Here is a 54923-nt window from a genome sequence, read left to right as displayed (position 1 = left end):
GAAGAAGGCCCTCGTGGCCTTGACCGATTCCGAGGACGGCGCCGACGGCGCGCATGGGCCGGGCACGGCCGCGAACCGTTCGATGGCGTGAACTACAGGGGACAGCGATCTTGAAATCGGATTTGCCGCAGATTCTTCAGGACGAAGAACACAAGCGCGCGGCGCAGACATCGCCGGCAGGCCGGCGGCGCCAGTGGATCATCGGCGGCGTGGTGGCGCTGCTCGCCGTGGTGGGGCTGGGCTTTCCCATGGAGACCGTGGTGGTGGCGCCGGGCCGGGTGATTCCGTCGGACCGCGTCAAGTCGATCCAGCATCTGGAAGGCGGCATCGTCAGCAACGTGCTGGTGAAGGAGGGCGACCGGGTGCGGCAGGGCCAGTCGCTGGTGGAGATCGACCTCGGCGGCAGCGGCCTCAACTTCGAGGAACTCACCGCCCGCCATGCGGCCACGCAGGCCACGCGCGTGCGGCTCATGGCCGAGAGCCGCGGCCAGCCGCTCAAGCGCGAGAGCTTTGCCGCCGACATCGACGCCAGCGTGCTCGATGGCGAGGTCGGCGCCTACCAGGCGCGCGCGCTCGAGCAGCGCGGCGTGATGGCGGGCGCGGTCTCGGGCCTGGAGCAGGCGCGCAGCCGGCAGCTCGAGCAGCAGGCCAAGGTCAAGGGCCTGAACGACCGGCTGGCGCTGATGCAGAAGGAACTCGAGATCTCCGAGCAACTGCTCAGCGAGAAGCTGGTCGGGCAGGTCGAGGTGCTCGAGAAGCGCCGCCTGGTCGAGGGCGTGCGCAGCGAACTCGCCGTCGCGCGCCAGGGCGCCATCTCGGCCAGTGCCGCGATCACCGAGGCCGAGGCCAAGATGGCCGAGGCCGAGGGCCGCTTCCGCCGCCGCGCTTCCGACGAACTGGCCACCGTCGAGCGGCAGTTCGCGAGCCTGAACGAGGACCTCGCACGGGCGCGCACCCAGCGCTCGCGCACCGTCGTGAAGGCGCCCGCGGACGGCATCGTGAAGGGGCTGCGCAGCGCGAGCCCGGGCTGGGTCATCAAGCCCGGCGAGCCGATCATGGAAGTGGTGCCCGACAAGGACGAGGTCATGATCGAGGCGCGGCTCAATCCCAACGACCGCGGCTTCGTCGAGATCGGGCAGGGCGCGCGCGTGAAGATCACGGCCTACGACTACCTGCGTTACGGCGCGGTCGACGGCAAGGTCACGCTGGTGGCGGCCGACGCCGACCGCGATCCCGCCATCGCCAACGCGGCGCCCTACTACCGCATCCTGGTCAGCACCGAGCAGACCTGGGTCGGGCAGAAGGAGAACCGCATCACCGCCGGCATGGAATCCGAGGTCGACCTGAAGGTGGGCACCGATCCGTTCATCTGGTACATCCTGCGTCCCGTGCTCAAGCTGCGGCGCGAAGCCTTCCGCGAACCATGAGCGCGCGCCACTCGACAGGCCGGCGCCGCGGCACCGGCGCGCTGTGCGCGGCGCTGTGCGCGAGCCTTGCGCTGGCGCCGCTGGTCGCGGCGGCGCAGGATGCACAGAACGCGAACGAGGCACCCGCCCGGCTCGCGCCCGCGCGCCGCCTCTCCACGCCTTCGCTCGGTGCCGCGAGCTACGCCCAGCGCGTGAAGCAGGCGCTGATCGCGCTGTCGCAGGAATACCCCGAAGTGCAGACCGCGCAGGCGGCGGCCAACACCAGCGGCTTCGGCGTCGAGACCGCGAAGAAGGCGCGCTATCCGCGCTTCAAGATGGGCACCGCCTCGGGCAGCTACAACAGCGGCGCGGCCGATGCGAGGTCGCAGAACTACACCGTGCTGACCGCCGAGGCGCGCGTGAGCGTGATCGACGGCGGCGCGATGAGCGCCGCGCTGCGCGCCGCCGAAGCGGGCCACCAGGCCGACGACGAGGCGGTGGTCACCACCTCGCAGAAGGTGGTGCTGGATGCCCTCACCGCCTACCTGCAGGTGCAGCGCTTCGAGCTCAAGAAGCAGATCGCGCGCAAGTCCACCGAGCTGGTGGCCGAGCTCTCGCGGATCGAGGCCCGGCGAGTCGCGCTCGGCGCGGCCGGCGAGAACGACCTGAACATGGCCGCCTCGCGCCGCGCCAGCGTGGCCGCGCGCGAGTCCGACTTCGAGGCGCAGCGCGACGAGGCGCTCGCCAAGTTCAACACCTACTTCCGCTTCATGCCCGACGCGGCCTCGCTGCCCGTGCTTGCAGCGCCCGCCTACTGGCGCATCGCCTCGCGCGAGGAAGCCCTGCGCCGCGCCGAGGAACGCAGCACCGAGATCGCCGAGGCCAAGAACCGCGTCGCGCGCGCCCAGGCGCTCGTCGAGCAGCAGGAGGCCAGCATCTGGCCCACGGTGGATGCGGTGGTCGTGAAGAGCAAGGATCCGCGCGGCGTGTCGCCGCAGGACCCGACGCGCGCGGCCTTCGAGCTCAACTGGAACTTCGGCAACGGCTTCGACCGCCAGTTGCGGCTCAAGTCCGCGCTGGCCGAAGTGGCCAACCAGGAAGCCAAGCTGGAGGGCGTTCGCCTCAACCTGCTCGAACTCACCTCGGCCTCGTGGGCGCGCACCGTCTCGGGCCGCGAGCGCGAGCGCCAGCTCATGGAAGCCGTGAGCACCTCGGGCCAGGCCTTCCGCGGCCGGCGCCGGCTGATGGAGTTCGGCCGCGAGACGCTGCCCAACGTGCTCGACGCGCAGCTCGACTACTACAACCTGCTGTTCGACTACGTGGATGCGGTGTTCGACCTCCGCATCACCGAGCTGCGCCTCGCGCGCACCGTGGGCGAGCTGCGCATCGACCCGGAAGCGGGCAGCCCCTGGATCGACCGCATCTTCGGCCCCCCGAGCCGCCCCGCGCTGAGCGAGGACGGGATGCTCTCGATGCTGTGCATCTCGAGCAATGCGGCGTGTGCGAGCGAGCCGGTGGTGGACCGGAGCGCCGCCAGCTCGGCGGCGGTGTTGCGCAGCACCCCGCGTCTCTCCGCGCGCTGAGGCCCCTCGCGGCGGGCTAAGTCTCTTCGGGGATGCCCGGTTCGCCGTCGAGGATCTGGTACTTGCGCATCTTCTCCCACAGCACCTTGCGGCTGATGCCCAGGTGCTGCGCGGTGTCCTGCCGCTTCCAGTCGTTGACCTCCAGCGCCGCGATGATGCGGTTGCGCTCGGTGCTGTTCCAGCCGCGGCGCTCGCCGTCGAGCGCCATGCCGCCCGCACCGTTGCCGTTGCCTGCCACCATCGCGGGCGTCGGCGTGCCGCGCGTGAGGGCGATCGCGCGCTGGATCAGGTTCTGGTCCCAGCAGCGCATCTGCCGCGCGATCACGCCCACGCGTTCGGCGAGGTTGCGCAGCTGCCGCACGTTGCCCGGAAAGTAGATCTCGGCGACCGCGTCGCTGAGCCAGTGCGGGGTCTCGCCCAGCGTCTCCAGCTCGTCGCCGAGCACGTTGGCGAGCAGCGCCTTGAAGATCGCGATCTTGTCGATCTCGCCGCGCTCCTCGAGGCTGGGCACGTGCAGCTCGATCACCGCGAGCCGGTAGAACAGGTCGGCGCGGAACTCGCCGCTCGCCACCATCTCGCGCAGGTTGCGGTTGGTGGCGGCCACGAGGCGGAAGTCGACCCGGATCGGCGCCGTGGCGCCCAGGCGCGTGACCGCGCCGTCCTCCAGCACGCGCAGCAGCTTGACCTGCTGGTACTTCGGCAGGTCGCCGATCTCGTCGAGGAACAGCGTGCCGCCGGTGGCCTGCTCGAAGTAGCCGCGGTGCGCATGCACGGCGCCGGTGAACGAGCCCTTGGTGTGGCCGAAGAACAGCGACTCGAAGAGCCCGTCGGGAATCGCGCCGCAGTTCACCGCCACGAAGGCGCCCTTGCCGTAGTGCTCGTGGCCGAGGTGCAGCTGCTGCGCGATGCGCTCCTTGCCCACCCCGGTCTCGCCGCGCACCAGCACGCTGTGGTTGCAGTTGGCGAAGGCGCCGACCTCGGCGAGCAGCGACTTCATCGCATCGGAATGCGCCACCAGCTCGTCGGGCGGCTGCGGCGCCACGTCGCGCGCGCGCAGTTGCCGCACGAGCTTGGCCACCATGGTGCGCAGTTCGGCGCAGGTGAAGTCGTAGGGCAGCACGTGCAGGTACTCGGGCGGGTAGGTGCGCGAGTCGCGCTCGCGCGCGGCCGCCGCGACCCAGATCACCGGCATGCCCTGCAGCAGCTCGGTCGCATGCGCGAGGCCGCCGTTGTCGATCACGGTGACGCTGAGGATCGCGACCGAGGGCCGCAGCGCGGTGCCGCGGTCCTGCGGCGGCGGCGGCATGCCGTCGGCGCGGATCACCTCCACGTCGAAGCTCGCCATGCAGCGCGCGATGCGCTCGAGGATGTCGGCCTTGCCTTCCCAGACGTAGAGGTCGAGTTCTTCGAAGTTGGAAGCAGCGCTCATGAGGAAGTACGTGAATCAGTAGACAAGCTCGACGCCCCGGTGGCACGAGAGGCGGGCGCCGACCTCGGCCCTGGCGAGGTCGATGCCGAGCAGGTCCAGCAGCAGGTTGACGGCGGGGTCGAGCAATGGGGCGAGGGCATCCTTGACGATGTTCTGCAGCGTGTTGAGCAGGCCGCTCACGAGGCCCAGCGTGCCGTTGAGCAGCGGGCCGAGCACGCCGCTGGTGCTGCTGGCATACGCCTGCACCTTGACGCTGCCGAGCGCCGGACCGAGGCTCTGCACCAGCGACTGCGTGCTGAGCGGCTGGAACGAGGGATCGAGCCCGGGGCCGTCGTAGGGCGCGGCATCGATCTCGGGCAGGTTCGCCGCCGCGGGCGCGGCGTAGTTGAGCGCCTGACCGCCCGCGCTGCCGCCCACGTCGGCGTTGACCGACAGGCCGAGGCCGGAGATGACGTTCTTCTTCGCGCTGGCCGGGTCCGTCACGAAGGTGCCGGCCGCATTCTTCCACTTCTTGCCGGAGCAGATCAGCGAGAGCAGGCATGAGTCGAACCTCGCCACGCTGTAGCCGATCTCGATCAGTTCCACGGGCTCCGCCAAGGCCGGCGCGGACGAAGAGAAGGGGTTCGTCACCTTGCCGATGTGAAGCTGTGCCACGCTGGTGGAGGCCTGCACGGCGAGGGTCTTGTTCTCCCCCACGCCGCAGGTGTGGCCCGTGACGAGTGCGGCGCCGTTGCCCGAGCTGAGGCTGACGTCGATGGGAGCGGAAAGCGCCGAGGCATAGATGACCTTGGTTTCCGCACAGGCCGGAAGAATGCCGCCGCAGGCGATGGTGCCGACCAGATCGGACACGATGGTGCCCAGGTTCAGCGTGGCCACGCTCTCGAGGAAATTGATCAGCGGCGAGATCGCCGCCGTCACGGCCGACAGCAGATTCGAAACGACGTTGCTCAGCCCGCTCAGGTTGACTGACAGCAGCAGCCGCACCTGCGCCGTCCGCACGTAGATCCGGTTCGGATCGCTCACCCCCTGGCTCGGATCGATCAGCGCCGGATTGCCCACCGCCGACACCTGCGGCGGCTCGATCGCGCGCACCTTGGCGGTGACGCCCGCGATGCCCGGCAGGCTGACGGGAATGTCGGCGGCCAGCGCATTCTTGCCGTTCGCGAGCTGCACCACGCCCTGCACCAGGTCGAAGAGCTGCAGGTCGGTCTGCAGGCCGGCGGTGTCGGTGCCGGTCGCCACGTCGAGCAGTTCGCCGAGCTTGAGCGCCACCGGCGACGCCTGCGCCGCGAGCGCGATCTGCTGCAGGGCCTGCACCGCGACGTTCGCGGTCGCGCCGCCGCGCTCCATGACCTTGATCATGCTCTGCAGCAGCACGCCGGCATTCACGTCGGTACCGAGCACGCCGTCATAGCCCGCGGTGCTGATGCCGAGGTCCAGCTTGAGCTGGTCCAGGAAGTCGAGCAGCCGGATGCGCGAATCGACCAGGCCCTGCCAGCCGCCGGCCGACAGGCTCAGCGAACCGCCGAGCATCCCGCCTACCAGCGCATTGAGAAGCACCGAGCGCTGCGTGTCCACCGTCGCGAGGGTGCTGCGGATGCTCAGCGATGCGAGCGGCTGCCGCTTGGCCGCGAGCGCCTCGACGCTGATCGCGAACGCCGGGTTGCCCGGCAGCGCCGGCAGCAGCAGCGGCGCGGTGCGCGTGAGCGTGACGCGCACCGCGTTCAGGTACTGGCCCGCGGACGGGGTGCCGAAATGCAGCGGCGCCGGATGGGCCGCCGGATCCCAGTGCCCGCACTGCACCTCGGCCGCGCTCACCGGCGCGAGCAGCGCGGGCATGTTCTGCGCCGCGTTGGCGACCGCCGCGGCGCTGGCATCGGTACAGCTCGCGGGCTGCACCGCCTGCGCGCCCGAGAGCGCCGCGAGGTCGGCGGTCTTCTGGAGCTCGCGCTTCACGTAGAACATGTAGCCCACCTGGGTGCCGATCAGCACGATCAGCACCAGCGAGACGGCGATGATGGCGTTCACCACCACCGAGCCGCGCATCCGTCCGCGCGCGGCAGGCCGTCGCTGGCGCGCGGCGTGGCGGAGGGAGGCGTGCATGGCGTGGTTCATCGGTGCGCTCCGCGTCAGGAAGAGGTCGCGACCGCCGCCTGGCTGCGCAGGGTGTCGGGCATCCAGCGGCTGGTGTCCAGCACGGGCAGCGTGGGCAGCAGCCGGTTGGCGCTGTAGGGATAGCTCAGCGTCACCACCGCCGTGGTGCCCGCGCCGCCGCCGGCCGGGGCGCCGAGCGTGACGGCGACGGTGGTGTTGGCGGCGATCCAGCTGCGCTTGCTGCTCCAGCTTCCGCTGCTGGCGGCGGGCACCACCAGCGAGGCCGAGAGCGAGTCGTACACCGCGGCCCGCACGCGCGCATCGTTCGCGGCCACCGGCGGCGAAAGCAGCCGCGGGATGGCGCGCGCGCCGTCCTCGGCCGCGCGCGCGACCACCTGCTGCGTGTAGAGCACCGCGCCGAAGGTCGCGAGCGCATAGATGATGAAGAAGAGCGTCATGAAGACGAGCGCGAATTCGATCGCCGCGATGCCGCGCTGCCGGCGCATCGCCCGCGACAGGCGCGCGGGCTGCCTCACAGCATGCCTCCGTCGAGCAGCATGCTCGCCTGCCCGGCGATGGTGTCGGGCACCGCGAAGCTCGGCAGCGGCGGCAGCAGGCTCGCCATGCTGCCCGCGGTCACGGTCACCACCACCTGGCAGCGCTGCGCCCAGGCGCCGCCGCAGTTCGGCGTGACGCAGTTGCTCGTGCCGGCATCCGTCAGCTGGCAGCGCTGCGCCGTGACCACGGGCGCCACCGGCAGGTTGAGCGGGATCTGCGCCTCGGCCACGCGGATCGCCTCGGCGCGCCGCGCGTCCCAGGTGGCCTGGTAGCGCAGGGCCGCGCGCGCACCGTCCTCGGCGGCGTTCTGCAGGCCGCTGCGCAGCGTGAACACGATGGCGTAGCAGACGATCGCGTAGAGCATCGTGAACACGAGCAGGAACACGATGGAGAACTCGACCGCGTACACGCCGCGCTGGGCGCGGGCGGTTCGGCGATGCGGGATCTTCTTCATGGGCGTGTGCGGTGCGTGGCGGCGTGGGCTACTTGCCGCTGTCGCCCGGCGCCTTCTTCACCGACGAATTCAGGTACTCGGGAATCGGATGCTCGAAGCTCTTCAGGTAGCGCTCGTAGCTGCGAAACGCGACCGGGCCCGCGATCGGCCGCGGCGTGGGCGACGCGATCTCGCCCGAGCGCTGCCAGGCCAGCAGGGCGCCGGTGGCATCGCCGACGCGCAGCGGCGGCGGCGAGCCGGGCTCTTGCTGCATCTCGGCCACGGCCTGCGCGTTCTCCTCGATCAGCGGCGCCGCGGGCGTGTCGTCGGCGCGCGCCTGCGCGGCCGCGAACGCGAGCGCGACCGCCAGCACGAAGCCGCACGCATGCAGCAGCGGCTGCGCCGGACAGCGGCGGACAAGGGCTTGTGATTTCATGGGGCACCTCGGGGGTTCGAGCCGGCGCGCGGCCGGAGGGTGGTCTGGGAGGGCTTGAGCAGCAGCGGGATCGCGCTGTCGTCGAGGACCGGTGCGCCGGCGACCGGCGTGGCGGCGACGACCGGTGGCGCTGCGGGCCGTGCGAGCTGCCGTGCGGCGTCGCGGATCGCCGCGCGCGTGGCCGGCGGCATCTTGTTGGCATCCATCAGCGCCGCGGCCTGCGCATGCTGCTGCGTGGCCTCGAGGTACATCGCGAGGTTGGCCTGCGCCTGCGGGTTGTCGGGCCTGAGCTGCAGCGCCTGCATCAGCGGCAGCCGCGCCTCGGCGACCTGGCCCGCGCGCAGGCTGGCGTAGCCCAGGTCGTTGAGCAGCAGCGCATCGGTGGGATTGCGATCGCGCGCCTGGCGCAGCATGCGCACCGCCTCGGCATAGTCGCCGCGTGCCCCGGCCAGCAGGCCGAGTCCGCGGTAGCCGGCTGCCGCCAGCGGCGTGCCGAGCAGCCGCCGGTAGGCGGTCTCGCTCTGCGCGGCCTGGCCGGCGTGGCGCAGCGCCTCGGCACGCGCGCGCGTCGACTCGGGCGAAGCGCCCCAGCGCTGCTCCAGTGCATCGATGTGCGCGAGCGACGCGAACCACAGGCCTTCCTGCTGCATCTGCTCGACCAGCTTGAGGTAGGTGGCCTGGGTGTCGATCTGGCTGCCGGCGCGTGCGCTGGCGCCTTCTTCCGCGGCCTGCCGCTGCTGCGCTTCGGCGACCGCGGGATAGGCATCCTTCGGTCCGGCGCAGCCGGTGGCCGCGAGCGCGCATGCGAGCGCGAGGACGGAGGCGACGCCGCCGGGCAGGCGTCGGAAGGCGGGGGGCGCGAGGCGTGCGGTCATTTGGCAAGGGCTCCCAGCGAACGGAAGACGGCGAGGAACCCGGGACCTGCGGTCACGATGACCAGCGCCGGCAGCAGCGTGATCACCATCACGCCGGTCATCTTGACGGTGATCTTCCCGATGCGTTCCTTCATCTCGGCACGGCGGTGCTCGCGCAGCCGTTCGCTGTACTGCCGCAGCGGCTCCTGCACCGCGCCGCCGTGGCGGTCGACCTGCACCAGCAGCGCCACCAGGCTCGTCAGGTTGTCGTTCCTGTGCAGCGTGCCCAGGCGCTGCAGCGAATGCTCGCGCGTGCGGCCCTGGCTGTACTGCCGGTTGGCGATCGCGAGTTCGTGGCCGAGCACGTGCAGCACGTGCGAGAAATCCGCCGCCATGATCTGCAGGCTCTGGTCGAGGCTCAGGCCCACGCCCTGCAGCAGGCGCAACAGGTCGACGAAGAGCGGCAGCTCGTGGGCGACCCGCTCGCGCCGCGACGCGGCCTGCCGCGCCAGCAGCCACTTCGGCGCCATGAAGCCGATCACGAAGGCCGCGGCCAGCACCGCGAACACCTGGCGCTGCGGCTGGCCGCCGGCCCAGACCCAGTAGGCGGCCACCGGCAGCAGCACGGCCAGCAGCACCCGCAGCACCAGGAAGATCAGCTGCGCGCGCTGCGAAGGAAAGCCGCACTGGTCGATGAGGTTGCGGTCCTCGTCGGCGACCAGCAGGCGGCCGAGCCGCGTGTCGAGCCAGTGGAAGGGCAGCTCGACGTCGGAGGGCGGGGGCGCTTCGGGCTCGGCGGCATCGACCGGCGTGCCTTCGCCGCCGCGGCGGATGGCCCGGCCCAGCACGCTGCCGCGGCGCGCGCGCCGGAGCTCGCCGCCGATCAGCAGGCCCGCCATCGCAAGCAGGCCCAGCGCCAGCAGCGCGAGGCTCAGGATGCCGAGCTGGGACGGCGTGAAGCCCATGCCCGTCATGCGAACCTCGCCAGCCGGTAGAGCAGGAACGCGCCGGTCAGCTGCAGCGCCGCGGCGCCGAACACCATGTACTGGCCGGTGGTGTCCTGCCACATGCGCAGGAAGTAGGCCGGGTTGAGCGTGATGATCATGGCCCCGACGCAGATCGGCAGCAGGCCGAGGATCCAGGCCGAGAGCCGCGTCTCGGCCGAGAGCGCCACGAGCTCGTGCTCGGCCTGCTCGCGGTCGCGCATGAAGTTGGCCACGCGCTCCAGCAGCAGGTCGGCGCGGCCGCCGTAGCGCACGCCCAGCCCGAGGATCGAGGCCAGCAGGAACATCTCCTCCACGCGCACGCGCGTGGCCATCTGGTGCAGCGCGCGGTCCAGGTCGACGCCGGCGCGCACCAGGCCCGCGGCGCGTTCGAGGTAGCCGCGCAGCGGCGCCCGCGTCGACGCGATGCCGAGCTGGAACGCCGCCTGGGTGGAGTTGCCGATGGTGATCAGCCGCACCATCGCATCGATGAAGGCCGGCAGCTGGCTCACGAGCTGGCGGCGGAATTTCTGCAGCCGCAGCCAGATCGCGAAGGCCGCGACCAGCGCGAGGAAGAGCAGCGCGCCGAGGCCCGCTGGCCAGCCGCCGAGCAGGCCCGCCAGCGCGGCGAGCAGCACGATCGCGCCCGCACCGAGGCCGAGGACGCGCGTGGCGATCACGCCTTCGAGCCAGTCCGGCACCAGCGCCTCGAGGCGGTTCCTGCGCGGCGCCTGCACCGGCTCGGCCGGCCCCGCCGAGGCCCAGGGGTCCGTCATCGGCATCGCGCCGCCGGACAGCGGCGGCGGTTCCGCGCGCAGCGGCGGCTGCGGCGCTTCGCTGTCGGGCGAGAAGCTGGCGTCGATGCGCTGCTTCAGGTGCGCGCCGGCGAGCCGCCGCGCCTGCCGCGTCGAGGCCCACTGCCACAGCAGCAGCCCCGCGGCCGCCATCAGCAGCGCGATGCAGGCCAACGCGAGCAGGCCTTCACGCACGGCGGTCTCCGGCGCCGCGCGCGAGCGTCTGGCGGAAGCGCGTGATCTTCGGCGAGTGCGGCGCGATGCCGAGCGACACCCAGCGGTCGCGCTCCTCGCCCTCGGGCGTGACGGTGGGTTCGTAGCGGTAGAGCTCCTGCATCGCCACCACGTTGTCGTTCACGCCCGTCACTTCGCTCAGCGAGAGGATGCGCCGCTGCCCGTTCGAGAGGCGGCCGATCTGCACGATGAAGTCGATGGCGTTGGCGATCTGCCGGCGCAGGCTGGTCTCGCTGCCCTGGTAGCCCGCGAAGCCCGCGAGCATCTCGAGGCGGTAGAGGCATTCGCGCGGCGAACTCGCGTGGATGGTGCCCATCGAGCCTTCGTGGCCGGTGTTCATCGCCTGCATCATCTCGATCACCTCGGCGCCGCGCACCTCGCCCACGATGATGCGGTCGGGCCGCATGCGCAGGCTGTTGCGCAGCAGGTCGCGGATGCTCACCACGCCGGTGCCGTCGAAGCCGCCGGGCCGGCTTTCGAGCCGTACCACGTGCGTGTGGCCGAGCGAGAGTTCGGCCGTGTCCTCGATGGTGATCACGCGCTCGCTGTGCGGAATGAAGCTCGCGAGCGCGTTGAGCAGCGAGGTCTTGCCCGAGCTGGTGCCGCCGCTCACGAGGATGTTGCAGCGCGCGCGCACCGCGATCTCCAGCAGCTGCGCCATGCCCGCGTCGAAGGTGCCGAGCTTCACGAGGTCGGCCGGCGTCAGCGGCTCCTTGCGGAACTTGCGGATCGAGACCGAGAGCCCGTCGATCGCGAGCGGCTCGATGATCACGTTGATGCGGCCGCCGTCGGGCAGGCGCGCGTCCACCATCGGGTTGGCCTCGTCGAGCCGGCGGCCGAGCGGCGCGAGGATGCGCCGCACGATGCGCATCACGTGCTCGGAGTCGGTGAAGCGCAGCGTCTCGCGTTCGAGCACGCCGTGGCGCGACACGTAGACGTTCTGGTAGCCGTTGATCAGGATGTCTTCCACGCCCGGATCGTTGAGCAGGTCTTCCAGCGGGCCGAAGCCCGCGAGCTCCTTGGTCAGCGCATCGGCGATGAGCTGCATCTCGCGGTCGTTGATCGGCACGCGGCGCAGCCGCACGAAGCTGTCGACCTCGAGCTCGACGAACTGCTGGATCGAGGCGCGCGACCAGCGGCCGAACTCCGCGCCCAGTTCCTCGATGCGGCTCAGCAGGTGGTCATGGGTCCAGCTCTTGATGTCCTGGAACTGCTGCGAGTTGATGAATGCCTGGTCGTCGTCGGCAAATTCGATTTCGTTGGACATGGGGGCTCAACCTTGATGTGAACTCTTCCAGAAGCCGGTGATCTGCGACATCAGCGCAGCCCAGCGTGGATCCTTGGGCGGCGGTTGGCCCGTGACGGACATGTATTCCTGGGTCAGCCCGCGCGCAAGGCCGATCACGGACTGCGCGTACGGGTCGCTGCGCGCGGTGCGCACCAGCATCTCGCCGCGGCTCGCGGCCGCCAGCAGCGCGGCGCTGCGCGCGGGCAGCACGTGGCGCAGCGGCAGCTCGAGCCGCTCGGCGATGTCCTTCGCCGACAGGCCGACGTTCTTGTCGAACTTGTTCACCACCAGCGCCAGGCGGGCGACGTCGACGCCGCGCGTGCGCAGTTCCTTCAGCAGGTTGGCGGTGGAGACGATGGCACCGATGCTCTGGTCGCAGACCACCCAGGTCTGCTGGGCCTCGCGCACGGTCTGCGCCATGAAGTCGACGGTCGAGAAGCCGCCGAGGTCGGCGATCTGGAAGTCGAAGAAATCCGCCAGCCGCCGGATCAGCGCTACCGAATCCGCATGCGAGATCTCGCGCACCTGCGCCAGGCTCGCGGGCAGCGGCAGCACCGCGACGCCGCTCGCATGGTGCGCGAGCGCGGTGTGCAGCAGCGTCTGGTCGAGCCGGCGCAGGTTGCGCACGCCGTCGACGAAGCTGAAGCCGCTCTGGGTGTCGAGGTAGAGCAGGCCGTCGCGCGCGGGCAGCCCCAGGTCGAGCAGCGCCACGCCCTGGCGGGCCGATCGTCCGGGCGGCCGCGCGGGCAGGTGCGCCAGGTGCTCGTGCAGCGCGAGCGCCAGGCTGGCCGCCAGCGTGGTGACGCCCAGGCCGCCGCGGGCGCCGAGCAGCGCCAGCGTGCAGCCGCGCTGGCCGCCCTGGAGGCTGGCGCGCTTGTCGAGCAGCGCGCGCAGCGTGGCCACGGCCTCCGCGGGCGGGGCGGAGATGTCGACGAAGTCGTCCACCCCGGCGCGCAGCGCGGCCAGCATCGCGGCCGGCTCGGCCGACAGGCCCGTGGCGAGCACCGGCAGCGCGGGCCAGTCGCGCTTGAGCCGCTCGTGGAGCTTGCCGGCGGCGGCGATCTGGTCCGGCGAGAAGTCGATGAACACCGCGGCCGGGCCGAGCATCGCGATGCGGTCGTCGATGGACTTGGCGTCCGGTTCGAGCACGACCACCGAGCCCACGCGGCCCAGGGTGTCGGTGAGCCAGGTGATGTGGCTGCCGTTGACCGAAGCGAACAGGTAGGTCTCGGCGCCCGTTTCCGGCAGGCTGTCGCGGGGTGCGTTCATGGGGCGGTGCTCAACGCGAGAAACCCGGAACGGCCGTGTCGGCCGCCCCGCCGAGGAAGAAGGAGCGCCACACGGCGCCGTCGCGCTGCTCGGCGCTGCCGGGGAGGTAGGGCGCGAGGTCGGTGTCGCGCGCGATCGGCTTCACGAGGTGCGGCGTGACCACGATCACCAGTTCCTTCTCGTTCATCTGGTACTTGCTCTGCTTGAAGAAGGCGCCAAGGATCGGCAGGTCGCCGAGCAGCGGGATCTTGTCGGCGTTGGAGGTGGTGGTGCGGCTCACGAGCCCGCCGATGATGAAGCTCTCGCCGTCGCCGAGCTCGACCGTGGTGTCGGCGCGCCGCGTGGTGATGGCGGGCACCGCGACCCCGCCGAGGCTCAGCGAGTTGGTGTAGTCGAGGTCGCTCGCCTCGGGCGCGACCTTCAGCACGATGCGGTCGTTCGACAGCACCGTGGGCGTCAGCGTGAGGCCGATGCCGAAGGGCTTGTATTCGATCGCGGTGGAGCCCAGGCCCTGCGGCACCGGCACCGGCAGCTCGCCGCCCGAAAGGAAGCTTGCGCTCTGGCCCGACATCGCGACCAGCGTCGGCTCGGCGAGCACGCGCGCCATGCCGTTGCCCTCGAGGAAACCGACGTTCAGGCCAACGCCCGCGCGGCCGAAGTTGAGCAGCAGGCTGAAGGCCTGCGCGAGCGGCTTGTTGTATTCGCCCGAGATCGAGCCGTCGGAACCGAAGCTGGCCTTGGTCAGGGAAGACGGCGTGAACACGCCGAAGCTGAAACCGCTCGAATTCGCGCGCGTGCTGAAGATGTTGAGCCCCGCCTGCTTGAGCACGCTGCGGTTGAACTCGACCACTTTCACGGCCACCTGCACCGTGTGGCTGCGCACGTCGATCGTCGAGGCGTCGGCGATCGGCGCCTTGTCGGGCTGCGTCGAGAGCGCCGTGTCGCGCGCACGCTGGTGCGCGGGCATGCTCTCGATGCTGCCCGAGAGCACGGCGCTGCGGCGCTGCACGTCGAGCGTGTAGGTGGTGGCGGCGGACTGGCCCTTCTCCCAGACCATCAGCGTGGTGCGGCCCGCCTGCTTGCCGGTGAGGATGAGCCGCGCGGCGGGCGAGCCCGGCGTCTTGCGCGTCACGGTCACGCCCGCGACGGTCTCGTCGGCCAGCGCGATGCGGTCCACGCCGCGCTCGATCAGCAGCTCGCGCTGCGAACCCGCAGTCACCACCAGCGGCGCGGGCGGCTGGCCGGGCGCGGCGGCCGGCGAGGTGGCGGCGGGTGCGAACGCAGGTGCCGCCAGGCACAGCGCGAGCAGCACCGGGCGCAGCAGGAGCCCGGGCGTGGCGCGGCGGATGGCGGGGGGCGTCGTCGCGCGGTTCGGGTCCGGCATGGATCGGCTTCTTTCTTGGGGGAAGGGAACGGTCATGGGCGGCGCGTGCCGATCAGTAGCGGATGGTTTCGCTGCGGTCGCCGCGGATCATCTCGACCTCCATACCGGCGCGCGGTGCGGCCGCAGCGGCGGTGGCCGGGCGCGGCGCGGCCGCCGCGGCGGAAGCGCGTGCGTCGGCGACCAGCCGGCGGGCGGCGGCACCGCCGCCGGTGGCCAGGTCGACGGCCGTCAGGCCCGCCTGGGCGCTGTCCAGGCCTTCGAGCGGCGCGCGTGCGGGCTCGCCGCGCCGGGGTGCCGGCGGCTGCAGCGCCGGCGGCAGCTCGGCCAGCAGCGCGGGATCGGGCAGGGCGGTGTCCAGCGGGTTGCGCAGGGCGAGCAGCAGCCGGCCGGCGGATTCGCCGAGCGTCAGTCGGTTGATCTCCGCCACCGGCACGGCCAGCACCGCGGTGCGCGCCGCCTCGGCGCGCTGCTGTTGCTGTTGCTGCTGCGGGTTGCTGCGGCCTTCGGGGTTCCTGGACGGCAGCCCGTCCAGCGAGGCGGTGCCGAAGGCGAGCACCCGCTTGCGCGACAGCAGCAGGCGCGCCTGCGTGCGGTCGATGTCCTTGCCGTCCGACTTGAGCATGACGAACACGTCGACGAAATCGCCGGGCTGGACCTTGTTGCCCACGCCCATGACTTCGTCGGCCTTGACCGCCACCGCCCGCTCGCCTTCCTCGACGCGCATCGCGAGGCCCGAGGCGAGCTGGCCCTCGAGCAGCGGCGTGCCCTCGCCGATGTCGAACACCGGCACGCGGCCGACCACGGCCGCGGTCTCGGTGAAGGCGCCGGCCGGGTTGATGGGAAGCTGCGCCACCCGGACCGCGTCGGCCGGGATCGCCTGGCCCGCCGCCACCGGCTTGGCGGCCACCACCACCGCGAAGGTGGGAACGCGCGCCGTGCTCGAAGCGGCGGCCGCGGGCGCCGTCGCAACCGGCGGCGCCTTGGCCGGCTGCCGGCTGAGCACCCACGCATAGCCGCCCAGTGCGATGGCCAGGAGCACCAGGATGGCGGCGACGATTTTGGTGAGATGGATCATGGACGGCGGTGAAGGAAGTGGGGCATCGGCAGTTCGTAAAAGAAGAGAGGCCCCACGGTGACGAGCAGCGCGGGGCTAACTCTGTCGGCCCCAGGCCATCCAGACGGCCGCGACCACCGCGAGGTAGGCGGCAAAGGGAATCGGTCGGGTCTGCTGGCGCAGGCCCGGATCGTCGGTGGCGCGCGGCCTGCCCGACAGCATCAGCGTGAGCCGCGGAAACCACGGCAGGCGGCGAAGCACCACCAGGAGCACCGCATGCAGACCGGCCAGCAGGCTGGCACCGATCCAGATCGGCAGAAGCGGCGCCGCACCGACCCAGAGGCCGAGCGCACCGGCAAATTTGACGTCGCCCGCGCCCATGAGGCCGGCCACGTGGAAGACGAGAAGAAAACCGAAGCCCAGGGCGGCGCCTGTGAGCGCGTCGGGCCAGTGGACGCCGAATGGCTGCGCGTTCATGGCAAGGGCGCCCCCGGCAAGCGCCGCGCCACCCAGCACCAGCCAGTTGGGGACGCGGCGTTGTCGGGCGTCATGGACCGTGACGAGCAATAGCCAAAGGAGCCACAAATAGGGCATTCGGTCGGACTTATCCGCCCACTGCGGTCGCAATACGAGCAAATACCCCTTCGAGGACAGCACCGACGCCTGTTCCCGGTGCAGTAAATACCGCGACCAGAATAGTTGCCATCAGCCCCGCAATGATTCCGTATTCAATTGCGGTGGCGCCTTCTTCATCGCGGAGAAAACGAGTAATAGAGCGAAGCATGATTTACCCTTTGAAAAATGTTAACGAACCGGCTGGCACGTGGATGTTATACAGCGTAACTCCATGTATCAACAAGGTAACTACCGGGGAGGACCGCCCTTCCTGTGCTAGCACCTACCCCTAAGCAGGATGGCGGCCAGCCCCTGTACGCCCTCCGGATGGCTGCTGTTCGGAGGGCAGCGACGCATCCGTGGGACCATTCTTACGCCTGTAAACAGAGCTACCCATACCATGAATGTGGTACATCCGTTACCCGGAACAGAGGGGTGTGGAAGGGTCGGTGTTACGGGAACATCGGGGCGAAACGTTACGTAGCGCCGCGGTTACAAGGCGAGTTGTAACGCCCCAAAATAGGGCTGCGAACTGCGGAAAATGTCACGAATCCGACCCCATGACCCCTCGCGCGGAGGGGTGGGAACCGGCCTCAGCCGAGGATTTCCTCGTGGAAAAGCTTCCACTCGCTGCCTTGGCGCAGCCAGTACTGGCGCCGGGTGCGCCCGCTTTTCTCGCCTTCGAACACTTCGCCGAAGGTGGCGATCATCGTGTCGTCGCCTTCGCGCCAATGCAAATACGAGGCGTCCTTGAATTGGGCGCGCCTGCCTCTGGCGTATTCCAATTCCTCGTTGAGCGCCGAAATGCCTTCGGTCGTTTTCTTATTGGCGCGCTGGAATTCCGGCAAATAGAATTTCTTCAATTGCGCTTCGCTGCCGCTGGCGCGCGCTTCTTTCCAGGCCGAAATGGCACCGGTGAAGGACTGCGCCTCCTTCTCGGCCTGCGCGCGCGGAATCCATTGCAGGCTCGACGCGGTCACGACCGGGGTGGCGCCGATCTGTACCTTGCGCAGCAGCTGCTTCAGGTCGGGGTTGGCCATGACCACGCAGCCGTCGCTCGCGAGCGGCGCGCGCGCGAACTGCTGCGGCGGCGTGCCGTGCAGCCAGATGCCGCTGCCGGTTCTGCCGCGCCGCACGTCGTAGGGGTTCGGGTAGTTGATGGGCAGCGCGCCGGCGCCGTAGAAATCCTTCAGCGACTTCGGGTCGAGGCTGCTGGTGATGTAGTACACGCCGAGCGGCGTGCGCGCGTCGCCCTCGGCGGCCTTGCCGATGCCCGACTTGCCGACCGACACGTAGTAGTCGGCCGCGAGCTGCAGTCCCTTGTCGGAGTTCTCGAACAGGTAGAGCCGCGAGCGCGAGGCATCGACCGCGATGGCATAGCGGCTGCGCGTCGAGAGCGCGAGGAACTGCGAAGGCACGGTGCCGGGCGGCGGACGCTCGCGCAGCGCCTGCAGCCGGCGGCGCGATTCCTCGCGCAGCTCGGCCATGGCCGGGTCGCTGCGCAGCCGGCCGATGCTCGAGGCGTCGGAGAACGCGTGCGCCGGCGACACCTGGGTGGCGAGCAGGTCGGCATAGACCAGCTGTGCGAGCTGGAAAGTTGGGATGGTCGCGCACCAGCTCGCGCGCCTTCTCCAGCGCGGGCCGCGCATGGCCGCGGCCGAAGAGTTCGTAGATGGCGATCAGCCGGGCTTCGGCGCCGCTCGCCTGCTCGATGGCGCCGGCGGTGCCGGAAGGGGCGGGCCTGCGAACGCCCGGCTTGCGGGCGGACGCGGCTTTCGCTTCCTTCGTCGACGGGCGGCTGCCTTGGGCCTTGGCTTTCGTGGCGGCCTTCGCGGTCTTCGCGCTACCGGCCTTGCCGCCGGGGGCGGTCCTGGCCGGCGTGGCTGCGGCGCCGGGTGCGGCCAGCAGCAGCGCGGAGGCCGCCATCAGGGCGGCCAGCAGGTTTCCGGCGCGGCGCGGCGGAAGGTTCTGGAGCCGGCCGCGCCGGACGATGCCTGCCACTATCCCCCGACGCTTTCCTTGCGGATCTGCCACTGGTTGCCCGACGTGCGCTGCAGCTCCAGCGTCTTGCGGCTCTTGATGTTGAGGCTGTCGGCGCGATAGATCTGGCGGAACCGGGCGGTGGCCGTCTGGCCGTCGACGTGGACCACGAGGTTCTCGAGGTTCACGCTGATGTTCGACTTGCCGACGATGCGGGCGCGGCGTTCTTCTTCCCAGCTCTTGCGGCTCTGTCCGCCCGGCGGATCGAAGTCGGGGCCGTAGGCCGCGAGGTAGCGCTCCATGTCCTGCGCGGCCCAGGCGGCGGCCCATGCGCGGACGGCGGTTTCCACTTCGGCGGAAGAGGCCGGCGCAGCAGCCGGAGCGGGCGCCGGTGCAGCGGAGGCTTCGGGCGCCTTGGCCACGGCCACCGGGGCCGCGGGCGCGGGGGCCGGTGAAGGTGCAGCGGCGGCCTTGACAGGCGCGGGTGCAGGCGCCGGTGCGGGCGGCGCTGCGACGGGCGCCTTCGCGACGGCGACGGCGGCGGGTGCAGGTGCGGGCGCAGGGGCCGCGGCCTTCGGTGCCGGCTTGGCGGTGTCGTTGGCCGCCACCATCGTCGCGCCCGCCGGCGGCGTGAACAGCGTGCGGATCACCGCGAGCTTGGGCTGCACGGCGGTGTTGTTCTGATCGAGCTGCAGCGCCTTGCTGTAGGCCTGGCTCGCGAGGCGCGCGTACACGTCGCCGAGGTTCTCCTGCGCCGTGGCGTAGCTCGGGTTGGTGCGGATCGCGCTTTCGAGCGCGGCGCGGGCCTTGTCGTACTGGTTCTGGCTCGCGTAGATCACGGCCAGGTTGTTGTAGGGCTCGGGCAGTTCGGGCGAATCCTGCGTGAGCTGCGTGAAGGCCGCGATGGCCTCGTTGCGCTTGCCCGAATTGAGCTGGATCACGCCCTTGAGGAAGCGCATCTGCGGATCCTTCGGCTTGTCCTTGAGGAAGGCGTCGGCGCGGCTCATGGCCTCGTCGAGCTTGCCCGCCTGCAGCAGGCGGTCGACCTCGTCGTGCTCCACCGCCGCGAACGCGCAGAGCGAGATGCCGCAAGCAGTGGCCAGGAGCGCGGCGCGAACGACGTGGGACAAGCCGAAGCGGGCTCGCGGCAGGGGGCTCTTGGGCATTGCGGACAAGACCTCGTAGGGGAAGAAAGGGGAATGCGGCGAGGATTGTATGTGGGTGCGTTAACTTCCGGACACAGCTGGCGGGCCGTCGCCAGTGAGCAGGGGCTTCGACTTGCGCAATAGGGCACGTTCCTGTAACGTTCTGTAAGTTCGGCCTCGCCGGGCGCCCAGCCTCTCACTCTCTGGAGTCACCTTGAAGATCACCAAACGCCGCTTGCTCGAAAGTGGCGCTGCAGCAGTCGCGGCCTCGTTCTTTTCGCCGGGTTCCTGGGCCCAGCGCGCGGCTGCGGCCGGCGCCGAAGCCGCATGGCCAACCAAGCCCGTGCGCATCCTCGTGGGCTTTCCGGCGGGCGCATCGCCCGACCTCGCGGCGCGTGCCATCGCCGAGCCGCTCGCCAGGATCCTGCGCCAGCCGGTCACCGTCGAGAACAAGCCCGGCGCCAGCGGCAACCTGGTGGCGGACCAGGTGGCCAAGGCCACCGACGACCACACGATCGGCGCGCTGATCAACGGCAATCTCACGATCGCGAAGCTGCTCAATCCGAAGCTTTCGTTCGACCCCGAAAAGGACTTCGCGCCGGTCGGCCTGATCGGCACCGCGCCGCTGGTGCTCGCGGTGTCGGGTGCGGCCGAGGGCAAGACCGCCGCCGACCAGCTGCTGTGGGTGCGCAACCTCGGCAGCGCGGGCAAGTACGGCACGCCGGGCGTGGGCACGGTGGGGCACTTGGGCATGGAACTCATCAAGAGCCGTGCCGCCATCACGGCGCAGCACAAGCCCTACACCGGCAACCCGCAGGTGATCGCCGGCCTGCTCGCCAACGAGATCCAGCTGGCGCTGCTGCCCCCGGGGCTGGCGCTGCCGCACGTCAAGTCGGGAAAGATCAAGGCGATCGGCGTCACTTCGCCCGAGCGCAGCCCGCTGGCCGGCGAACTGCCGACGGTGCGCGACGCGGACGTGCGCGGCGCCGACCTCGAGATCTGGACCGCGCTGGCCGCGCCCGCGGGCATGAAGCCGGCCGCCGTCGCGCGGCTCAATGCGGCGCTGAGCGAAGTGATCGGCTCGCCCGAGGTCGCCGCGGCCCTGCTCAAGACCGGATGGCAGGCCCAGCCGGGTTCGCCCGAGGCGCTGGCCCGGCGCATGCGCGCCGACACCGCGCGCCTGGGCGGCGTGATCATCATGAAGGGCATCCAGTCGGAGGGCTGACGCCCTCCGGCCCGGGCGCCGGGCCTACGGCGCGCTGCGCCGGAACAGCGCCTGGTCGAAGCGGATCGTGACGATCTCGGTGTCGTCCGGCTTGCCGGGCATGCGGCCGTCCTCGGTCGGGAAGTTGGTGTCGATCGCGACCGCCAGCGTGTGCTCGTCGACCACCTCCACGCTCTCGACCGAGTCGAAGGGCATGCTGAACCTGCCGCTCGCGACGCCCGCGAGCGGGCCGCCGATGTCGGCCGGATCGGCCATGTTCAGCAGGTCCACGAGCAGCGTCTTCTTCAGCACGCCGTCGGCATCCCTGACGTCGAGGTCGACGAGGTAGAGGCGCTTGACCACCGCCTTCGCGCCGTAGAGGCTGTCGCGCTCGATCAGCACGAACCGGTTGCCGCCGACGTTGGTCATGTCGCCGATCACGATCTGGTTGTCCTTGGGCGGCCCGTCCTTGCGGTAGACCGCGTTCTTGCCGGTGTAGAGCATCGAGGCGGGATCGAACTCGAAGAAGTTCAGGTAGCGCTCGTCGTCGGCCACCGGCCGCAGCGCCGCCAGCGAGGGCGCCGCCTCCGGCACTGCATAGAGCCGGGTCTTGTCGCCGTTGAAGGCGAGGCTCTCGAAGCCGCGGCTCGACAGCGAGGTCGCCGTGGCGCCCTCGTTCATCACCAGCGGATTGGACGGACTGCGCAGGAACGGGTGCGGCACCGGGTCGCCCATCAGCGTGCCGTCCTTGTCGAAGTGCAGGATGTAGGGGCCGAACTCCTCGCCCACGAAGTACGTGCCGTCGCTTGCACGCGCGATCGACTCGACGTCCAGGTCGAAGCCCGTCAGCAGCCGCCCGTTGACGATGCGCGCGTCGACGGGCTTGCCGCTGTCGACGAGGTTGTTGCCCGAGACCGTCTGGTAGTTGGCGAAGTCGGCGGTGATCTTCAGGTCCACGCCCTTGCCGTCCTTGAGGAAGCCCTTGGCGTCGTTGAACGAGACGTGGCTGTTCACCTTCACGCTGCCGGGCTTCGTGGTGCCGTCGGACGCGGTGCGGAAATCGATGCTGACGTTGTAGAACCCGAGCACGAAGTCGCCCGAGTTGCTCTTGCTGCCATAGCCGTTGTCGGGCATGGCGGTCCAGGTGCCGTCGTCGTTCTTCAGCAGCGCCGAGAAGCCCGGGATCGGCTGGGCGTCCGCGAAGGGCGGCGTCACGCCGAGCGCGCTGGTGATGAACTGGCCCGTGGTCGGCCCCGGCCAGCGGAAGCTGTCGGCCAGCGAGGCCCATCCGGTGAGCTTGTGCGGCAGTCCTTCGGCGGGGTCCTGCGGCGCCGGCGGGGCAGGGGCGGGCGCCGGGGCCGGCGAGGGAGCGGGCGACAGCGCGATCGGCGGAAAGGCGATGCCGTTTCCGCCGCCACCGCCACATGCGGCGAGAACGGCAGAGGCGACGGCCGCGATCGCCAGATGGCGCGGCAAGGTGGACGAGACAAAGCGACTGAACATGATCGACCCTCGGTTTTGGAGTGAGGGCGCAATCTAGAAAACCGATGTGACCTGCCCGTGAATGCCCGTGCGGTCAGAGCATGCGCGAGATCCGGTCGGCCGCTTCGCGCAGCGCGGGCAGCATGGTCTCCTGCATCGCCTTCGCGCTGGTGCGGTTGGCCTGTCCGCTGATGTTGAGCGCCGCCACCATGCGGCCCTGCCGGTCGACGACCGGGGCGGCCACGGAGATCAGGCCCTCCTCGAGTTCCTGGTTCACGAGGCACCATTGCTGCCGCCGCGCCTGCGCGACCTTGGCCATGAGCGCGTCCACGTCCGTGACGGTGTGCTTCGTGAACGCCGCGCGGTCGGACGCCTCGAGCCGCGCGCGCACCTCGTCGTCGTCGAGGTCGGCCAGCAGCAGCCGGCCCATCGAAGTGCAGTAGGCCGGCAGCCGCGAGCCCACGCCCAGGCTGATGCGCATGATCTTCTGCGTGGGCACGCGCAGCACGTAGACGATGTCGGTGGCGTCGAGCACCGCGGCCGAGCACGACTCCTGCACCTGCTGCACCAGCGCCTCCATCACCGGCTCCGCGCGGTTCCAGATCGGCATCGACGACAGGTAGGCGAAGCCCAGATCGAGGATGCGCGGCGTGAGCGTGAAGAGCTTGCCGTCGCTCACCACGTAGCCGAGCGTCTGCAGCGTGAGCAGGATGCGCCGCGCACCCGCGCGCGTGAGCCCGCTCGCGGCCGCCACTTCGCTCAGCGTCTGGCGCGGTGCGCTTTCGCTGAACGAGCGGATCACCTGCAGGCCGCGCGCGAACGACTGCACGTAGCTGTCGCCGGGGGCGGGCGTGGCGGGGGTGGAAGGGGTGTGGGTTGCCATGGGCGCGAATCGTCCTTAGAATTCATTATACGAACAAATGTTCTGTATGCGAACAAATCGACGGCGCCGCGACAGCATCCGGCCAGCCGTTCGGCGTTCGCTCTCCCTTTCTTCTTCACTCCCGGAGACAGGTTTCATGATCAACAAGATCGCGCGCTCGGTCGCCGACGCCCTCGCCGGCGTTCCCGACGGCGCCACGGTGCTCATCGGCGGCTTCGGCACCGCCGGCATTCCCGGCGAACTCATCGACGGCCTCATCGAGCAGGGCGCCAAGGACCTCACGGTGGTCAACAACAACGCCGGCAACGGCGAGACCGGCCTCGCGGCGCTGCTCAAGGCCGGCCGCGTGCGCAAGATCATCTGCAGCTTCCCGCGCCAGGCCGACAGCCAGGTCTTCGACGGGCTCTACCGCAGCGGCAAGCTCGAACTCGAACTGGTGCCGCAGGGCAACCTCGCCGAGCGCATCCGCGCCGCGGGCGCGGGCATCGGCGCCTTCTTCTGCCCCACCGGCTACGGCACCCAGCTCGCGGGCGACCGCGAGACGCGCGAGATCGACGGCAAGCAGTACGTGCTCGAATACCCGATCCACGGCGACGTGGCGCTCATCAAGGCCGAGCGCGGCGACCGCTGGGGCAACCTGGTCTACCGCAAGGCGGCGCGCAACTTCGGTCCCGTGATGGCCATGGCCGCGAAGAAGACCGTGGCCACGGTGCACGACATCGCCGAACTCGGCACGCTCGACCCCGAGACCATCGTCACGCCCGGCATCTTCGTGCACCAGGTGGTGCGCATCGAACGCGTCGCCACGCAGGCCGGCGGCTTCAAGAAGGGAGCATGAACATGACCGCATACACCCGCCGCACCAAGGACCAGCTCGCCGCGCGCGTGGCGCAGGACATCTTCGACGGCGCCGTCGTCAACCTCGGCATCGGCCAGCCCACGCTCGTGGCCAACCACCTGCCGAAGGGCCGCGAGGTCATCCTGCAGAGCGAGAACGGCATCCTCGGCATGGGCCCCGCGCCCGAGGCCGGCGAGGAGGACTACGACCTCATCAACGCCGGCAAGCAGCCCGTCACGCTGCTGCCGGGCGGTTCGTTCTTCCACCATGCCGACAGCTTCGCGATGATGCGCGGCGGCCACCTCGACATCTGCGTGCTCGGCGCCTTCCAGGTTTCGGCCACCGGCGACCTCGCCAACTGGCACACGGGCGAGAAGGATGCCATCCCCGCGGTCGGCGGCGCGATGGACCTCGCGATCGGCGCCAAGCAGACCTGGGTCATGATGGACCTGCTGACCAAGCAGGGCGCGAGCAAGCTGGTGAAGGAATGCACGTATCCGCTGACCGGCATCGGCTGCGTCAAGCGCGTGTATTCCGACCTGGCGACGCTCGAATGCACGCCGCAGGGGCTCAGGCTCATCGACACGGTCGAGGGGCTGAGCCGCGAGGCGCTAGAGAAGCTCGTGGGTTTGCCGATCGCAGCCTGAAAACGGACAGCCGAACGCAGAACGAAGACAAAAGCTACGCAGAAGTCGCAGAAGAAACCCGAATAATTTTTCTGTTTTCCTTCTGCGACCTCTGCGCAACCTTCGCGACCTCTGCGTTCGGTCCCCGTTCCCGCATCCAACTCCCTTTGAAGAGACACACACCATGACCAACCAAGCCTTCATCTGCGACGCCGTTCGCACCCCCTTCGGCCGCTACGGCGGATCGCTCTCCAGCGTGCGCACCGACGACCTCGGCGCGGTGCCGCTGAAGGCGCTGATGGAACGCAACAAGAACGTCGACTGGCAGGCCGTGACCGACGTGCTCTACGGCTGCGCCAACCAGGCCGGCGAGGACAACCGCAACGTCGCGCGCATGGCCGCGCTGCTTGCGGGCCTGCCGATCGAGGTGCCCGGCGCGACCATCAACCGGCTCTGCGGCTCGGGGCTCGATGCGGTGGGCACGGCCGCGCGCGCGATCCGCGCGGGCGAGGCGGGCCTGATGATCGCGGGCGGTGTCGAGAGCATGAGCCGCGCCCCCTTCGTCATGCCCAAGGCCGAGACCGCCTTCAGCCGCAACAACGCGGTGTACGACACCACCATCGGCTGGCGCTTCGTCAACAAGCTCATGAAGGCGCAGTACGGCGTCGACTCCATGCCCGAGACGGCCGAGAACGTGGCGACCGACTACAAGATCGAGCGCGAGGCGCAGGACCGCATGGCGCTCGCCTCGCAACTGCGCGCGGTCGCCTCGCAGAAGTCCGGCTTCTTCGACGCCGAGATCGTGCCCGTGACCGTGCCGCAGAAGAAGGGCGATCCGATCGTCGTCGGCAAGGACGAGCATCCGCGCGAGACCAGCCTCGAATCGCTCGCCAAGCTCAAGGGCGTGGTGCGGCCCGACGGCACCGTGACCGCGGGCAATGCCAGCGGCGTGAACGACGGCGCCTGCGCGCTGCTGCTGGCCGACGAGGCCAGCGCCGCGAAGCACGGCCTCACGCCGCGCGCGCGCATCGTGGGCATGGCCACGGCCGGCGTGGCGCCGCGCGTGATGGGCATCGGCCCGGCGCCCGCCACGCAGAAGGTGCTGGCGCTCACCGGCCTCAAGCTCGAGCAGATCGACGTCATCGAACTCAACGAGGCCTTCGCGGCGCAGGGCCTCGCGGTGCTGCGCCTGCTGGGCCTCGCCGACGACGATGCGCGCGTCAACATCAACGGCGGCGCGATCGCGCTCGGCCATCCGCTCGGCGCCAGCGGCGCGCGCCTGGCCACCACCGCGGTCAACCAGCTGCACAAGGGCGGCGGCCGCTATGCGCTGTGCACCATGTGCATCGGCGTGGGCCAGGGCATCGCGGTGATCCTGGAACGGGTCTGATGGACCGCGCACGACGCGGCCTGCTGCTCGGCCTCGCGGCGGCGGCGGGCCTGCCCGCCATGGCGCAGCAGCAGCAGGGCGGTGCGAAGCCGATCCGCATCGTCGTGCCCTTCGCGCCCGGCGGCGGCAACGACGTGTTCGCACGCCAGATGGCCAAGGGCCTGGGCGAACTGCGCCAGCAGGGCGTGGTGGTCGACAACAAGCCCGGCGCCGGCGGCAACCTCGGCACCGAGCAGGTGGTGCGCAGCGCCGCCGACGGCAGCACGCTGCTGCTGGGCCATACCGGCACCGTGTCGATCAACCCGGCGCTCTACAAAGGCCTGCGGTTCGACGCCCGCAAGGACCTGGTGCCGGTGGCCATGTTCGCCTCCTCGGCGCTGGTGCTGGTGGTGCCCGCCGCCTCGAAGATCCGCAGCATCGCCGACCTGGTGGCCGAGGCCAGGGCCCGGCCAGGGCTGCTCGACTACGCCTCCAGCGGCAGCGGCACCGGCGGCCACCTGACCGGCGAGTATTTCGCGCAGCGCACCGGCACCAGGATCAACCACATCCCGTACAAGGGCACGAGTCCCGCGCTCACCGACCTGGCGGGCGGTCAGGTGCAGATGATGTTCAGCGTCGTGCCGCCGGCGCTCGCGCTCGTGAAGGGCGGGCGGCTGCGCGCGATCGCGGTCACGGGCGCGAAGCGCCTGCCCCTGCTGCCCGAGGTGCCGACCGTGGCCGAATCGGGCCTGCGCGAACTCGCGGGCTTCGAGAGCACGCTGACCTACGGCATCCTCGCGCCGCGCGGCACGCCGGAAGCCGTGGTGAAGGAACTCTCGGCGCAAATGCTGGAGGTGGCGGGCGGTACCGAATTCCAGGCGCGGCTCGACGTCGAAGGCGCCGTGCCGCTGCTCGGCGGGCCGGCGGAGTACGCCGCGCTGATCGCGCGCGAAAGCGCGCTGTGGGGCGGCATCGTCAAGACCTCGGGCGCCACCGCGGCGTGATGCCGCCGACGCGGGCGCAGCCCGCTCAGAGCGCGGCGACGTCGTCGCCGGCCTGCGGCGCCACCCGCACCTCGACCGAGGTCGCGGCCGCATTGCCCGCGGCATCGGTCGCGAGCACCTCGATCGTCTGCACCCCCGGCCGGCCGGGCGTCCAACTGCACACGTAAGGCGCGGCCGTGAAGGTGCACACCGGCAGGGTGCTGCCGGCCAGCATCACCTTCACGCCGACGACGCCGTGGTCGTCGGAGACCACGGGCGCGAGCGTGGTGGGCTCGCCGACCACGGCCGTCGCGGGCGCGTTCACCGCCACCATCGGCAACTGCGCGTCGGCCACGCCCAGCGGCAGGTCGATGGTGATCGCGGCACGGCCGTGCACCGCCTTCTGCTCGAAGGCGTCGAAGATGGTGAACCAGGTCGCGCCCGCCACGCGGCCCTCGGCCTGCGCCTTCACCAGCAGCGTCGTCTTGCCGACCGCGAAGCAGCTGTGGCCGCAGCCCCAGTCGAAGACGAAGCGGCCCTGCGCGTCGCTCGTGCCTTCGGCCACCGGCACCAGTGGCCGGCGCGAACCCGGGTCGCGCCACACGGCGACCCTGGCGCCCGGCAGCGCGGCGCCGCTCGCGCGGTCGGTGACGGCCACCTGCGTGCGTGCGGTGCCGGCCATGTACTTCGAACTCGCCCAGCGCGGCCATTGGCGCCAGTCGGTGTTGATCATCGCCTTCGTGCCCGCGGTGAAGCGCGTCATCGCGAGCGTGGCGGCGCGGTTGGCCTGCGGGCGGAAGCGTTCCTCGAACACGCTGCCCAGCAGCGGATCGTGGCGCCAGTGCTGGCGCGGCCACCAGTACGGATCGCGCGGGTTCGACAGCGCCAGGTCGGCCTTGGGCGCCACGCCCGTGGTGTCGGCCACGTGGCTCGCGTTGTAGTACTCGCCCGAGCCCGCGCCGAACACATGCTCCAGCTCGTGCAGCAGCGTCTTGAGCTGGCGGCCGAGGTAGTCCTTCTCGGTCGTTTCGGGCGCGGCCGCGGTCGGCACGCGCGACAGCCGCGCCGGATCGTGGATGCCGATCCAGTGGAGGTTCCAGACCACGCCCTTCTGCGGATAGGTCCAGCTCATCGCGAGCCCGCCGTGGCTGTAGCCGCGCTGCGAGACCGAGACGCAGACCGCGATCTCGCCGTCGACCAGGCCGTTGAAGCTGCAGCGCGGCGCCGCCGCGGGCGCGACCAGCTGCAGGTCCGAGGCCGGATCGAAGACGAAGCTGCGCACCGTTTCGCGCCGGAACACGCTGTTCACGTCGGCCACGTAGAGCGCCAGGCGCCGGCCCGCCTCGGCGGCGCCGATGCCGGCGGCGTGCGAAGGATCGACGTAGAACTTCAGCCGGTGCACGCTCGGCGGCGCCTGGCCCACTTCATCCAGCGCCGCCGATGCGGCCATCGGCAGCAGGAGCAGCAGCCCCATGGCGCTGGCCAGACCCGCCGCCGACCGGCGCATGCGCGCCCCCCATGCGGCCGCTCCAAAGCTCGAAAACATGCACAACCCCGGGCCGGCGAGAGAACACGCGTCGACGGCCGGCTGTGCGAACGACGCTCCTCTGCTATCCGGCGCCGGGCGGGGTCGAGTTACGGGGAAGCGGGCTTAGATGTGAACTTTTGCACGCATTAATCGGCGGATGTGCTCTCCGCCTTAATTCAAATGTGTGAATACGGGCTCAGGCGGCCCAGGCGTTCAGCGACAGCCGCCGCAGCATGTCGGCCTGGCGCGATTCCTCGGCGTCGCGCAGGCTCTTGGCCGCGCGCGCTGCCACGTAGCCGACGTACATGGCCTCGACGGCCTGGGCCCATGCCTGCATGGCGGGCGATGCTGCGGCGGACGCGTCGGGGGCGGCATCGCCGGCAGGGCATGCGGGCACGTCGAAACCGGCTTTGCCGAGGATGGTGGCTTTCTGTGAAACGGTGAGCATGCGGCAGGCCTCTCTCTGCATCGGGTGTCGATGGGCATCAGCCTAGCCCCGGCGCAAGAGGCGTGCCATCGGCCGCACGGCCTGCCTGCCTGTCAGCCGATGGCTTTCACGGGCGACCGCCGAAGGCCGATGCCTAGGCCTTAAGCCTTAGATCGCGTGTTGCCACACCAGCGTGGCCGCGGCCAGGTCCTCGAGCGCGCTGCCCACGGCCTTGAACACGGTGCGCTCGCGGTCGCCCGAACGGCCGGCGCGTTCGCCCCGGCAGAGTGCGGCCAGCGTGCCCTGCACCGCCTCCATGCGCAGCGTGCCGGATGCCACCGCGTCGAGCAGCTCACCGGCCTTCTGCAATGCCTCGGCGGTGTCGACGAAGACGCGCGCGCCCTCGAAGCAGCGCACGTCGGCCTCGCGCATCGCGGGCGTGAAGCTGCCGATCAGATCGAGGTGCGAGCCCGGCGCCAGCCATTCGCCGCGCACCAGCGGCGCGGTCGCGAGCGTGGCGCAGCTCACGATGTCCGCCGCCCGCACGGCGGCTTCGAGGTCGGTGACGGCGCGTGCGTCCAGGCCCTCGGCGCGCCATTGCGCGGCCAGCGCCTCGGCGCCTTCGGGCCGGTGGTTCCACACCCGCACCTCGCCGATGGCGCGCACGCTCGCATGCGCGGCCGGCAGCAGGCGCGCGATGCGGCCGGTGCCCAGCACGAGCAGGCGGCGCGCATCGCCGCGCGCCAGAAAGGAAGCGCCGAGCGCCGAAGCCGCGGCCGTGCGGCGCGCGGTGATCTCGTTGCCGTCCATCAGCGCCAGCGGCACCCCGGTGCGCGCGTCGTACAGCACGTAGGTGGCATGCAGGCCCGGCAGGCCGCGCGCGCCGTTGCCCGGGAAGACGTTGATCGTCTTGATGCCCAGGAAGCCCGCGTCGCTCCATGCCGGCATGATGAGCACCGTGCCCTCGCCGGCATCGGCGCCGCCGCCGGTCCGGACCGTGTGCACATGGCGCGGCGGCACCTGCGCATCGGCCGCGAAGGCGGCATGCAGGGCGGGCACCAGCCGCGCAAAGTCGAGCGGTGCGCGGGTGGCGGCCTGGTCGAAGTGCTTCATGGTCGTGGCAGGGGTGGCGGCAGCGAAGCCTCGAAGAATGCCACCAGTGCGCGCTGCCAGGTGCTGCCGAAGCGCCCGGTCATCGGTTCGAGGTGGCCCGCGCCCGCCACCTCGACGAGCCGCTTGGGCTCGCGCGCATCGGCGAACAGGCGCTGCGAATGCGCGTGCGGGATCACCGCATCGGCGGTGCCGTGGATCAGCAGCAGCGGAATGGGCGAGATCGCCGCCACGTATCTGGAGGCGGCGAATTCGTCGCTCACGAGCAGGCCGGCGCCGGGCAGCTTCTCGTTCGCGATCGACCAATACGAATGGAAGGTCGACTCGATCGCCGCCGCCCGCACGCCCGCGCGGTTGCCCGATCCCAGCACCGCGATCGCGTTGGTGCCGCCCAGGCTCTGGCCGAAGACGAGGAGGCGCTCGGGGTCGACGTCGGCGCGTGCCCGCACATGGTCGAGCGCGGCGCTCGAATCCTCGAACACGCCCCGGGGCTCGGGCCTCCCTTCGGATTCGCCGTAGCCGCGGTAGTCGAACACGAAGACGTTGAAGTCCTGCTTCGGCAACCAGGCCACGAAGCGCCAGTGCGACGACATGTTCTGCGCATTGCCGTGGAAATGCACCACGGTGCCCCGGGCCTGCTTCGGGTCCGCGCGGTCGGCGGCGGGAATGAACCAGCCGGACAGGCGCGTGCCGTCGGCGCTGGCGAACTGCACCGGCTCGTAGCGCAGCCCGAGCGCCGCGGGAGTCTCGTAGCGCACGCGGTCGGGGTAATAGAACATCGACTGCACGCAGCCGCCGAGCAGGGCCGGCAGGGCGAAGAGGGTCGCGAGCTTCTTCCAGTTCATGCGATGCGGCTCCATTCGAGCCCGTACTTGGCGAGGTACTTGCGCAGACGGTCCGCATCGTTCACCACGCTGCGCTGCGCGCGCGAGGCCTGGAACAGCTGGCGCCCCGCGTCCGACAGGCTGCGCGCCCTTCGGCACACGCGCAGCACCGCTTCGAGCTGCAGGCGGTCGAACAGGTCGAGTGCCGCCGCGCGCGCCTCGCCGAGCAGCGCGTCGAGGTCGACGGCGTCCGCCGCGGCGCCGTGTCCGTCCGCCGGTGCCTCGCGGTTCCACAGCCAGCGCAGCCGCGCGATCTCGGCCTCGACCAGCGCGACCGGAATGCGCCCGCCGTCGGCCAGGGTGGCCAGGCGCGTCACGCTCGCCGACAGGTCGCGGAAGTTGCCGCACCACAGCGCCTCGCCGCTCTGCGCGAAGCGCAGGTAGGCCGCGCGCGCCTCGGCGTTGAAGCGCACCACGCGGTGGTTCTCGCTCGCATGCAGCGCCAGCAGGTGGTCGACGTTGGGCTCGATGTCCTCGGGGCGCTGCGCGAGCCCCGGCAGGTCGTAGGTCCAGAGATTGATGCGCGCGAACAGGTCTTCGCGAAAGCGCCCGGCCGCGACCTCGCTGCGCAGGTCGCGGTTGGTGCCGGCGATGAGCTGGAAATCGCTCTCCACCTCCTTGTCGGCGCCGACCGGGAAGAAGCGCTTCTCCTCGATGGCCTTGAGCAGCATCGCCTGCTCGTCGAGGCCGAGCTCGCCGATCTCGTCGAGAAAGAGCACGCCCTGGTGCGCGGTGCGCAGCAGCCCCGCGCGCTCGCTCGCGGCGCCGGTGAAGGCGCCCTTCTTGTGCCCGAACAGCGTGGAGGCCGCGCCGTCGCCGCGCAGCGTGGCGCAGTTCACCTCGACGAAGGGCCCGGTCGTCTGGTGGCGCGACTGCTTGAGCTCGAACATGCGCCGCGCCAGGAAGGACTTGCCCGCGCCCGTCGGCCCAACGAGCAGGATCGGCGCGCGCGACCGCACCGCCACGCGTTCGATCTCGTCGATCAGCGCATTGAAGCGCGCGTTGCGCGTGGCGATGCCGCTCTTCAGGAAGGCGACCGCGTCGCGCTGCTCGGCGTCGAAGCGGCGCGCGATCGCGTCGTAGCGCGAGAGGTCCAGATCGATCAGCGCGCAGGTGCCCGCCTCGCCCGCGCGCTGGCGCCGGGGCGGCGAGGTCTGCGCCAGCACGCCCGGAATCACGCGCGACTCCGACAGCAGGAACATGCAGATCTGCGCCACGTGCGTGCCGGTGGTGATGTGCGACCAGTACTGCTCGCGCTCGGTGTCGAAGGGGTAGGCGCGCGCCCAGTCGTACAGGCGCGTGTAGACCTCGCCGAAGTCCCAGGGATCGGCCAGCTCCATCGGCACGAGGTTGACCGTGGTCTCGGGCGAGACCGCCGCGATGTCGGCCTTGACGCGGTCGGCCAGCGCCTGATGGCGCAGCGTGTAAAGCAGCTCCATGCGCGCGACCACCATGTCCTCGTGCTGCGCGAGCGAGACCGTGGGGCGCCACTTCTCCCAGCGGCCGGTGCCCTGGCCGGCATCGAGCTGGGTGCCGAGGAAGCCGATGACGACGATGGGTTTCTTCATTGTTTGGATAAATGACTATCCAAAATTATAAGAAATATCCGGCAAACGGTGTCGATGGTTTGGCCAGCATGGGCGATGAATTGAAAAAAGGTCAATGAAATCAACGGGTTGTTGAGCTCCGACAAGGCGCCACCGGTACCTGGCACACCCGTTGCGATAAGGAGCACGTACCCAGTCAACGAACGAACAAAAAGAACCCCGCAAGGAGAAGTCAAATGGCCAACCTTCAACTCTTCCAGACCCTGCGCGGCGCGCTGCTGCCCGCGGCCACCGCGCGCAACGAAGCCGGTGGCGCGGCCTACGCGCCGTCGCCCAGGCACCAGCTGGCGCAACTCGCCGCGACCGGTTGCCTGAACAACAGCTTCTACGCACAGGCGCAGGACCAGCTCGATGCCGTGCTGGCCCTGGCCCGCCAAGTCGATCCGCTGTTCGTTGCCAAGACGGCCGTGTATGCGCGCCGCAGCGGTCACATGAAGGACATGCCCGCGCTGCTGGCCGCGACGCTCGCGGTGCGCGACGTGGCGCTGCTCGCCAAGGTGTTTCCGCAGGTGATCGACAACGGCAGGATGCTGCGCAACTTCGTGCAGATGCTGCGATCGGGTGCCGTGGGCCGCAAGTCGCTCGGCACGCGTCCGAAGAAGCTCGTGCAGCAATGGCTGCTCGACGCGACCGAGGCCCAATTGCTGAACGCCGCGGTGGGCAGCACGCCTTCGCTGGCCGACGTGGTGAAGATGGTTCACCCCAAGCCTGCCGAAGCGTGGCGCGCCGCATGGTTCGCATGGCTGATCGGCCGTCCGTATGCGCTCGAGGCGCTGCCGCCCGTGACGCAGGCCTTCGAACGCTTCAAGCGCGACCGTTCGCTCGAAGTGCCCGAGGTGCCGTTCCAGATGCTGACCGCGCTGGAACTGGACACCCGGGCCTGGGCGCGGATCGCGCAGCGCGGCTCGTGGCAGATGGTGCGCCAGAACCTGAACACCTTCGCCCGTCATGGCGTGTTCACGCTCCCCGGCCTGGCCGAGGAAGTGGCGGCGAAGCTACGCGATCCGCAGGCCGTGGCCAGGGCGCGCGTGCTGCCGTACCAGCTGATGGCGGCCTACGCCGCGACCGGCGCCGAGGTGCCGCACTCGGTGAAGGAGGCGCTGCAGGACGCGATGGAACTCGCGCTGGCCAACGTGCCGCAGTTCGAGGGCCGCGTGGTGGTGTGCCCCGACGTGTCGGGCTCGATGAGCGCGCCGGTGACGGGCTACCGCGGCTCCGCGACTTCGGCGGTGCGCTGCATCGACGTGGCCGCGCTGGTGGCTGCCGCCGTGCTTCGCCGCAATGCGGATGCGCGTGTGCTGCCCTTCGAGACCAAAGTGGTTTCGCTGTCGCTGAATCCGCGCGATTCGGTGCTGACCAATGCCGCCAGGCTGGCGGCGGTGGGCGGTGGCGGCACCGCGTGCAGCGCGCCGCTGGCGTTGCTGAACCGCGAGAAGGCGCAGGCCGACCTGGTGGTTCTGGTGTCGGACAACGAATCGTGGGCCGACCGCGCACGTGGCCGCGGCACCGCGACCATGCAGGAGTGGGAGGCGTTCAGGAAGCGCAACCCGAAGGCGCGGATGGTCTGCATCGACATCCAGCCCTGTGCGACCACCCAGGCGCAGGAGCGCGACGATGTGCTGAACATCGGCGGCTTCAGCGACGAAGTGTTCAAGCTGCTGGCGGTCTATGCCGCGGGCGGCCTGGGCGCCGACCACTGGGTGGGTGTGATCGAAGAGACTTCGATCTGAGTGGAAAGCGAGACGGCGCCGTCGGCTGTGGCCGCGGCGCCCGATCCGAAGAAGAATCCGAATGAGTGTCGTCGTTCGGCGAATGCAGATGCGAGTACATACAACCATGTGCTTCCTCGCATCGATCGTTCGTCGCCGAACGGGGATGCAGGTGTTTGTGCAGCGAATGCTGGCGGAACTACAGCCTTCAACGCTCGGGGTCGCGGGTTCGAATCCCGCCGGTCGAAAGACCGTAGCTCAGTGGTAGAGCACGAATGTTTCGCCGATCCTTGTCGCTGCTTTTTTTATTGGAACCGACGCAGCCGCGCCGGCCTTTCCGGAGAGAAGAATGGAACAGAACTACAAGCTGCACGAAGTCGCCAACGGGGTGCCGGTGAAGATGTGGACGAACGGCGTGCCCGTGGAAGCCGAGGCGCAGCAGCAGCTCGAGAACGCCGCGCGCCTGCCGATCGTGTTCAAGCACATCGCGGCCATGCCCGACGTGCACTACGGCATCGGCGCGACCGTGGGTTCGGTGATTCCGACCTTCAAGGCCATCATCCCGGCCGCGGTGGGCGTGGACATCGGCTGCGGCATGATGGCCTGCAAGACCACGCTGCATGCGAACGACCTGCCCGACAACCTCGGCCCGCTGCGTTCCGCGATCGAGAAGGCCGTGCCGCACGGCTCGAACCCCAGGCGCATGGGCCGCGACAAGGGCTCGTGGGAAACGCCGCCGAACGAGACCGACGTGGCCTGGTCGGCGCTGAAGGGCGAGTTCGACGCGATCTGCGAGGACTATCCGCGCCTGAAGAACACCAACAACCACAAGCACCTGGGAACGCTGGGCACCGGCAATCACTTCATCGAGGTCTGCCTCGACGAGGCGGGCGCGGTGTGGTTCATGCTGCACTCGGGTTCGCGCGGCGTGGGCAATGCCATCGGCACGCACTTCATCGAGCTCGCGAAGAAGGATGCCGAACAGCACCAGCGCAACCTGCCCGACCAGGACCTCGCGTACTTCGAGGAAGGCGCGAAGTACTTCGGCGACTACGTGCGCGCCGTGGGCTGGGCCCAGAAGTTCGCGCGTGCGAACCGCGAGGTGATGATGCAGCGCGTGGTCGCGGCCGCGCGCAAGGTCATCGCCAAGCCCTTCGAGGCGCATGTGGAAGCGGTGAACTGCCACCACAACTACGTGAGCCGCGAGACGCACTTCGGCGAAGACGTGCTCGTGACCCGCAAGGGCGCGGTGAGCGCCAAGGCCGGCGAGCTCGGGATCATTCCGGGCAGCATGGGCGCCAAGAGCTACATCGTGCGCGGCAAGGGCAACCCCGAGAGCTTCATGAGCTGCAGCCACGGCGCGGGCCGCTCGATGAGCCGCACCAAGGCGAAGAAGCTCTACACCGTGGCCGACCAGGTCGCGGCGACCGAGGGCGTCGAATGCCGCAAGGATGCCGACGTGATCGACGAGATCCCGATGGCCTACAAGGACATCGATGCGGTGATGGCGGCGCAGAAGGACCTGGTGGAGGTGGTGTACACGCTCAAGCAGGTGGTTTGCGTGAAGGGATGACCGACGCCGCGGCGCGTGCCGCGGCCGGCAGGTGGAGGACAGGACCGTGAAGAGCAACAAGCAACGCCGCGCCGAGATCAAGGCGCACCGCCTCGCGCGCGCGGCGCGCATCGAGGCCGAGCTGCGCGCGCCCGACCGGCCGCGCGGCGCGCTGCTGCGCGCGCCGGGCATGGAGCCGGCCGATCTCGAGGTGCTCGCCCGCCACAACAACACCTACGGCACGCTGCCCACGCACTACCTCGACCGTGCCTTCACCTGCCGCGACTGCGGCGCCGAAGAGGTCTGGACCGCGAAGCAGCAGAAGTGGTGGTACGAGGTGGTGCATGCGAGCATCCACGGCGGCGCGGTGCGCTGCCTCGCCTGCCGGCGCGCGCGCCGTGCCGCGAGCGCGGCATCGCGCGACGGCGAGGGCGCGAACCTGCTCGGCCTGGCTTCGGCGCAACTGCGGGCGCTGGCCCGCTCGGCGCCCACGCCCGAGGCGCGCGCGCAGGTGGAGGCGGCGCTGGCGAGCAAGTGGTGGAGCCTGCGCGTGCTGGCCATCGCCGCGCTGGGCGTCTGGGGCGCGGAGGCCGACATCGAACGGCTGCGTGCGCTGGTCGAGGCGCGGCAGTCGACGTGGGGAAGCTGGGCGCGCGTGGGCGCCGACGAGGCCGCGAAGGCGCTCGCGGGCTGCCTGCGTCATCCGGGCGACGAAGACTGGGCCATCGAGGCCTGCCTGCGCGGCCAGGCGAATCCATGGCGCTGGCGCGACTTCCTGCGGGCCATCGACGGCGAACGGATCGCGGCCTGCGCCGAGGCCGCATTCGCGCACCGCGACGACGATCCCGAGCGGCTGCCGCGGCTTCTCGCGCTGATGCACTGCGTCGGCCGGCCGCCCTCGGCTTCGCAGATGGCGGTGGTGCGAAGCCATGCGCGCTGCGAGGTGCGCATGTGGGCGCAGCACTTCCAGCCGCGGCCGTCGTGAGCCGGGGCAAGACAACGAAGAAAAAAGAGATTCAGAAATGCAAGCACAAGAACAGGAGAACGCGGCACTGCCGCGAACCATCGCGCTCGACGGCGCCCAGGGCGAAGGCGGCGGCCAGATCCTGCGCACCAGCCTCGCGCTCTCGGTCGCCACGGGCCAGCCGGTCGCGATCGAGAACATCCGCGCGGGCCGCGCCAAGCCGGGCCTGATGCGTCAGCACCTCGCCTGCGTGAACGCCGCGGCGGAGATCAGCGGCGCCCGTGTCGAAGGCGCCGAGCTCGGCGCGCAGTCGCTGCGCTTCGCGCCCGGCGCGGTGCGCGCGGGCGCCTACCAGTTCACCGTCGCGAGCGCAGGCAGCTGCCTGCTCGTGCTGCAGACGGTGCTGCCGCCACTGCTGCTGGCCGGCGCGCCGAGCCGCGTGCAACTGCGCGGCGGCACGCACAACCCGATGGCGCCGCCCTTCCATTTCCTGGAGCGCGCCTTCGCGCCGCTGGTGCGCCGCCTGGGCGCGGACCTGCAGCTGGTGCTGCGCCGCGCCGGCTTCTATCCCGCGGGCGGCGGCGAGGTCGAGGCCACCATCGTGCCCGCGGCCGGCCTGCTGCAGCCCTTCGACCTGCTCGAACGCGGCGAGGCGCGCGAGCGCCATGCCGAATGTCTGGCGCCGGGGCTCGCACGCCACGTGCCCACGCGCGAACTCGAGACGCTGGGCGCCGCGCTGGGCTGGAGCGGCGAGCAGCTGCGCTACGGAACGGCGCGCCAGGATGAAGGTCCGGGCAATGCGCTGATGGCCACGCTCGTGCATGCGAACGTGACCGAGGTCTTCACCGCCTTCGGCGAGAAGACGCTCTCGGCCGAGCAGGTGGCGCATGCGCTGGTGAAGGAGGTGCGCGCCTTCCTCCAGAGCGAGGCGGCGGTCGGCCCGCACCTGGCCGATCAGCTCGCGCTGCTGCTGGCGCTCGCGACCTGGCAGAGCGGGCAGGCCGCGGCCTTCACCTGCAGCGAGGTGACCGAGCACACGCGCACCAACTGCGCGGTGATCGAGCGCTTCCTGCCGGTGCGCTTCGCCATCGCATCGCGGCGCGCGGCGTCGACGGTGCGCGTCGCGCCCGCGGGCTGAGCGCGTTCAGTTCGCGCCGGAAGCGCCGGCGCCGCTGCTCGCGACCGCGGGCGCGCCCTGCAGGCGCTGCACTTCGGCGGTGTAGGCGGCGCTCTGGCGCGACTGTTCGTAGGTGGCGCTGCGCTGGCGGAAGTCGGGGCTGGTGCGGTCCACGCTGTCCCGCAGTGCGTACTGGTCGAGGCCGGCACGGGTCCACAGCGCGAGGTCGGCCTGCACTTCGGCGCGGCTCAGCGCGCCGGCCGCCACGGCCTCGCCGGCGGCGCTGCCGGCCCAGGCTTCCTGCGGCGCGCGGGCGACCGTCTGCGAACGCGCAAGCTCGGTCTGCACCTCGGCGCGGCTCAGCGCACCGGCGGTCCTGGCGATCGGTGCGCCCACCCAGGCTTCGGCCGGCACGGTCTGGGCCGATGCGGCGCTGGCGGCGAGCGCGAGGGCGGAGAGGGCGATGAGTTGCTTGGTGTTCATGGTCGGAGAGTCCCTTCGGATGTCGTGTGGGCGGCGGACATTCGTCGTTGCCACGGCATGCAGTGTGAAACCGCGCTGCCGTTCGCGCTGTGCGTTTGCGCACCGGTTTCGGGCGAAGGGCTCGGGGCTCAGGCCGTGCGCGTGGCGTACAGCACCTGCAGCGGCTCGGTGCGGCCGCGCACCGCGAGCAGCTCGGGTTCGCCGAAGCGCTCGGCCGCACCGGCCTGTTGGGCCGCGAACAGCGAGAGCACGAGCCGCGCCGCGGCCTGCTTGGAGTGGTCCTGCAGCCGGCTCGCGGTGTTGACCACTTCGCCGATCGCGCTGAAGGTGGTGGTCTCGAGGTAGCCCACCTCGCCCACGGCGGCGCGGCCCGCATGCAGCCCCATGCCGAAATCGAGCCGCTGGCCGAACTGGGCCTCGAAGCCGTCGCTCCAGGCGTCCATGCGCTGGCCGATCAGCGTGGTGGCGTGCAGGGCCTGGCGGCAGGCGGTCGCGAGCTCGCACTCCAGGCCGAAGATCGCCATCACGCTGTCGCCGATGAACTGGTTGGGCACGCCGCCGGCCTCGCGCACCGCGGCGCCCACGGTGGCGAAGTAGCGGTCGAGCACGTAGGCGAGGTCGAAGGGCCACTGCCGCTCCGACAGGCCCGACCAGCGCCGCAGGTCGACGAACAGGATCGCGACCTCGCGCTCGTGCCCGAAGCGCGCGACCGGCGCGGGCCGGCCCTCGTTGGGCGGCGGCGCGAACAGCGGCGTGACCTCCACGTCGCCCTGCGGGCGCAGCTGGCACGCCAGGCGCACGTCGTGCGGCGCACGCACGCGTGCGAGGGTGCGTGCCTCGTCGCGCCCCGGAGCGCCGACGTGCGCGGCGGGTCCGGCCACGCGCACGCGGCAGGTGGAGCAGCGCGCCCGTCCGCCGCAGGCCGACAGGTGCGCGATGCCGTGCGCGCGGCTGGCCTCCAGCACGCTCCAGCCGCGCGGCACCTGCACCGTGCGGTCCGGGTAGCGCAGCGCGATCGATGCGCCGCCGGTCCAGCGGTGGACCCAGGCGCGGCCGGCGTGCGCGCCGAGCAGCAGCACCAGCCCGAGTGCATAGAACAGCTTGATGCTGCGCTCCACGGCCTCGAGCGTGCGGGCCTGCGCGGGCGTGGGCGCCGCGTAGGGCGGAACGCCGGTCCACTGGAATTCGCGCCCCATCGAGACGAAGCCGATCGCCGCGAGCAGCGGCAGCACCACCGCCAGCGCCAGCAGCAGGTGCGAGAAGCGGCGATACCAAGGCCGCACGCGCAGCGCGAAGTGCAGCCCCAGGCAGCCGTGCGCCCAGGCTGCGAGCATGAGGGCGAACTGCGCGCTCGCGCCCGGCAGATCCCACAGCCCCCACACCACCCGCGCATAGGAACCTTCGATGCCGTAGGCCGTGTGGGCCAGCCGCATGGCCGTGAGGTGCGCGGCCAGCAGCAGCGGCAGCGAAAAGCCGAGCACCACGCGCAAGGCCTCGAGCGGCGGCATGCGCAGCGTGTGGCGTTCCCACAGCGCCGCGACCGCGAGCACCAGGTGCACCAGCGCGGCGCCGTAGAGCAGCAGCGTGCCGGGCGGGCTGTGCCAGAAGGCGCGCAGCACGCCGAGCACGGCCTCCGCACGCGCGAACGACGCGATGCCGAGCGCATGGTTCAGCAGATGCAGCGTCACGTAGCCCATCAGCACCAGCCCGCTGGCCCATCGCAGGTTGCGCCGCGTCGGGGTCAGGGGGGTGGATGGGGAACGTCTGTCCATGCGGGGAGTCGGAGGGGCTCGCAAGCATAATGCGCGCGCCCCGCGACCTCCCATGGCCCCACCGTCGAACTCCCCTTCTTCCACCCGCGCGGCCGCCACCGCGGCGGCACGCTCCAGCCTCGCGCTGCGGCGGATCGCGCTGCTGCAGGGGCTGCCGGACCGGCGCCTCGACGAGCTGGCGGGCCAGTGCCTCTGGCACAGCGTGGAAGGCGGCAAGCCGCTGCTGCTGCGCGCCCAGCCGCAGGGCGAGGTGTTCCTGCTGGTCTCCGGCCGCGTGCGGGTGACGACCTATTCGGCCAACGGGCGCCAGGTGACCTTCCGCGACTCGGAGGCCGGCGAGCACTTCGGCGACATCGCGGCCATCGACGGCGGTCCGCGCTCGGCCGACGTGGTCACGCTCGAGCCCTGCGTGGTCGCGAGCCTCGACCGCGCGGCCTTCCTGGCGCTGCTGCGCGAGGAGCCGCTGGTGGCCGGCCGCGTGATGCAGCGGCTCGCGTCGCTGGTGCGGCAGCTGTCCGAGCGCGTGATCGACCTGAGCACCCTGGGCGTGCAGAACCGGCTGCATGCCGAGCTGCTGCGCCTGGCGCGCGCGGCCGGCGTCGCGGACAACCAGGCGCGGCTCGCACCGGCGCCGAAGCATGCGGCGCTTGCCGGCCAGATCAGCACCAACCGCGAGCAGGTGACGCGCGAACTCAACGTGCTCGCGCGCGACGGCGTGCTGCGCAAGGAAGAGCGCGCGCTCGTCGTGGCCGACGTGGCGCGGCTCGAGCGCATGGTCGCGCAGGTGCGCGGCGACGCTGCCTGAGCCCGCTCAGTTCCAGCGGCCGCGCACGCCGCCGATGCCGAAGCGGCCCGCGCCCAGCAGCACCACGGCGAGCGCGCCGAACAGGTACAGGCCCTGCAGTTCGAGCGCCCAGCCGCCCTGCTTGGTCAGCGCGAACAGGTCGGCCATGTGGACCAGGCCGAGGGCGAACAGCATGTTCACCACGACCACGGCCGCGGCGGCGCGGGTCCAGAGGCCGGCGATCATGAGCAGCGGCGCCACGATCTCGCCCACGTACACCAGGTAGGCGAGCCCGCCCGGCAAGCCGGCCTTGGCCAGCATGCCCGCGATGAAGCCCACGCCGGCCGAGAGCTTGAAGATGCCGTGCAGCAGCACCAGCACGCCGATGGCCACGCGCAGCAGCAGCTTGCCGGCATCGTCGGAGGTCGCGAGGGAAGGTGTGGCGGTGGCGGCCCGGGGGTCCATGGGAATTCCTTGTAGCGGTCGGGGAGGTGTGCCGCGGCTGCGGCAAGGGTCCGTGCAGTGTGCGCGGCGGCCGCGGCGCGCGCTGTGCGTTTGCGCACAGTTTTCGGCAGGGCGCGCCGCCGCCAGCAAGCCCGCCGGCATCCTGCTACGCTCGGACGGCCCGCCGCCTGCCGATGCCGCGCGGGCATTTTTCTGCCCTGCCGCTGCCCGTTCCATGGTCTTTCCCCTGATCACCGACCCGCATTTCTATGCGGTCGCCATTCCCGCCGTGCTGCTGCTCGGCATCAGCAAGAGCGGCTTCGGTGCCGGCTTCGGCTCGCTCGCGGTGCCGCTGATGGCGCTGGCCGTGACCGTGCCGCAGGCGGCGGCGATCCTGATGCCGCTGCTGCTGCTGATGGACGTGCTGGGCATCGCGGCCTTCCGCCGCGACTTCGACCGCGCGCTGCTCAAGTTCCTGATTCCGTTCGGCCTGCTCGGCACGCTCATCGGCACGCTGCTGTTTCGCGTGCTGTCGGCGCACACGGTCGCGGGCATCGTCGGCGTGTTCACGCTGCTGTTCCTCGCGCAGCGGCTGGTGTTCCCGCCCAAGCCCGACGATCCGCTGCCTTCGCGCGCGGTGGGTGCGGCGCTCACGGCGGTGTCGGGCTTCACGAGCTTCATCGCGCACGCGGGCGGTCCGCCGGTCAATGCCTACGTGATTCCGCTGCGGCTCAAGCCGGTGGTGTTCACCGCGACGATGGCCTACTTCTTCTTCGTGGTGAACCTGAGCAAGTGGATCCCCTACGCATGGCTAGGCCTGATCGACCTGCGCACGCTCGCCACCTCCGTCGTACTGATGCCGCTCGCGCCCTTCGGCGTGTGGGTCGGCATCCGCATCGCACGGCGCATCGACGCGACGTGGTTCTATCGCTTCGTGTACCTCGGCATGCTGCTGACCGGCCTCAAGCTCGTCTACGACGGCTTTCTGGGCTGAGCGCGCGGAGCGGCGAATCAGCCAGGAACACCGCGGAACCGGCTTTGCCGGGCCGCTGGTGTTGCCCCCTCGAGGGGGGAGTCGAGCGATACGAAGTGCGCGAGGGACGGGGGTGGTTCAAAACTCGACGATCGGCTTGAAGCCGCCGAAGATCATGCGCTTGGCGTCGAAGGGCATGGTCTTCGGGTCCATCGCGGCGAGGCGCGGATCGGCCATCACCTTGGCGTTGACCGCGTCGCGGTGCTTGCGCGACTTGAACACGATCCACGAGAAGGCCACGGTCTCGTCGGCCTTCTGCTTCACGCTCTGCGGAAAGGACGTGTACTTGCCGGGCTTCACGTCGTCGGCAATGCACTCCACGAATTCGAGCGCACCGTATTCCATCCAGATCTTGCCGGCCTTGCGGGCGAGCTTGCGGTACGCCTCGACGTTGTTGGCGGGAATGGGCACGACGAAACCATCGATATAGCGGGCCATGGGAAATCTCCTTGGTTGCAACGGAAAAAGAAAGAAGGGAAAGCGCGGAGGCGGGATGCGCGCGCCGCCCTCAGGACGCCGTGGCACGGCTGGCCGCGCCGGTGGACGCCCCTTCGTCGTTCTGGGTGTTGTTGTCGTTGTGGTGCTGCGCGGATGCCGGCGATGCGGTGCGCAGCAGCAGCCCGCCGAGCAGCGCCGCCACGGCCGCGAACACCGCGCCGATCAGGAACGCGAGGTTGTAGCCGCCGGTCAGCGCGAGCGGCAACTGCGCCCCGGCGGCCGTCATCGCCCCCGTGCGCGCCGCCGCGGCGCTCGCGAGCACGGCCAGGCCGAGCGCGCCGCCCATCATGAAGGCGGTGTTCACCACGCCCGAGGCCAGCCCTGATTCGGTGGGGCTGGCTTCGCTCATCGCCGCGAGCAGCAGCGGATTGAAGGCCATGCCGGCGCCGAGACCGAGCAGCAGCATCCCGGGCAGCACGTGCAGCGCGAAGCCGCCGTTCACCGGTGCCCATGCAAAGAGCGCAAGACCGACGGCCGCGAGCCCGAGGCCACCGGCGAGCGGCCGGCGGATGCCGAAGCGCATCACCAGCTTGGCCGACAGGCCGAGCGAGAACACCGCCATCAGCAGGTTGGCCGGCAGGAAGGCGAGGCCGATCTGCATCGGCGTGTAGCCGAGCACCAGCTGCATGTAGAGCGCCGAGATGAAGAACCACGCGAACATCGCGGCCGCCCAGAGCACGCCCACCACGTTCGACACCGACACGCTGCGCAGCCGGAACAGGCCGAGCGGCATCAGCGGATGCTGCACCTTCGCTTCGATGGCGATGAACAGCACCATCAGCACCGCCGCCGCGCCCAGCAGCCCGAGCGTCTGCGCCGACTGCCAGCCGGCCTCGTTGCCGTTGACCACCGCATACACCGCGAGCATCAGCGACAGCGTGACCGCGACCGCGCCGGCCACGTCGAGCTTCTCGCCGTGGGCATGGCCGCGCGCCTTGGGCAGCAGCGCCACGCACAGCGCATACACCGCCACGCCGATCGGCAGGTTGACCAGGAAGATCCAGTGCCAGCTCAGCGTGCTCGTGAGCAGGCCGCCGAGCAGCACGCCGATGCTGCCGCCGCCGGCGCAGACGAAGCCGTAGACCCCCATCGCCTTGGCGCGGTCGGCCGGCTCGGTGAAGAGGTTCATGATCAGCGAGAGCGACACGGCCGAGACCACCGCGCCGCCCAGCCCCTGCACCGCGCGCGCCGCCACCAGCATGGCCTGCGAGCCCGCGATGCCGCAGGCCAGCGACGCCAGCGTGAACAGCACCAGCCCGACCAGGAACATCCGGCGGTGGCCGTAGAGGTCGCCGAGCCGGCCGCCGAGAAGCAGGAAGCCGCCGAAGGTCAGCATGTAGGCGTTCACCACCCAGACCAGCGAGGTTTCGGTGAAGCCCAGGTCGGTGCGGATCGAGGGCAGCGCCACGTTCACGATCGTGGTGTCGAGCACGATCATCAGCACGCCGAGGCACAGCACCATCAGTGCGAGCCAGCGCTTGCGGTTGTTGTTGTCGAGTGTGTCGGTCATGGATGGATTTCCTGCAGAAAGAACTCAGACGAGCGGCTTGCCGCCGTTGATGAGCCACGGGGTGCCGAAGCGGTCGGTTACCATGCCGAAGCCCTCGACCCAGAAGGTCTTCTCGAACGGCATGCCGACGTGGCCGCCCTCGGCGAAGGCGTCGAACACGCGCTTGCCTTCGGCCACGGTGTCGAGCGTGAGGGCGACGCCGAAGCCCTTCATGCCCTCGTAGGTCTGGCCCGGCATGGTGTCGGAGGCCATGAGCATGCCGTCGCCGTAGGCGAGCGCGGCATGCATGATGCGGTGGCGCGCCTCGGGCGGAAAGTGCGCGGCGTCGGGCGTCTCGCCGACGGTCATCATCATATGGATGGTGCCGCCGAGCGTCTTTTCGTAGAAGCGCATGGCTTCGGCGGCGTTGCCGTCGAAGGTGAGGTAGGCGTGGATGGGAGACATGGTGCTGTTTCCTCCGTATCAGGCGGCCGCGACGACCATGAGCCAGCCCACGCCGAAGCGGTCGGTGAGCATGCCGAAGCTCGAGGTGAAGAAGGTCTGCGTCAGCGGCTGCATCACCTGGCCGCCTTCGGCGAGCGCATCGAACCACTTGCGCGCGTCGGCATCGGTGGACGCGGTGATCGACAGCATGATGCCCTTGAACTCCGCCTGCCCCGAACACCGTCCGTCGGACAGCATCAGCTCGGTCTCGCCGACGCGCAGCACGGAATGCATCACCTTGTCGGCCGCCGGCGTGGCACCGCCGCAGCCGTCCTCCATGTCGGACGCGGGCATGGGGGGCGCTTCGCTGTAGCGCATGAGCTGGACCACCTCGGCGCCAAGCGCCTTCTTGTAGAAAGCGATCGCTTCGTCGCAACGGCCTTCGAAGGAGAGATAGGACTGGACTTTCATGGCGACTCCTTTGGACGGGATGAAGAAGGGCGCAGACCCTGCGCGAATACGGAATACCTAGTTTGTGTACACCGTCCACAAAGAATAGCAGACATAATGGACACTGTCCACATGGAGATTCTTCCGATGAGCCCGCGCGTCGTTCCCCCCGCCCCCACACCGCCTGCCGCGCGCAGCACCTACCGGCATGGGGACCTGCGGCGGGCGCTGCTCGATGCGGGCATCGAGCTGGCGCGCGACGGCGGCCCCGAGGCGGTGGCGCTGCGCGAGGTGACGCGGCGCGCGGGCGTGGTGCCGAACGCGGCCTATCGCCATTTCGCGAGCCGGCGCGAGCTGCTGCTCGCGGTGCGTGCGGCGGCGCTCTCGGCCGCGGCGGTGGCGATGGAACAGGCACTCGCGGTGCTTCCGCGCGATCAGCCGCCCGCCGACTTCGCGCGTGCGCGGGTGCGCGCCATCGGCACCGCCTACCTGCGCTTCGCGCAGGCGGAGCCGGGGCTGTTCCGCACCGCCTTCGTGGTCTCGTCCGATGAAGCGGCCGGCGACGTGGGGCCGGGCAGCGCGGGCCCGGGCGGCCTCGATCCGTTCCAGCTGCTCGGCACCGCGATCGACCGGCTCGTGGAAGCCGGCGTGCTCGATCCCGCGCGCCGCCCGAATGCCGAGTACCTCGCGTGGTCGGCCGTGCACGGGCTTGCGCTGCTCATCATCGACGGGCCGCTCAAGGCGATGGATGCGGCGGCCATCCATGCGCTCGGCCAGCAGCTCATCGACATGGTGGAGCGCGGCCTGTAGCGGCCGCCCCGCGTCAGAGATAGATCTTCTGCAGCAGCCGGATCAGCGTCTCGCGCTCGCGCAGCGTGAGGCGTGCGCTCGCGTCGGCTTCGAGCTGCATCACGGTCTGCTCGGCCTCGCGGATCAGCTTCTCGCCGGCCTCGGTGAGATGCAGGCCGACCGCACGGCCGTCGTGCGGATGCGGCCGGCGCTCGATGAGCCCGCGGCTGTCGAGCGTGGAGACCAGGCTCACGAGGTTGGGCGGCAGGATGTCCAGCGTGTTGCAGAGCTGGCGCGAGGTGGCGCCGGGGTTGTGGGCCAGCAGCGAGAGCACCGAGAAGTCGATCTGCTTGAGCCCGTAGGGCGCCATGCGCTCGGCGAACACGTCGCTCACGATCAGCCACGCGCGGCGCGCGTTGTAGCCGACGAAGGCTTCGAGCACGCGGGCGTCGAGCCGGTCGTGCTTGCCGGCCGGGCCGGGCGCCGGCTCGGTCCTGGCGGGAGGGGTCTTCGGTGAGCGGGGCATGAGGAGCCGAGCGTAACGCCTGCGTCAGCTTTTGTGCGGGGCCGGCGCCTTCGGCGTCGTGACCAGCAGCGCGATCGTGGCCTGCAGCTCGGCCCGGGCCTGCGCCGGCGTGATCTCGCCCGCCACCGCGGCGTACGACAGCGCTTCGGCCGCGCCCAGCATGGCGCGCACGCGCAGCGGCGCGAGCTGGCCCGCGGGCGCGAACGGCGCCAGCACGCGGCGGCATTTCTCGTGGAAGGCATCGGCGCATTCGCGCCGCACCAGTTCGAGCTCGGGCGCGCCGGCCAGTGCGCCGACGATGCCCGGCAGCTCGCGGCCCTGCGCGAGCGCGCAGTCCACGTAGGTGGCGGCGATCACGCTCGCCATCGCGTCGAGCCGCTTCGGCGTGGCTGCGATGGCGGCGTCGATGATCGCTTCCTGGCGCGCCTCGAAGTCGAGGTAGAGCGCCGAGATCAGTCCGTTGCGGCTGCCGAAGTGGTCGTACACGACCGGCTTGGCGACCCCGGCCTGCTCGGCCAGGCGCCCGAGCGTGAGCGCATCCATCCCTTCGTGCTTCACGAGCGTCCATGCCGAGGCGATCAGCTGCCGGTAGCGGTCTTCGCGGGCGAGGCGTTGGCGGGGCGGGGCGGTGGTCAAAGGCGCATCCGTGGCGTGGTTATGTACGAATGGTACATTGCAGACGGAAACCTACCAAACGTACATAGCCCATCACGAAAGGACATCCGATGCACGCACTCGTCGTCGTGGCCCATCCGCGGCCCGCCTCCGTCACCCATGCCGTCGCCGCGCGCATCGCCGAGGGCGTGCGCGACGCGGGCCATTCGGCCGAGCTGGCCGACCTGGCCGCCGAAGGCTTCGACCCGCGCTTCACCGAACACGATGTCGCCGTGCACCGCGAGCGGCGCTCGCCGAGCGCCGACGTGCGCGCGGAGCAGGCACGCATCGACCGGGCGGACGCGCTGGCGCTGGTCTATCCGGTGTACTGGTGGTCGTTCCCGGGCCTGCTCAAGGGCTGGATCGACCGCGTGTTCTCCAACGGCTGGGCCTACGACGAGGTGCCGGGCCAGCCGCTCGCGAAGAAGCTGCAGCGCCTGCCCGTGTATCTGGCCGCGATCGGCGGCGCCGACTGGCGCACCTATGCGCGGCACGGCTACTTCGGCGCGATGAGGACCCAGATCGACCACGGCATCTTCGACTACTGCGGTGCGCAGGTGCCGCGTTCCGAGCTGCTGCTCGAGCCGGCCGACGGCGACTGGGGCGAGAACTTTGGCATCGCGCGCGCGCTGGGCGCGCGGATCGCGCGGGAGTTCAGTCCGACTCGGCAAAGGCCTTCAGCTTCGCCAGAGCCGCTTCCCACTGGCGCCCGATGACTTCGAGCGTGCGGCGTGCTTCGTCGAGCTGCGTCGGGTCGAACTGCCAGAGCCGCTCGCGGCCGAGCCGGAGGTCGGTCACCAGCCCGGCCTCGCCGAGCACCTGAAGATGCTTGGTCACGGCCTGCCGGCTGATCTCGGTGCTGGCCGTGAGCTGGGCGATCGAGAACACGCCGCCCGCGCACAGCACCGCGACGAGGCGCAGGCGCGTGGCGTCGCCGAGCGCGAAGAACACCTTGGCGAGGCGGTCCGGCGGCGCGGCCACCAGCGGTGCGGGCTCAGCCTTGCTCGGCATGGCGGCGCACGTTCTCGAGCTGGCCTTCCCAGCCGCCGGTGTTCATGCGGAAGGCCTCGAGGCGGCGGTGCGGCGGCACCTTGTCGAAACCCGATTCGACCGTCTTGACCAGCGTCGCGTTGCCGGGCGCGTCGTGCAGCGTCCAGGTGACGAGCGTGGGTTCCTCCGCGCTGTAGTCCACCTTCGGATCGACGGCGTACGGATGCCAGCGCCACGAGAGCAGCGACTGCGGCTCCACGCGCTCGACCTTCACTTCGAACATCACGTGCGTGAAGCCCTCGATCGTGATCGGGCCGCGCGCCACCTCGCCAGGCGCGAAGCGCTGGCCCTGCAGGTCGGCGCCGAACCAGCGGCCGAAGCGTTCGGCATCGGACAGCAATTGCCACACCTTGGCGCGCGGCGCCTGGATGAGGATGCTGCGTTCGATGCGATCGGCGGATTCGGCGGGGGTCGCTGGGGCCATGGCGGTCTCCTTGGGTGTGGATGGATGAACATGCAACCGAATGGTTGCGTGATACATCGTACACCCGCATCCCGAAACAAGCAACCGAACGGTTGCGCGTCTTCAGGGGCGCGGACCGGCCGCATGCGACAGTGCAAGACCCTCGCAGGCGCGCTTGACGATGCCGTGCCGCATTTCGAACTCCGGCAGCACCCAGCGCCGGAACGCCGCCGCGGGGCCGGTGCGCTCGGTGCGCCCGGCGTCGCTGGCCTTGGCCGCATCGATGCGCGCCCAGGCCCAGGCCAGCAGCGCGAGCATCACGAGCCGCAGGTAGTCGTCGGCCACTTCGTACGGCAGCTTCGGGTCGGCCTGCGCGGCCATCGCGATGGTGGTGCCCAGGTAGCGCAATTGGGCGAGCCGGCGCTGCACGTCGGCGTCGGCGTCGCGCGAGGCATCGAGCGTGTCGCGCAGTTCGACCAGCAGGGCCGACATCGCGGCGCCGCCGTCGGGCAGCACCTTGCGCACCAGCAGGTCGATGGCCTGAATCTCGTTGGTGCCCTCGTAGATCATCGTCACGCGCGCATCGCGCACGATCTGCTCGATGCCCCATTCGCGCACGTAGCCATGGCCGCCGAAGACCTGCAGGCATTCGCTCGCGCCGTGGAAGGCCTGCTGCGTGCAGGCGGCCTTGAGCACCGGCGTGACGAGCGCGCACCAGCGCTGCGCACGCTCGCGCGCCCTGGGGTCGGCGTCGTGCGCGGCCACGTCCAGCATGAGCGCGCTGCGGTAGGCGACGGCGCGCGCGCCCTCGATCCAGGCGCGCTGCGTGTCGAGGATGCGGCGGACCGCCGGATGCTCGGCGATCAGGTCGGCGGCCTCGCTGCCGCGGCTGGCCGGCGTAGCGCCGGGGGCGCGCATCTGGCGGCGTTCCAGCGCATAGGCGCCGGCCTTCTGCCAGGCCGCATCGAGCAGACCGATGCCCTGCAGCGCCACGTGCAGCCGCGCCGCATTCATCATCACGAACATCGCGGCCAGCCCACGGCCCGCCTCACCGACCAGCCAGCCGGTGGCCTCGTCGAAGCGCATCACGCAGGTGGGGCTGCCGTGCAGGCCCATCTTCTCCTCGATGCGTTCGCAATGCACCGCGTTGCGCGTGCCGTCGGGCAGCTGCTTGGGCACCAGCGCGAGCGAGAGCCCCTTCGGGCCCGCGGGCGCATCGGGCAGGCGGCACAGCACCAGGTGCACGATGTTCGGCGTGAGGTCGTGCTCGCCGCCCGAGATGAAGATCTTGCCGCCGGCGACGCGCAGGCTACTGTCGGCCTGCGGCACGGCGCGCGTGCGCACCTGGCCCACGTCGCTGCCCGCATGGGCTTCGGTCAGGCACATGGTCGCGAGCCATTCGCCGCTCGCGAGCTTCGGCAGGTAGCGCTGCTTCAGCGCCTCGCTGCCGTGGTGCTTCAGGCAGGCATAGGCGCCGTGCAGCAGGCCCGGCGCCATCGTGAGGCCGTGGTTGGCCGCGCTCATCCATTCGTAGAGGATGGCTTCGAGCACCGTCGGCAGGCCCTGGCCGCCGTCCTCGGGCGCAGCCGAGAGCGCGGGCCAGCCGCCGTCGACGAAGGCCTGGTAGGCGGCGCGAAAGCCCGGCGGCGTGCGGACCTCGCCGTCCGCGAAGCGGCAGCCGATCTCGTCGCCGTCGCGGTTGGGCGGCGCGATCACCTCGCCGACGAAGCGCGCCGCTTCCTCGAGCACCTGTACCTGCAGCGCCGCATCGACGTCGGCAAAGGGTGCGAGCGCGCGCAGCCGTGCAGGCGCATCGAGCACCGCGTCGAGGATGAAGCGCTGGTCTTCGGGGCGGGGGCGGTAGTGCATTCGGGTTTTCAGGACTCGGCGGTGAAGCCGATCTTCTTGACCAGTGGACCCCAGCGTTCGTATTCGGACTGCAGCGACTTGCGCATCTCCTCGGGCGAGGAGCCGCTCGCGACCAGCCCGACCGAGAGCAGGCCCTCGACCACGGCCTTGTCCTTGAGCGCGGCCTGGATCGCCGTGCTCGCGGCGGCGATGGTGGCGGCCGGCGTCTTGGCGGGCGCGAAGAAGCCGAACCATTCGTCGGCCACGATCTCGGGGAAGCCCTGCTCGGTGAAGGTGGGCACGTCGGGCAGGTAGGCCGGGCGCTGCGTGCCCGAGTTCGCGAGCAGGCGCAGCTTGCCGGCCTTGACGAAGGGCAGGCAGTCGCCCGCCGGCGTCATGCACGAGGCGATCTGGCCGCCCACCACGTCGTTGATCGCGGGCAGCGAGCCGCGGTAGGGCACGTGCCGCAGGTCGGTGCCGGTGTGGATGCCCAGCAGCGCGCCCAGGAAGTGCGGCGTGGAGCCCGCGCCCGGCGAGCCGTAGCTGGCCTGGCCCGGGTTGGCCTTGGCCCAGGCGATGTAGTCCTTCAGCGTCTTCACGCTCGCGGGCACCATCGGGCCGACAGCGAGGCCGTGCGTCATCACCGCGCCGATCGAGACCGGCGCGAAGTCGGCCATGGTGTAGCTGAGCTTGCTGTAGATGTGCGGATAGGTCGACAGCGCAGAGGCCTGCGCGAGCGCGAGCACCGAGCCGTCGGCGACCGAGGCCTTGAGCGTGTCGAGCGCGATGCGCCCGCCCGCGCCGGGCTTGTTCTCGACCACCGCGTTGGTCTTCGAGAACGGGGTGTCGCCGAGCTTCTCGGCCACGCGGCGGGCCACGCTGTCGCCCGCGCTGCCGGCGGGAAAGCCGTAGTAGATCTTCGCCTGCTGCACGATCTGCGCGAGCGCGGCCAGCGGCTGCAGCGCGCCGTATGCGGCCGCGCCGCCGAGCACCTTCACGAAATCGCGTCGGTTGGTCATGGTTCTTGTCTCCTGCTTTTTTGAAAGATGTCGGACCGGCCGCAGCGCCTAGCGCGGCGCCATGCGCAGCGCGCCGTCGAGACGGATCACCTCGCCGTTGAGGTGGCCGTTGGTCACGATGTGGCAGGCCAGTTCGGCGAATTCCGAAGGCTTGCCGAGCCGCGGCGGGAACGGGATCGAGGCCGCGAGCGACTGCTGCACCGGCTCGGGCAGTTCCATCAGCAGCGGCGTGGCGAACAGGCCGGGCGCCACGGTGCAGACGCGGATCGCATGCTGCGCGAGGTCGCGCGCCATCGGCAGCGTCATGCCGACCAGGCCGCCCTTCGAGGCGCTGTAGGCCTGCTGGCCCACCTGCCCGTCGAAGGCCGCGACCGAGGCGGTGAAGAGCATCACGCCCTTCTCGCCGTCGTCGAGCGCCGGCAGCTTCGCGCAGCGCGCCGCGAAGAGGCGCGCCATGTTGTAGCTGCCGATCAGGTTGACGTTGACCACGCGCACGAAGTCCTCGAGCGGCGCGGGATTGCCGTCCTTGCCGACGATGCGCTTCGCGCTGCCGATGCCGGCCACGTTCATCAGGATGCGCGCGGGGCCGTGCGCGGCCTCGGCCTTGTCGAGCGCGGCGGTCACGCTGTCGGCGTCGGTGATGTCGCAGGGGCAGGCCACGCCGCCGATCTCCGCGGCGACCTTACCGGCGAGTTCGGCATTGCGGTCGAGCACCGCGACCTTGGCGCCCAGGCGCGCCAGTTCGCGTGCGGTGGCTTCGCCGAGGCCGGATGCGCCGCCGGTGACGAGGGCGGCTTGTGCTTCGATCTTCATGGGGGTGGTCTCCTGTTCAACGTGGCGTCAGGGTGAAGGGCAGGGTGCCCGCATGCATCGCATCGGCCAGCGCGGCGCGGTGCTTGAGCACGGCGCGCTGGTTGATCGAGCCCTTGTCGGTGACCTCGCCCTTGTCGATGGACGGCGGCTCGGCCACGAGGTGCATGCGCGCGATGCGGTTGGCGCTGCCGGTGGCGCTCGCCGCCAGCCCGTCCAGCACCTGCTGGAAGTGGGCCTGCACGGGCGCGCTCTCGAGCACCTGCTGCATCGGCGCATCGGCAGCGAGGCCGGCGAGCTGACGCACCTTCTGCGTAGCAAACACCAGCGCGCCGACTTCCTTCAGGTTGATGCCGGTCAGCACCACGTCCTGCACGTAGGGCGCGCCGGCGGCGATGATCTTCGCGCGCAGCGGACCCACGCTCACGAAGGTGCCGGTGGCGAGCTTGAAGTCCTCGGCGATGCGGCCGTCGAAGCGCAGGCCGCGGTGGATGTTCGATTCGTCGATCCATTTCACCGCGTCGCCGGTCGAGAAGAAGCCTTCCTCGTCGAAGGCCTCGGCGGTGGCTTCGGGCGCGCGCCAGTAGCCGGGCGTGATGTTCGGGCCGCGGTAGCGCACCTCGGTCTTGCCGTCGACCTCGACCAGCTTGAGTTCGATGCCCGGTGCGGGTAGGCCGATGTCGCCCGAGGTCACGTCCGGGCCGGTGACGTAGAGCGCGAACGGGCCCGATTCGGTCATGCCCAGGCCGGTGCCCATCACGATGCGTTCGCCGACCTCGGCCTCCTGCGTGCGGTGCAGGCTGTCCCAGATCGGCTGCGCGAGCGCCGCGCCCGAATAGAAGAACATGCGCACCCGCGAGAGCAGGTTGCGGCGCAGCACCGCGTCGGTCTCCATCGCATGCGCGATCGCCTCGAAGCCGGTCGGCACGTTGAAGTAGACGGTGGGCGCGATCTCGCGCAGGTTGCGCAGCGTCTCGGCCATGCCCGCGGGCGTGGGCTTGCCCTCGTCGATGTAGAGCGTGCCGCCGTTGTCGAGCACGATGCCCACGTTGTGGTTGCCGCCGAAGGTGTGGTTCCAGGGCAGCCAGTCGACCAGCACCGGCGGCTCCTCGCCGAGCGCGGGGATCGACTGGCGCAGCTGCTGCTGGTTGGCGCACCACATGCGGTGCGTGTTGATCACCGCCTTGGGCATCTTGGTGGAACCCGAGGTGAACAGGAACTTGGTGATCGTGTCGGGGCCGGTGGCGCCGAGCGCGATGTCGATGGCGGGCGTGGGCCGCGTGGCGACCAGTTCCGAAAGCGGCGTGGCGGGGCGCTGCGCGAGCCGGCCTTCGCCGAGCACGACCTCGGTCCCGGGCGGCACCGCGGCCTCGATCGCGCGGCCGTAGCGTGCGGCATCGGCCGCGAACACCATGCCCGGCGTGAGCGTGGCGAGCACGTGGCGCAGCTTCTCGAAGTCCTGGCTCACGAGCGAATAGGGCGGCGACACTGGGCAGTAGGGCACGCCCACGTAGAGGCAGCCGAGCGCGAGCATCGCGTGGTCGATGCTGTTCTCGCTCAGGATCGCGAGCGGGCGCTCGGGGCCGAGGCCGCGGTCGAGCAGCGCCTGGCCGATGCCGCGCGCGCGCTCGAGCGCCTCGGCATAGCTCACGCGCTGCCAGTCGCCCGTGCTGCCGTCGGGCAGGCGCTCGCGCGCGGCGATGAAGGTGCGCTCGGGTGCGGTGGCGGCCCAGTGCACGAGCCGGTCGGTCATGCGCTCGAGGTACGGGCCGAGCGGCGTCTCGGCCTGCAGGTATTGCGTGCCAGGCGGGCCCGCGCGCAGCACGGCGCGCGTAACGCCGAAGGTCAGGGGCCGATACCGCACGGTGGTCATTGGAAGACCTCCGCGCTTCGCACTGCGGTGCGAGCCCGATTCGGAGCGGCCGGGCGGGGGCTCATGACTTGCTCACCTTCGCACCACGGCCTTCGAGGAAGTCGCGCACCCGCGCCTTGGCTTCGGGCGCGGCCTGCACGATGCCGGAGATCAGCGCCTCGGTGAAGAAGCCGTGGTCGGCCGACTGCTCGGCGATGCGCGGCAGCGCGTGCATCAGCGCGTAGTTGGTCAGCGGTGCGTTGGTGGCGACGCGCTTCGCGAGCTCGAACGCCTTGTCGAAGGCCGTGCCCTCGTCGACGAGGTACTGCGCGAAGCCGGCGGCGCGTTCGCCTTCCTCGGCGTTGTAGACGCGGCCGGTCATCATCATGTCGGTCATGCGCGCCACGCCGATCAGCTTGGGGATGCGCACCGAGCCGCCGCCGCCCACGAAGATGCCGCGCGAGCCTTCGGGCAGCGCATAGAAGGTGGAACGGTCGGCGACGCGGATGTGGCAGGCGCTCGCGAGTTCGAGCCCGCCGCCCACCACCGCGCCGTGCAGCGCCGCGATCACGGGCACCGGGCCGTGCTGGATCAGGTCGAGCGCGGCATGCCACAGGCGCGAGTGCGCATGGCCCTGGCCGGCGTCGCGCTCCTTGAGTTCGCTCAGGTCGAGCCCGGCGCAGAAGTGCGGGCCCTCGCCGTCGAGCACCGCGGCGCGGACGCTTGAAGGCAGCGTCTCGAAGGCATTGCGCA

The 54923-nt window shown here is 70.6% G+C and carries 55 protein-coding genes (2 of these 55 cut by a window edge); 16 read left to right on the top strand and 39 right to left on the bottom strand.

Annotated elements, in window-relative coordinates; all coding sequences use genetic code 11:
- The 3 genes in view from M2165_RS06150 to M2165_RS06140 are tightly spaced (at most 19 nt apart) and all read left to right on the top strand, a layout consistent with a single transcriptional unit that may run on beyond the window.
- Positions 1-91, top strand: the end of a protein-coding gene (locus M2165_RS06150) for an ATP-binding cassette domain-containing protein (protein ID WP_280813791.1). Its footprint begins 1745 nt before the window's first position; the window shows 91 of its 1836 coding nt (coding positions 1746-1836); its start codon lies beyond the left edge, outside the window; it ends in the stop codon at positions 89-91.
- Between the two features lie 19 nt (positions 92-110).
- On the top strand, positions 111-1427 hold the full coding sequence (locus M2165_RS06145) for an HlyD family type I secretion periplasmic adaptor subunit (protein ID WP_280813790.1): 1317 nt from the start codon (positions 111-113) through the stop codon (positions 1425-1427).
- Entirely contained in the window at positions 1424-2989 is a 1566-nt protein-coding gene (locus M2165_RS06140) for a TolC family protein (protein ID WP_280813789.1), read from the top strand. The genes M2165_RS06145 and M2165_RS06140 overlap by 4 nt, the downstream gene beginning before the upstream one ends.
- A 16-nt stretch (positions 2990-3005) precedes the next feature.
- On the opposite strand, the gene M2165_RS06135 is transcribed toward M2165_RS06140, so the two are convergent.
- The 16 genes from M2165_RS06135 to M2165_RS06060 form a co-directional block, all read right to left on the bottom strand.
- The gene (locus tag M2165_RS06135; protein ID WP_280813788.1) at positions 3006-4418 is read right to left on the bottom strand and encodes a sigma 54-interacting transcriptional regulator; all 1413 of its coding nucleotides are present in this window, start codon (positions 4416-4418) and stop codon (positions 3006-3008) included.
- A gap of 15 nt (positions 4419-4433) precedes the next feature.
- Positions 4434-6521: a TadG family pilus assembly protein gene (locus M2165_RS06130; protein ID WP_280813787.1), complete on the bottom strand. Its 2088-nt coding sequence runs from the start codon at positions 6519-6521 to the stop codon at positions 4434-4436.
- Positions 6522-6547: 26 nt separating this feature from the next.
- On the bottom strand, positions 6548-7048 hold the full coding sequence (locus M2165_RS06125; RefSeq protein WP_280813786.1) for a TadE/TadG family type IV pilus assembly protein: 501 nt from the start codon (positions 7046-7048) through the stop codon (positions 6548-6550).
- On the bottom strand, positions 7045-7524 hold the full coding sequence (locus tag M2165_RS06120) for a pilus assembly protein (protein WP_280813785.1): 480 nt from the start codon (positions 7522-7524) through the stop codon (positions 7045-7047). Before M2165_RS06120 ends, M2165_RS06125 begins: the two co-directional genes overlap by 4 nt.
- 28 nt (positions 7525-7552) lie before the next feature.
- Positions 7553-7939: a DUF3613 domain-containing protein gene (locus M2165_RS06115; RefSeq protein WP_280813784.1), complete on the bottom strand. Its 387-nt coding sequence runs from the start codon at positions 7937-7939 to the stop codon at positions 7553-7555.
- Entirely contained in the window at positions 7936-8814 is an 879-nt protein-coding gene (locus M2165_RS06110; RefSeq protein WP_280813783.1) for a tetratricopeptide repeat protein, read from the bottom strand. Before M2165_RS06110 ends, M2165_RS06115 begins: the two co-directional genes overlap by 4 nt.
- Entirely contained in the window at positions 8811-9758 is a 948-nt protein-coding gene (locus M2165_RS06105) for a type II secretion system F family protein (RefSeq protein ID WP_280817480.1), read from the bottom strand. The genes M2165_RS06110 and M2165_RS06105 overlap by 4 nt, the downstream gene beginning before the upstream one ends.
- Positions 9759-9763: 5 nt before the next feature.
- Positions 9764-10765 carry a type II secretion system F family protein gene (locus M2165_RS06100; protein ID WP_280813782.1) on the bottom strand — a complete coding sequence of 334 codons (1002 nt, stop codon included), beginning with the start codon at positions 10763-10765 and terminating at the stop codon, positions 9764-9766.
- Positions 10758-12071, bottom strand: coding sequence for a CpaF family protein (locus M2165_RS06095; protein WP_280813781.1), 1314 nt, complete (start codon positions 12069-12071; stop codon positions 10758-10760). The genes M2165_RS06100 and M2165_RS06095 overlap by 8 nt, the downstream gene beginning before the upstream one ends.
- A 6-nt stretch (positions 12072-12077) precedes the next feature.
- Positions 12078-13361: a histidine kinase gene (locus M2165_RS06090; protein WP_280813780.1), complete on the bottom strand. Its 1284-nt coding sequence runs from the start codon at positions 13359-13361 to the stop codon at positions 12078-12080.
- Between the two features lie 10 nt (positions 13362-13371).
- On the bottom strand, positions 13372-14745 hold the full coding sequence (locus M2165_RS06085; protein WP_280813779.1) for a type II and III secretion system protein family protein: 1374 nt from the start codon (positions 14743-14745) through the stop codon (positions 13372-13374).
- Between the two features lie 52 nt (positions 14746-14797).
- Entirely contained in the window at positions 14798-15820 is a 1023-nt protein-coding gene (cpaB, locus tag M2165_RS06080; RefSeq protein ID WP_280813778.1) for a Flp pilus assembly protein CpaB, read from the bottom strand.
- A 75-nt stretch (positions 15821-15895) separates the two neighbouring features.
- Positions 15896-16393, bottom strand: a complete 498-nt coding sequence (locus M2165_RS06075) for an A24 family peptidase (protein WP_280813777.1) — start codon at positions 16391-16393, stop codon at positions 15896-15898.
- Positions 16394-16403: 10 nt separating this feature from the next.
- Positions 16404-16583, bottom strand: a complete 180-nt coding sequence (locus M2165_RS06070) for a Flp family type IVb pilin (protein ID WP_280813776.1) — start codon at positions 16581-16583, stop codon at positions 16404-16406.
- A gap of 424 nt (positions 16584-17007) precedes the next feature.
- Positions 17008-18063: a L,D-transpeptidase family protein gene (locus M2165_RS06065; protein WP_280813775.1), complete on the bottom strand. Its 1056-nt coding sequence runs from the start codon at positions 18061-18063 to the stop codon at positions 17008-17010.
- A gap of 351 nt (positions 18064-18414) precedes the next feature.
- A complete protein-coding gene (locus M2165_RS06060; RefSeq protein ID WP_280813774.1) occupies positions 18415-19560 on the bottom strand; it encodes a tetratricopeptide repeat protein in 1146 nt (381 codons plus the stop codon).
- Between the two features lie 193 nt (positions 19561-19753).
- On the opposite strand from M2165_RS06060, the gene M2165_RS06055 reads away from it, so the two are divergent.
- Positions 19754-20764 (top strand): tripartite tricarboxylate transporter substrate binding protein, encoded by a 1011-nt coding sequence (locus M2165_RS06055; protein ID WP_280813773.1) that lies wholly within the window; start codon positions 19754-19756, stop codon positions 20762-20764.
- A gap of 24 nt (positions 20765-20788) precedes the next feature.
- On the opposite strand, the gene M2165_RS06050 is transcribed toward M2165_RS06055, so the two are convergent.
- Both M2165_RS06050 and M2165_RS06045 read right to left on the bottom strand, forming a co-directional pair.
- A complete protein-coding gene (locus M2165_RS06050) occupies positions 20789-22246 on the bottom strand; it encodes an esterase-like activity of phytase family protein (protein ID WP_280813772.1) in 1458 nt (485 codons plus the stop codon).
- A gap of 73 nt (positions 22247-22319) precedes the next feature.
- The gene (locus M2165_RS06045) at positions 22320-23108 is read right to left on the bottom strand and encodes an IclR family transcriptional regulator C-terminal domain-containing protein (RefSeq protein ID WP_280813771.1); all 789 of its coding nucleotides are present in this window, start codon (positions 23106-23108) and stop codon (positions 22320-22322) included.
- Positions 23109-23244: 136 nt separating this feature from the next.
- On the opposite strand from M2165_RS06045, the gene M2165_RS06040 reads away from it, so the two are divergent.
- The 4 genes from M2165_RS06040 to M2165_RS06025 all read left to right on the top strand — a co-directional run bounded on the left by M2165_RS06040 (position 23245) and on the right by M2165_RS06025 (position 26945).
- Positions 23245-23946 (top strand): 3-oxoacid CoA-transferase subunit A, encoded by a 702-nt coding sequence (locus M2165_RS06040; RefSeq protein WP_280813770.1) that lies wholly within the window; start codon positions 23245-23247, stop codon positions 23944-23946.
- Positions 23943-24593 carry a 3-oxoacid CoA-transferase subunit B gene (locus M2165_RS06035; protein WP_280813769.1) on the top strand — a complete coding sequence of 217 codons (651 nt, stop codon included), beginning with the start codon at positions 23943-23945 and terminating at the stop codon, positions 24591-24593. Before M2165_RS06040 ends, M2165_RS06035 begins: the two co-directional genes overlap by 4 nt.
- A gap of 163 nt (positions 24594-24756) precedes the next feature.
- Entirely contained in the window at positions 24757-25962 is a 1206-nt protein-coding gene (gene pcaF, locus M2165_RS06030; protein ID WP_280813768.1) for a 3-oxoadipyl-CoA thiolase, read from the top strand.
- Positions 25962-26945, top strand: coding sequence for a tripartite tricarboxylate transporter substrate binding protein (locus tag M2165_RS06025; protein WP_280813767.1), 984 nt, complete (start codon positions 25962-25964; stop codon positions 26943-26945). Before pcaF ends, M2165_RS06025 begins: the two co-directional genes overlap by 1 nt.
- Positions 26946-26970: 25 nt before the next feature.
- On the opposite strand, the gene M2165_RS06020 is transcribed toward M2165_RS06025, so the two are convergent.
- The 5 genes from M2165_RS06020 to rtcR form a co-directional block, all read right to left on the bottom strand.
- Positions 26971-28398, bottom strand: coding sequence for an Ig-like domain-containing protein (locus M2165_RS06020; RefSeq protein ID WP_280813766.1), 1428 nt, complete (start codon positions 28396-28398; stop codon positions 26971-26973).
- A 250-nt stretch (positions 28399-28648) separates the two neighbouring features.
- Entirely contained in the window at positions 28649-28900 is a 252-nt protein-coding gene (locus M2165_RS06015) for a hypothetical protein (protein WP_280813765.1), read from the bottom strand.
- A 147-nt stretch (positions 28901-29047) separates the two neighbouring features.
- Positions 29048-29992: an ornithine cyclodeaminase family protein gene (locus tag M2165_RS06010; protein ID WP_280813764.1), complete on the bottom strand. Its 945-nt coding sequence runs from the start codon at positions 29990-29992 to the stop codon at positions 29048-29050.
- Positions 29989-30834 (bottom strand): alpha/beta hydrolase, encoded by an 846-nt coding sequence (locus tag M2165_RS06005; protein ID WP_280813763.1) that lies wholly within the window; start codon positions 30832-30834, stop codon positions 29989-29991. The genes M2165_RS06010 and M2165_RS06005 overlap by 4 nt, the downstream gene beginning before the upstream one ends.
- The gene (rtcR, locus tag M2165_RS06000) at positions 30831-32441 is read right to left on the bottom strand and encodes an RNA repair transcriptional activator RtcR (protein ID WP_280813762.1); all 1611 of its coding nucleotides are present in this window, start codon (positions 32439-32441) and stop codon (positions 30831-30833) included. The genes M2165_RS06005 and rtcR overlap by 4 nt, the downstream gene beginning before the upstream one ends.
- Positions 32442-32656: 215 nt before the next feature.
- Here rtcR and M2165_RS05995 point away from each other — a divergent pair, with 215 nt between their 5' ends.
- The 4 genes from M2165_RS05995 to rtcA all read left to right on the top strand — a co-directional run bounded on the left by M2165_RS05995 (position 32657) and on the right by rtcA (position 37843).
- The gene (locus M2165_RS05995) at positions 32657-34210 is read left to right on the top strand and encodes a VWA domain-containing protein (protein ID WP_280813761.1); all 1554 of its coding nucleotides are present in this window, start codon (positions 32657-32659) and stop codon (positions 34208-34210) included.
- A gap of 328 nt (positions 34211-34538) precedes the next feature.
- The gene (locus tag M2165_RS05990; protein ID WP_280813760.1) at positions 34539-35762 is read left to right on the top strand and encodes an RtcB family protein; all 1224 of its coding nucleotides are present in this window, start codon (positions 34539-34541) and stop codon (positions 35760-35762) included.
- Positions 35763-35808: 46 nt separating this feature from the next.
- The gene (locus M2165_RS05985; protein WP_280813759.1) at positions 35809-36726 is read left to right on the top strand and encodes a zinc-ribbon domain containing protein; all 918 of its coding nucleotides are present in this window, start codon (positions 35809-35811) and stop codon (positions 36724-36726) included.
- Positions 36727-36763: 37 nt separating this feature from the next.
- Positions 36764-37843: an RNA 3'-terminal phosphate cyclase gene (rtcA, locus tag M2165_RS05980; RefSeq protein ID WP_280813758.1), complete on the top strand. Its 1080-nt coding sequence runs from the start codon at positions 36764-36766 to the stop codon at positions 37841-37843.
- Between the two features lie 6 nt (positions 37844-37849).
- Here rtcA and M2165_RS05975 read toward each other — a convergent pair whose 3' ends face one another.
- Together M2165_RS05975 and M2165_RS05970 are read right to left on the bottom strand one after the other, a co-directional pair.
- Positions 37850-38305, bottom strand: a complete 456-nt coding sequence (locus tag M2165_RS05975) for a hypothetical protein (RefSeq protein ID WP_280813757.1) — start codon at positions 38303-38305, stop codon at positions 37850-37852.
- Between the two features lie 128 nt (positions 38306-38433).
- The gene (locus M2165_RS05970; protein ID WP_280813756.1) at positions 38434-40077 is read right to left on the bottom strand and encodes an adenylate/guanylate cyclase domain-containing protein; all 1644 of its coding nucleotides are present in this window, start codon (positions 40075-40077) and stop codon (positions 38434-38436) included.
- 52 nt (positions 40078-40129) lie between these two features.
- Between M2165_RS05970 and M2165_RS05965 the strand changes: the two genes are divergently transcribed.
- Positions 40130-40882 (top strand): Crp/Fnr family transcriptional regulator, encoded by a 753-nt coding sequence (locus M2165_RS05965; RefSeq protein WP_280813755.1) that lies wholly within the window; start codon positions 40130-40132, stop codon positions 40880-40882.
- A gap of 6 nt (positions 40883-40888) precedes the next feature.
- Here the strand turns inward: M2165_RS05965 and M2165_RS05960 are convergent, their stop codons facing one another.
- Complete coding sequence (locus tag M2165_RS05960; RefSeq protein WP_280813754.1) at positions 40889-41326, bottom strand: DoxX family protein; 438 nt, start codon at positions 41324-41326, stop codon at positions 40889-40891.
- 214 nt (positions 41327-41540) lie between these two features.
- Between M2165_RS05960 and M2165_RS05955 the strand changes: the two genes are divergently transcribed.
- Complete coding sequence (locus M2165_RS05955) at positions 41541-42299, top strand: sulfite exporter TauE/SafE family protein (RefSeq protein WP_280813753.1); 759 nt, start codon at positions 41541-41543, stop codon at positions 42297-42299.
- A gap of 117 nt (positions 42300-42416) precedes the next feature.
- Here M2165_RS05955 and M2165_RS05950 read toward each other — a convergent pair whose 3' ends face one another.
- The 4 genes from M2165_RS05950 to M2165_RS05935 form a co-directional block, all read right to left on the bottom strand.
- A complete protein-coding gene (locus M2165_RS05950; protein ID WP_280813752.1) occupies positions 42417-42776 on the bottom strand; it encodes a DUF1428 domain-containing protein in 360 nt (119 codons plus the stop codon).
- A gap of 70 nt (positions 42777-42846) precedes the next feature.
- Positions 42847-44346 (bottom strand): DHA2 family efflux MFS transporter permease subunit, encoded by a 1500-nt coding sequence (locus M2165_RS05945; protein WP_280813751.1) that lies wholly within the window; start codon positions 44344-44346, stop codon positions 42847-42849.
- A 24-nt stretch (positions 44347-44370) separates the two neighbouring features.
- Positions 44371-44790, bottom strand: a complete 420-nt coding sequence (locus tag M2165_RS05940) for a VOC family protein (protein WP_280813750.1) — start codon at positions 44788-44790, stop codon at positions 44371-44373.
- 18 nt (positions 44791-44808) lie between these two features.
- The gene (locus M2165_RS05935) at positions 44809-45240 is read right to left on the bottom strand and encodes a VOC family protein (protein WP_280813749.1); all 432 of its coding nucleotides are present in this window, start codon (positions 45238-45240) and stop codon (positions 44809-44811) included.
- 126 nt (positions 45241-45366) lie between these two features.
- Here M2165_RS05935 and M2165_RS05930 point away from each other — a divergent pair, with 126 nt between their 5' ends.
- A complete protein-coding gene (locus tag M2165_RS05930; RefSeq protein WP_280813748.1) occupies positions 45367-46029 on the top strand; it encodes a TetR/AcrR family transcriptional regulator in 663 nt (220 codons plus the stop codon).
- 13 nt (positions 46030-46042) lie between these two features.
- On the opposite strand, the gene M2165_RS05925 is transcribed toward M2165_RS05930, so the two are convergent.
- Together M2165_RS05925 and M2165_RS05920 are read right to left on the bottom strand one after the other, a co-directional pair.
- Complete coding sequence (locus tag M2165_RS05925; RefSeq protein WP_280813747.1) at positions 46043-46534, bottom strand: MarR family transcriptional regulator; 492 nt, start codon at positions 46532-46534, stop codon at positions 46043-46045.
- Between the two features lie 24 nt (positions 46535-46558).
- Entirely contained in the window at positions 46559-47170 is a 612-nt protein-coding gene (locus M2165_RS05920) for a TetR/AcrR family transcriptional regulator (RefSeq protein WP_280813746.1), read from the bottom strand.
- Positions 47171-47259: 89 nt separating this feature from the next.
- Here M2165_RS05920 and M2165_RS05915 point away from each other — a divergent pair, with 89 nt between their 5' ends.
- Complete coding sequence (locus tag M2165_RS05915) at positions 47260-47904, top strand: NAD(P)H-dependent oxidoreductase (RefSeq protein WP_280813745.1); 645 nt, start codon at positions 47260-47262, stop codon at positions 47902-47904.
- Here the strand turns inward: M2165_RS05915 and M2165_RS05910 are convergent.
- The 7 genes from M2165_RS05910 to M2165_RS05880 all read right to left on the bottom strand — a co-directional run.
- A complete protein-coding gene (locus M2165_RS05910; protein ID WP_280813744.1) occupies positions 47843-48199 on the bottom strand; it encodes a metalloregulator ArsR/SmtB family transcription factor in 357 nt (118 codons plus the stop codon). The two genes, M2165_RS05915 and M2165_RS05910, sit on opposite strands and share 62 nt — an antisense overlap.
- Positions 48183-48662, bottom strand: a complete 480-nt coding sequence (locus tag M2165_RS05905; RefSeq protein ID WP_280813743.1) for an SRPBCC family protein — start codon at positions 48660-48662, stop codon at positions 48183-48185. The genes M2165_RS05910 and M2165_RS05905 overlap by 17 nt, the downstream gene beginning before the upstream one ends.
- Positions 48663-48764: 102 nt before the next feature.
- On the bottom strand, positions 48765-50510 hold the full coding sequence (locus M2165_RS05900) for an acyl-CoA dehydrogenase family protein (protein ID WP_280813742.1): 1746 nt from the start codon (positions 50508-50510) through the stop codon (positions 48765-48767).
- 8 nt (positions 50511-50518) lie between these two features.
- Positions 50519-51508, bottom strand: coding sequence for a Bug family tripartite tricarboxylate transporter substrate binding protein (locus M2165_RS05895; RefSeq protein WP_280813741.1), 990 nt, complete (start codon positions 51506-51508; stop codon positions 50519-50521).
- A gap of 48 nt (positions 51509-51556) precedes the next feature.
- Positions 51557-52321, bottom strand: coding sequence for an SDR family NAD(P)-dependent oxidoreductase (locus tag M2165_RS05890; protein ID WP_280813740.1), 765 nt, complete (start codon positions 52319-52321; stop codon positions 51557-51559).
- A gap of 16 nt (positions 52322-52337) precedes the next feature.
- Positions 52338-54191, bottom strand: a complete 1854-nt coding sequence (locus M2165_RS05885; RefSeq protein WP_280813739.1) for a feruloyl-CoA synthase — start codon at positions 54189-54191, stop codon at positions 52338-52340.
- A 61-nt stretch (positions 54192-54252) separates the two neighbouring features.
- Positions 54253-54923 carry the 3' portion of a crotonase/enoyl-CoA hydratase family protein gene (locus M2165_RS05880; RefSeq protein ID WP_280813738.1) on the bottom strand. The gene runs 106 nt beyond the window's last position, so the window shows 671 of its 777 coding nt (coding positions 107-777); its start codon lies off the right edge, out of view; the stop codon is at positions 54253-54255.

This window comes from Variovorax sp. TBS-050B (genome assembly GCF_029893635.1).
In the GTDB taxonomy this organism is placed as follows: domain Bacteria; phylum Pseudomonadota; class Gammaproteobacteria; order Burkholderiales; family Burkholderiaceae_C; genus Variovorax.
Note: the sequence above shows the minus strand (reverse complement) of the source record. Positions and strands in the feature narration are given on the sequence as shown.

Excerpts from the sequence above, each read along its gene's own strand:
- M2165_RS05995 (WP_280813761.1), top strand. The coding sequence starts at position 32,657 with ATGGCCAACCTTCAACTCTTCCAGACCCTGCGCGGCGCGCTGCTGCCC.
- M2165_RS06105 (WP_280817480.1), bottom strand. The coding sequence starts at position 9,758 with ATGGGCTTCACGCCGTCCCAGCTCGGCATCCTGAGCCTCGCGCTGCTG.
- M2165_RS06120 (WP_280813785.1), bottom strand. The coding sequence starts at position 7,524 with ATGAAGAAGATCCCGCATCGCCGAACCGCCCGCGCCCAGCGCGGCGTG.
- M2165_RS05935 (WP_280813749.1), bottom strand. The coding sequence starts at position 45,240 with ATGAAAGTCCAGTCCTATCTCTCCTTCGAAGGCCGTTGCGACGAAGCG.
- M2165_RS05955 (WP_280813753.1), top strand. The coding sequence starts at position 41,541 with ATGGTCTTTCCCCTGATCACCGACCCGCATTTCTATGCGGTCGCCATT.
- M2165_RS05940 (WP_280813750.1), bottom strand. The coding sequence starts at position 44,790 with ATGTCTCCCATCCACGCCTACCTCACCTTCGACGGCAACGCCGCCGAA.
- M2165_RS05930 (WP_280813748.1), top strand. The coding sequence starts at position 45,367 with ATGAGCCCGCGCGTCGTTCCCCCCGCCCCCACACCGCCTGCCGCGCGC.
- M2165_RS05905 (WP_280813743.1), bottom strand. The coding sequence starts at position 48,662 with ATGGCCCCAGCGACCCCCGCCGAATCCGCCGATCGCATCGAACGCAGC.
- M2165_RS05960 (WP_280813754.1), bottom strand. The coding sequence starts at position 41,326 with ATGGACCCCCGGGCCGCCACCGCCACACCTTCCCTCGCGACCTCCGAC.
- M2165_RS05950 (WP_280813752.1), bottom strand. The coding sequence starts at position 42,776 with ATGGCCCGCTATATCGATGGTTTCGTCGTGCCCATTCCCGCCAACAAC.
- M2165_RS05925 (WP_280813747.1), bottom strand. The coding sequence starts at position 46,534 with ATGCCCCGCTCACCGAAGACCCCTCCCGCCAGGACCGAGCCGGCGCCC.
- M2165_RS05990 (WP_280813760.1), top strand. The coding sequence starts at position 34,539 with ATGGAACAGAACTACAAGCTGCACGAAGTCGCCAACGGGGTGCCGGTG.
- M2165_RS05900 (WP_280813742.1), bottom strand. The coding sequence starts at position 50,510 with ATGCACTACCGCCCCCGCCCCGAAGACCAGCGCTTCATCCTCGACGCG.
- M2165_RS06040 (WP_280813770.1), top strand. The coding sequence starts at position 23,245 with ATGATCAACAAGATCGCGCGCTCGGTCGCCGACGCCCTCGCCGGCGTT.
- M2165_RS06130 (WP_280813787.1), bottom strand. The coding sequence starts at position 6,521 with ATGCACGCCTCCCTCCGCCACGCCGCGCGCCAGCGACGGCCTGCCGCG.
- M2165_RS06015 (WP_280813765.1), bottom strand. The coding sequence starts at position 28,900 with ATGCTCACCGTTTCACAGAAAGCCACCATCCTCGGCAAAGCCGGTTTC.
- M2165_RS06090 (WP_280813780.1), bottom strand. The coding sequence starts at position 13,361 with ATGAACGCACCCCGCGACAGCCTGCCGGAAACGGGCGCCGAGACCTAC.
- M2165_RS06075 (WP_280813777.1), bottom strand. The coding sequence starts at position 16,393 with ATGCCCTATTTGTGGCTCCTTTGGCTATTGCTCGTCACGGTCCATGAC.
- M2165_RS06065 (WP_280813775.1), bottom strand. The coding sequence starts at position 18,063 with ATGCGCGGCCCGCGCTGGAGAAGGCGCGCGAGCTGGTGCGCGACCATC.
- M2165_RS06050 (WP_280813772.1), bottom strand. The coding sequence starts at position 22,246 with ATGTTCAGTCGCTTTGTCTCGTCCACCTTGCCGCGCCATCTGGCGATC.
- M2165_RS06010 (WP_280813764.1), bottom strand. The coding sequence starts at position 29,992 with ATGAAGCACTTCGACCAGGCCGCCACCCGCGCACCGCTCGACTTTGCG.
- M2165_RS06020 (WP_280813766.1), bottom strand. The coding sequence starts at position 28,398 with ATGGGGCTGCTGCTCCTGCTGCCGATGGCCGCATCGGCGGCGCTGGAT.
- M2165_RS06115 (WP_280813784.1), bottom strand. The coding sequence starts at position 7,939 with ATGAAATCACAAGCCCTTGTCCGCCGCTGTCCGGCGCAGCCGCTGCTG.
- M2165_RS06085 (WP_280813779.1), bottom strand. The coding sequence starts at position 14,745 with ATGCCGGACCCGAACCGCGCGACGACGCCCCCCGCCATCCGCCGCGCC.
- cpaB (WP_280813778.1), bottom strand. The coding sequence starts at position 15,820 with ATGATCCATCTCACCAAAATCGTCGCCGCCATCCTGGTGCTCCTGGCC.
- M2165_RS05945 (WP_280813751.1), bottom strand. The coding sequence starts at position 44,346 with ATGACCGACACACTCGACAACAACAACCGCAAGCGCTGGCTCGCACTG.
- M2165_RS05890 (WP_280813740.1), bottom strand. The coding sequence starts at position 52,321 with ATGAAGATCGAAGCACAAGCCGCCCTCGTCACCGGCGGCGCATCCGGC.
- M2165_RS06135 (WP_280813788.1), bottom strand. The coding sequence starts at position 4,418 with ATGAGCGCTGCTTCCAACTTCGAAGAACTCGACCTCTACGTCTGGGAA.
- pcaF (WP_280813768.1), top strand. The coding sequence starts at position 24,757 with ATGACCAACCAAGCCTTCATCTGCGACGCCGTTCGCACCCCCTTCGGC.
- M2165_RS05970 (WP_280813756.1), bottom strand. The coding sequence starts at position 40,077 with ATGGACAGACGTTCCCCATCCACCCCCCTGACCCCGACGCGGCGCAAC.
- M2165_RS06045 (WP_280813771.1), bottom strand. The coding sequence starts at position 23,108 with ATGGCAACCCACACCCCTTCCACCCCCGCCACGCCCGCCCCCGGCGAC.
- M2165_RS06110 (WP_280813783.1), bottom strand. The coding sequence starts at position 8,814 with ATGACCGCACGCCTCGCGCCCCCCGCCTTCCGACGCCTGCCCGGCGGC.
- M2165_RS06070 (WP_280813776.1), bottom strand. The coding sequence starts at position 16,583 with ATGCTTCGCTCTATTACTCGTTTTCTCCGCGATGAAGAAGGCGCCACC.
- M2165_RS05915 (WP_280813745.1), top strand. The coding sequence starts at position 47,260 with ATGCACGCACTCGTCGTCGTGGCCCATCCGCGGCCCGCCTCCGTCACC.
- rtcR (WP_280813762.1), bottom strand. The coding sequence starts at position 32,441 with ATGAAGAAACCCATCGTCGTCATCGGCTTCCTCGGCACCCAGCTCGAT.
- rtcA (WP_280813758.1), top strand. The coding sequence starts at position 36,764 with ATGCAAGCACAAGAACAGGAGAACGCGGCACTGCCGCGAACCATCGCG.
- M2165_RS05965 (WP_280813755.1), top strand. The coding sequence starts at position 40,130 with ATGGCCCCACCGTCGAACTCCCCTTCTTCCACCCGCGCGGCCGCCACC.
- M2165_RS05910 (WP_280813744.1), bottom strand. The coding sequence starts at position 48,199 with ATGCCGAGCAAGGCTGAGCCCGCACCGCTGGTGGCCGCGCCGCCGGAC.
- M2165_RS06060 (WP_280813774.1), bottom strand. The coding sequence starts at position 19,560 with ATGCCCAAGAGCCCCCTGCCGCGAGCCCGCTTCGGCTTGTCCCACGTC.
- M2165_RS05885 (WP_280813739.1), bottom strand. The coding sequence starts at position 54,191 with ATGACCACCGTGCGGTATCGGCCCCTGACCTTCGGCGTTACGCGCGCC.
- M2165_RS06005 (WP_280813763.1), bottom strand. The coding sequence starts at position 30,834 with ATGAACTGGAAGAAGCTCGCGACCCTCTTCGCCCTGCCGGCCCTGCTC.
- M2165_RS06025 (WP_280813767.1), top strand. The coding sequence starts at position 25,962 with ATGGACCGCGCACGACGCGGCCTGCTGCTCGGCCTCGCGGCGGCGGCG.
- M2165_RS06035 (WP_280813769.1), top strand. The coding sequence starts at position 23,943 with ATGAACATGACCGCATACACCCGCCGCACCAAGGACCAGCTCGCCGCG.
- M2165_RS05895 (WP_280813741.1), bottom strand. The coding sequence starts at position 51,508 with ATGACCAACCGACGCGATTTCGTGAAGGTGCTCGGCGGCGCGGCCGCA.
- M2165_RS06140 (WP_280813789.1), top strand. The coding sequence starts at position 1,424 with ATGAGCGCGCGCCACTCGACAGGCCGGCGCCGCGGCACCGGCGCGCTG.
- M2165_RS05975 (WP_280813757.1), bottom strand. The coding sequence starts at position 38,305 with ATGAACACCAAGCAACTCATCGCCCTCTCCGCCCTCGCGCTCGCCGCC.
- M2165_RS06095 (WP_280813781.1), bottom strand. The coding sequence starts at position 12,071 with ATGTCCAACGAAATCGAATTTGCCGACGACGACCAGGCATTCATCAAC.